Annotated in this window: 45 protein-coding genes and 1 other RNA gene (1 of these 46 running past the window's edge); 32 read left to right on the top strand and 14 right to left on the bottom strand. The window is 45.0% G+C overall.

Annotated elements, in window-relative coordinates; all coding sequences use genetic code 11:
* The first annotated feature begins 282 nt into the window (after positions 1–282).
* The 3 genes from VHA02S_RS01115 to VHA02S_RS01125 all read left to right on the top strand — a co-directional run bounded on the left by VHA02S_RS01115 (position 283) and on the right by VHA02S_RS01125 (position 4,918).
* Positions 283–1,380: an efflux RND transporter periplasmic adaptor subunit gene (locus VHA02S_RS01115; RefSeq protein WP_005446613.1), complete on the top strand. Its 1,098-nt coding sequence runs from the start codon at positions 283–285 to the stop codon at positions 1,378–1,380.
* Positions 1,380–4,493, top strand: coding sequence for a multidrug efflux RND transporter permease subunit VmeF (gene vmeF, locus VHA02S_RS01120; RefSeq protein WP_005446615.1), 3,114 nt, complete (start codon positions 1,380–1,382; stop codon positions 4,491–4,493). Before VHA02S_RS01115 ends, vmeF begins: the two co-directional genes overlap by 1 nt.
* A 227-nt stretch (positions 4,494–4,720) precedes the next feature.
* Positions 4,721–4,918, top strand: a complete 198-nt coding sequence (locus VHA02S_RS01125) for a type II secretion system protein (protein WP_009698330.1) — start codon at positions 4,721–4,723, stop codon at positions 4,916–4,918.
* A gap of 102 nt (positions 4,919–5,020) precedes the next feature.
* Here VHA02S_RS01125 and VHA02S_RS01130 read toward each other — a convergent pair whose 3' ends face one another.
* Positions 5,021–5,611: a porin family protein gene (locus VHA02S_RS01130; RefSeq protein ID WP_038899108.1), complete on the bottom strand. Its 591-nt coding sequence runs from the start codon at positions 5,609–5,611 to the stop codon at positions 5,021–5,023.
* A 202-nt stretch (positions 5,612–5,813) separates the two neighbouring features.
* Here VHA02S_RS01130 and VHA02S_RS01135 point away from each other — a divergent pair, with 202 nt between their 5' ends.
* On the top strand, positions 5,814–6,131 hold the full coding sequence (locus VHA02S_RS01135; RefSeq protein ID WP_005446621.1) for a DUF1244 domain-containing protein: 318 nt from the start codon (positions 5,814–5,816) through the stop codon (positions 6,129–6,131).
* Positions 6,132–6,203: 72 nt separating this feature from the next.
* On the opposite strand, the gene VHA02S_RS01140 is transcribed toward VHA02S_RS01135, so the two are convergent.
* Positions 6,204–7,298 (bottom strand): PLP-dependent cysteine synthase family protein, encoded by a 1,095-nt coding sequence (locus VHA02S_RS01140; RefSeq protein ID WP_009698329.1) that lies wholly within the window; start codon positions 7,296–7,298, stop codon positions 6,204–6,206.
* A 145-nt stretch (positions 7,299–7,443) separates the two neighbouring features.
* On the opposite strand from VHA02S_RS01140, the gene VHA02S_RS01145 reads away from it, so the two are divergent.
* Both VHA02S_RS01145 and VHA02S_RS01150 read left to right on the top strand, forming a co-directional pair.
* Entirely contained in the window at positions 7,444–7,911 is a 468-nt protein-coding gene (locus tag VHA02S_RS01145) for an Lrp/AsnC family transcriptional regulator (protein WP_017188345.1), read from the top strand.
* 330 nt (positions 7,912–8,241) lie between these two features.
* Positions 8,242–11,289: a cadherin repeat domain-containing protein gene (locus VHA02S_RS01150; protein WP_038899107.1), complete on the top strand. Its 3,048-nt coding sequence runs from the start codon at positions 8,242–8,244 to the stop codon at positions 11,287–11,289.
* Positions 11,290–11,346: 57 nt separating this feature from the next.
* Here the strand turns inward: VHA02S_RS01150 and tesB are convergent, their stop codons facing one another.
* Positions 11,347–12,207 carry an acyl-CoA thioesterase II gene (gene tesB, locus VHA02S_RS01155; protein ID WP_005446627.1) on the bottom strand — a complete coding sequence of 287 codons (861 nt, stop codon included), beginning with the start codon at positions 12,205–12,207 and terminating at the stop codon, positions 11,347–11,349.
* A gap of 167 nt (positions 12,208–12,374) precedes the next feature.
* On the opposite strand from tesB, the gene VHA02S_RS01160 reads away from it, so the two are divergent.
* Entirely contained in the window at positions 12,375–12,809 is a 435-nt protein-coding gene (locus VHA02S_RS01160; RefSeq protein ID WP_038899106.1) for a YbaY family lipoprotein, read from the top strand.
* A gap of 34 nt (positions 12,810–12,843) precedes the next feature.
* Here the strand turns inward: VHA02S_RS01160 and VHA02S_RS01165 are convergent, their stop codons facing one another.
* Positions 12,844–13,146: a DNA base-flipping protein gene (locus VHA02S_RS01165; protein WP_005446629.1), complete on the bottom strand. Its 303-nt coding sequence runs from the start codon at positions 13,144–13,146 to the stop codon at positions 12,844–12,846.
* Positions 13,147–13,419: 273 nt separating this feature from the next.
* Between VHA02S_RS01165 and VHA02S_RS01170 the strand changes: the two genes are divergently transcribed.
* The 5 genes from VHA02S_RS01170 (at position 13,420) to VHA02S_RS01195 (ending at position 21,108) form a co-directional block, all read left to right on the top strand.
* Entirely contained in the window at positions 13,420–14,163 is a 744-nt protein-coding gene (locus VHA02S_RS01170) for a VP0952 family biofilm-associated protein (RefSeq protein WP_005446632.1), read from the top strand.
* A 174-nt stretch (positions 14,164–14,337) separates the two neighbouring features.
* A complete protein-coding gene (locus VHA02S_RS01175; RefSeq protein ID WP_038899105.1) occupies positions 14,338–16,335 on the top strand; it encodes a GGDEF domain-containing protein in 1,998 nt (665 codons plus the stop codon).
* Between the two features lie 143 nt (positions 16,336–16,478).
* Positions 16,479–16,575, top strand: an RNA gene (gene ffs / locus VHA02S_RS01180) — signal recognition particle sRNA small type.
* 860 nt (positions 16,576–17,435) lie between these two features.
* Complete coding sequence (locus tag VHA02S_RS01190; protein WP_038899103.1) at positions 17,436–20,189, top strand: cation-translocating P-type ATPase; 2,754 nt, start codon at positions 17,436–17,438, stop codon at positions 20,187–20,189.
* A gap of 184 nt (positions 20,190–20,373) precedes the next feature.
* Positions 20,374–21,108, top strand: coding sequence for an RNA methyltransferase (locus VHA02S_RS01195; protein WP_005446638.1), 735 nt, complete (start codon positions 20,374–20,376; stop codon positions 21,106–21,108).
* Positions 21,109–21,198: 90 nt separating this feature from the next.
* On the opposite strand, the gene fdxA is transcribed toward VHA02S_RS01195, so the two are convergent.
* Positions 21,199–21,522 carry a ferredoxin FdxA gene (gene fdxA, locus VHA02S_RS01200; protein WP_005431654.1) on the bottom strand — a complete coding sequence of 108 codons (324 nt, stop codon included), beginning with the start codon at positions 21,520–21,522 and terminating at the stop codon, positions 21,199–21,201.
* Between the two features lie 232 nt (positions 21,523–21,754).
* On the opposite strand from fdxA, the gene VHA02S_RS01205 reads away from it, so the two are divergent.
* The 5 genes from VHA02S_RS01205 (at position 21,755) to udp (ending at position 29,123) form a co-directional block, all read left to right on the top strand.
* Positions 21,755–23,374 carry an NAD(P)/FAD-dependent oxidoreductase gene (locus VHA02S_RS01205; RefSeq protein ID WP_038899102.1) on the top strand — a complete coding sequence of 540 codons (1,620 nt, stop codon included), beginning with the start codon at positions 21,755–21,757 and terminating at the stop codon, positions 23,372–23,374.
* Between the two features lie 344 nt (positions 23,375–23,718).
* Entirely contained in the window at positions 23,719–24,138 is a 420-nt protein-coding gene (locus VHA02S_RS01210) for a CBS domain-containing protein (protein ID WP_005446643.1), read from the top strand.
* A 63-nt stretch (positions 24,139–24,201) separates the two neighbouring features.
* Positions 24,202–25,653: an MATE family efflux transporter gene (locus VHA02S_RS01215; protein WP_005446645.1), complete on the top strand. Its 1,452-nt coding sequence runs from the start codon at positions 24,202–24,204 to the stop codon at positions 25,651–25,653.
* A 99-nt stretch (positions 25,654–25,752) separates the two neighbouring features.
* Complete coding sequence (locus tag VHA02S_RS01220; RefSeq protein ID WP_038899101.1) at positions 25,753–28,059, top strand: zinc/cadmium/mercury/lead-transporting ATPase; 2,307 nt, start codon at positions 25,753–25,755, stop codon at positions 28,057–28,059.
* Positions 28,060–28,364: 305 nt separating this feature from the next.
* The gene (udp, locus tag VHA02S_RS01225; protein WP_038899100.1) at positions 28,365–29,123 is read left to right on the top strand and encodes a uridine phosphorylase; all 759 of its coding nucleotides are present in this window, start codon (positions 28,365–28,367) and stop codon (positions 29,121–29,123) included.
* A 162-nt stretch (positions 29,124–29,285) separates the two neighbouring features.
* Here udp and VHA02S_RS01230 read toward each other — a convergent pair whose 3' ends face one another.
* Positions 29,286–30,446: a DUF1887 family protein gene (locus VHA02S_RS01230; protein WP_005437515.1), complete on the bottom strand. Its 1,161-nt coding sequence runs from the start codon at positions 30,444–30,446 to the stop codon at positions 29,286–29,288.
* Between the two features lie 165 nt (positions 30,447–30,611).
* Entirely contained in the window at positions 30,612–32,603 is a 1,992-nt protein-coding gene (locus tag VHA02S_RS01235; RefSeq protein WP_005446660.1) for a methyl-accepting chemotaxis protein, read from the bottom strand.
* A gap of 235 nt (positions 32,604–32,838) precedes the next feature.
* On the opposite strand from VHA02S_RS01235, the gene hinT reads away from it, so the two are divergent.
* The 7 genes from hinT (at position 32,839) to VHA02S_RS01270 (ending at position 39,141) form a co-directional block, all read left to right on the top strand.
* Positions 32,839–33,189: a purine nucleoside phosphoramidase gene (gene hinT, locus VHA02S_RS01240; protein WP_005446662.1), complete on the top strand. Its 351-nt coding sequence runs from the start codon at positions 32,839–32,841 to the stop codon at positions 33,187–33,189.
* Between the two features lie 128 nt (positions 33,190–33,317).
* On the top strand, positions 33,318–34,715 hold the full coding sequence (locus VHA02S_RS01245) for a COG3014 family protein (protein ID WP_038899110.1): 1,398 nt from the start codon (positions 33,318–33,320) through the stop codon (positions 34,713–34,715).
* A complete protein-coding gene (locus VHA02S_RS01250; protein ID WP_005446667.1) occupies positions 34,715–35,107 on the top strand; it encodes a YcfL family putative periplasmic lipoprotein in 393 nt (130 codons plus the stop codon). Before VHA02S_RS01245 ends, VHA02S_RS01250 begins: the two co-directional genes overlap by 1 nt.
* An 87-nt stretch (positions 35,108–35,194) precedes the next feature.
* Positions 35,195–35,785, top strand: coding sequence for a penicillin-binding protein activator LpoB (lpoB, locus tag VHA02S_RS01255; protein WP_005431666.1), 591 nt, complete (start codon positions 35,195–35,197; stop codon positions 35,783–35,785).
* A gap of 43 nt (positions 35,786–35,828) precedes the next feature.
* Positions 35,829–36,710 (top strand): thiamine kinase, encoded by an 882-nt coding sequence (gene thiK / locus VHA02S_RS01260; protein ID WP_005446675.1) that lies wholly within the window; start codon positions 35,829–35,831, stop codon positions 36,708–36,710.
* Positions 36,711–36,785: 75 nt separating this feature from the next.
* Positions 36,786–37,325, top strand: a complete 540-nt coding sequence (gene ycfP, locus VHA02S_RS01265; RefSeq protein ID WP_005446677.1) for an alpha/beta hydrolase YcfP — start codon at positions 36,786–36,788, stop codon at positions 37,323–37,325.
* 526 nt (positions 37,326–37,851) lie between these two features.
* Positions 37,852–39,141: an NAD(P)/FAD-dependent oxidoreductase gene (locus VHA02S_RS01270; RefSeq protein ID WP_005446679.1), complete on the top strand. Its 1,290-nt coding sequence runs from the start codon at positions 37,852–37,854 to the stop codon at positions 39,139–39,141.
* An 86-nt stretch (positions 39,142–39,227) separates the two neighbouring features.
* On the opposite strand, the gene VHA02S_RS01275 is transcribed toward VHA02S_RS01270, so the two are convergent.
* The 4 genes from VHA02S_RS01275 to VHA02S_RS01290 form a co-directional block, all read right to left on the bottom strand.
* Positions 39,228–39,776, bottom strand: coding sequence for a GNAT family N-acetyltransferase (locus VHA02S_RS01275; RefSeq protein WP_005446680.1), 549 nt, complete (start codon positions 39,774–39,776; stop codon positions 39,228–39,230).
* 71 nt (positions 39,777–39,847) lie between these two features.
* Complete coding sequence (locus VHA02S_RS01280) at positions 39,848–40,618, bottom strand: peptidoglycan binding protein CsiV (RefSeq protein ID WP_074050253.1); 771 nt, start codon at positions 40,616–40,618, stop codon at positions 39,848–39,850.
* A 7-nt stretch (positions 40,619–40,625) separates the two neighbouring features.
* On the bottom strand, positions 40,626–44,087 hold the full coding sequence (mfd, locus tag VHA02S_RS01285; protein ID WP_005446683.1) for a transcription-repair coupling factor: 3,462 nt from the start codon (positions 44,085–44,087) through the stop codon (positions 40,626–40,628).
* 5 nt (positions 44,088–44,092) lie between these two features.
* A complete protein-coding gene (locus VHA02S_RS01290; RefSeq protein WP_038899109.1) occupies positions 44,093–44,662 on the bottom strand; it encodes a PilZ domain-containing protein in 570 nt (189 codons plus the stop codon).
* A gap of 264 nt (positions 44,663–44,926) precedes the next feature.
* On the opposite strand from VHA02S_RS01290, the gene lolC reads away from it, so the two are divergent.
* Genes lolC through lolE form a run of 3 tightly spaced genes read left to right on the top strand, consistent with a single transcriptional unit; the run spans position 44,927 to position 48,082 of the window.
* Complete coding sequence (gene lolC / locus VHA02S_RS01295) at positions 44,927–46,135, top strand: lipoprotein-releasing ABC transporter permease subunit LolC (RefSeq protein WP_026000130.1); 1,209 nt, start codon at positions 44,927–44,929, stop codon at positions 46,133–46,135.
* Positions 46,128–46,835 carry a lipoprotein-releasing ABC transporter ATP-binding protein LolD gene (lolD, locus tag VHA02S_RS01300; RefSeq protein ID WP_029790268.1) on the top strand — a complete coding sequence of 236 codons (708 nt, stop codon included), beginning with the start codon at positions 46,128–46,130 and terminating at the stop codon, positions 46,833–46,835. The genes lolC and lolD overlap by 8 nt, the downstream gene beginning before the upstream one ends.
* Before the next feature lie 2 nt (positions 46,836–46,837).
* On the top strand, positions 46,838–48,082 hold the full coding sequence (lolE, locus tag VHA02S_RS01305) for a lipoprotein-releasing ABC transporter permease subunit LolE (RefSeq protein ID WP_009698315.1): 1,245 nt from the start codon (positions 46,838–46,840) through the stop codon (positions 48,080–48,082).
* 197 nt (positions 48,083–48,279) lie between these two features.
* Here the strand turns inward: lolE and VHA02S_RS01310 are convergent, their stop codons facing one another.
* Positions 48,280–48,789 carry a DUF2062 domain-containing protein gene (locus tag VHA02S_RS01310; protein WP_005446692.1) on the bottom strand — a complete coding sequence of 170 codons (510 nt, stop codon included), beginning with the start codon at positions 48,787–48,789 and terminating at the stop codon, positions 48,280–48,282.
* An 8-nt stretch (positions 48,790–48,797) separates the two neighbouring features.
* Between VHA02S_RS01310 and VHA02S_RS01315 the strand changes: the two genes are divergently transcribed.
* From VHA02S_RS01315 to kdsB, 5 genes are read left to right on the top strand one after another with little or no spacing between them, the layout of a single operon-like run.
* Positions 48,798–51,056, top strand: a complete 2,259-nt coding sequence (locus tag VHA02S_RS01315) for a DNA internalization-related competence protein ComEC/Rec2 (protein WP_038898173.1) — start codon at positions 48,798–48,800, stop codon at positions 51,054–51,056.
* Positions 51,057–51,087: 31 nt separating this feature from the next.
* A complete protein-coding gene (gene msbA / locus VHA02S_RS01320) occupies positions 51,088–52,836 on the top strand; it encodes a lipid A ABC transporter ATP-binding protein/permease MsbA (RefSeq protein WP_038898172.1) in 1,749 nt (582 codons plus the stop codon).
* Between the two features lie 5 nt (positions 52,837–52,841).
* Positions 52,842–53,849 carry a tetraacyldisaccharide 4'-kinase gene (gene lpxK / locus VHA02S_RS01325; RefSeq protein WP_009698313.1) on the top strand — a complete coding sequence of 336 codons (1,008 nt, stop codon included), beginning with the start codon at positions 52,842–52,844 and terminating at the stop codon, positions 53,847–53,849.
* Complete coding sequence (locus VHA02S_RS01330; protein ID WP_005378451.1) at positions 53,830–54,009, top strand: Trm112 family protein; 180 nt, start codon at positions 53,830–53,832, stop codon at positions 54,007–54,009. The genes lpxK and VHA02S_RS01330 overlap by 20 nt, the downstream gene beginning before the upstream one ends.
* Positions 54,009–54,767 (top strand): 3-deoxy-manno-octulosonate cytidylyltransferase, encoded by a 759-nt coding sequence (gene kdsB, locus VHA02S_RS01335; protein ID WP_005446698.1) that lies wholly within the window; start codon positions 54,009–54,011, stop codon positions 54,765–54,767. Before VHA02S_RS01330 ends, kdsB begins: the two co-directional genes overlap by 1 nt.
* Before the next feature lie 82 nt (positions 54,768–54,849).
* Here the strand turns inward: kdsB and VHA02S_RS01340 are convergent, their stop codons facing one another.
* The gene (locus VHA02S_RS01340; RefSeq protein WP_017819023.1) at positions 54,850–56,409 is read right to left on the bottom strand and encodes a SpoVR family protein; all 1,560 of its coding nucleotides are present in this window, start codon (positions 56,407–56,409) and stop codon (positions 54,850–54,852) included.
* Positions 56,410–56,420: 11 nt separating this feature from the next.
* On the bottom strand, positions 56,421–57,671 hold the 3' portion of the coding sequence (locus VHA02S_RS01345; RefSeq protein ID WP_038898171.1) for a YeaH/YhbH family protein. Its footprint extends 21 nt past the window's final position; 1,251 of the gene's 1,272 nt are visible here — the last part of the coding sequence; its start codon lies beyond the right edge, outside the window — the gene reads right to left on this strand; the stop codon is at positions 56,421–56,423.

The raw sequence follows: 57,671 nt of genomic DNA on the forward strand, positions 1-57,671 counted from the left end.
AGGGTATTTTTATACTTAAGAATGTTTTCCCAACACATCTCTCAAGTGCGGAGCGCATCATAGCAAACTCGCTCAAGCTGTAAAGCGTTTTTCTTACGTTTTTAAGTTGAATGCTGCCTTTTTGGGCAAAGATGGTAGAAAGTCAGCGTTTTGTATGTCGTTTATACAAAAGAGAAACTGACTTTTTACTTGAATTTACACTACTTGACGTTAGGCGTCGTATCAACTGATAAACTGTAATCAGTTTAATGACATAAGTTTATCTGTTTAGTAGTCAAAATTATGAGTATGAGAGCCACTTTATCCGTTCTAACGCTTTCTATTTTAATGGCATCACCTGCGGCTTTTGCTGCAAAACGTGGTCCATCGACGGTTACGGTCGTAACTGAACAAGTAGAGACGCATCAAATCAACCAATCTCTATCATTGATTGGTAAGCTAGAAGCTGCCCAATCAGTGATTGTTGCTTCTGAAGTTGCTGGCAAGGTAAAAGATATCCCCGTAAAAGCCAATCAAAACGTTCAACAAGATCAGCTGCTCATTCTACTAAATGATGACAAAGCGCAAGCAGCATTAGTAGAAGCAAAAGCTTACCTAAAAGATGAACAGCGTAAGTTAAAAGAGTTTCAGCGTTTGGTGAAACGTAATGCCATTACTCAAACGGAAATTGATGCGCAAAAAGCAAGCGTAGAGATTGCGGAAGCGCGTCTAGATGCAGCAAAAGCTAACCTAGCGGATCTAAATATCAGTGCACCTTTTGCCGGTACGGTTGGTTTTATCGATTTTAGTCGAGGAAAAATGGTCAGTGCAGGCTCTGAGTTGCTGACGTTAGATGACTTGTCCGTAATGGAACTGGATCTGCAAGTACCTGAGCGTTACCTATCCATGTTATCTGTTGGTATGGAGGTTCACGCGACGACCAGCGCTTGGAGCGGTGTTGATTTTGTCGGTAAAGTTACAGGCATCGATACTCGTATCAGTGCAGAAACGTTGAACTTACGTATTCGTATCGAATTCGACAACCCAGAAAACCATCTGAAGCCAGGCATGCTTATGAATGCGTCTTTGGCATTCCCTGCGATTGAAGCACCAATTATCCCAGTTCAAGCGCTGGAATATTCCGGAACGAAGCGTTTTGTGTACGTTATTGATGAAGACAACAAAGCGAAGCGTCAAGAAGTGTTCTTGGGAGCACGTGTCGATAATGAAGTGGTGATTGAATCTGGTGTAGAGATTGGCGACAAGATCGTCGTGCAAGGTATTGTGAACATGCGCGATGGCGTCGAAGTGAAAGAAATCATCGCACCAGGAAAAGCGAAAACTGCGAATGCAACCAGTGAGCAGGGCGCGCAAGACGAAGCGGCTAAGGAAGCAAATTAATGTTACTTTCTGACGTTTCCGTAAAACGCCCTGTTGCGGCGCTGGTATTAAGCATGCTGCTATGTGTATTCGGCTTTGTGTCGTTTACCAAACTTGCAGTGCGTGAAATGCCAGATATCGAAAGTCCAGTTGTATCGATCAGCACTCGTTATGAAGGCGCTTCTGCAACCATCATTGAAAGCCAAATTACTTCGGTACTGGAAGATCAACTTTCGGGCATCAGTGGAATTGATGAAATTAGCTCCACTACGCGCAACAGCATGTCGCGTATCACCATCACTTTTGAATTGGGTTATGACCTTAATACCGGCGTAAGTGATGTTCGTGATGCGGTAGCTAGAGCACAGCGTTCGTTGCCAGATGAAGCTGATGATCCTGTTGTTTACAAAAACAATGGTTCTGGTGAAGCTTCTCTCTATATTAACCTCAGCTCATCAGAGATGGACCGCACACAATTGACGGATTATGCCGAACGTGTGCTTATGGACCGTTTCAGTTTGATCTCGGGTGTTAGTTCTATCGATCTGTCTGGTGGTTTGTACAAAGTGATGTACGTGAAACTCAAACCAGATCTGATGGCAGGACGTTCGGTTACTGCCTCTGATATTACAGCAGCGCTTCGTAGTGAAAACTTAGAAAGTCCGGGTGGTGAAGTTCGAAACGATTCGACAGTGATGTCAGTGCGAACTGCCCGTACATACAACACGCCAGAAGATTTCCAATACCTTGTGGTGAAACGTGCAAGTGACAACACGCCTATTTACCTAAAAGACGTGGCTGATGTGTTCATCGGTGCAGAAAACGAAAACTCGACCTTTAAGAGTGATGGTGTCGTGAACATCAGTTTGGGGGTGGTGCCTCAATCAGATGCGAACCCTTTAGAAGTTGCGCAGGCTGTGCGTTCTGAAGTGGATAAAATCCAGAAGTTTTTGCCAGATGGGACTCGTCTAGCTATTGATTATGATGCCACTGTCTTTATCGAACGTTCGATCGATGAGGTCTACAGTACACTCTTTATTACGGGTGGTCTGGTAATTCTGGTTTTGTACATCTTTATCGGTCAAGCACGAGCAACGTTGATTCCTGCGGTGACGGTACCAGTGTCACTGATTTCATCATTCATCGCTGCCTACTATTTTGGTTTCTCTATTAACCTCATTACTTTGATGGCGTTGATCCTGTCTATTGGTCTGGTTGTGGACGATGCAATCGTAGTAGTAGAGAACATCTTCCACCATATTGAACGTGGTGAATCACCATTATTGGCGGCTTACAAAGGTACGCGTGAAGTAGGTTTTGCTGTTATCGCCACAACGTTAGTTCTTGTGATGGTATTCCTGCCGATCTCCTTTATGGATGGCATGGTCGGTTTGCTGTTTACTGAATTCTCAGTTTTGTTGGCCATGTCGGTGATCTTCTCGTCCTTAATTGCTTTGACGCTTACTCCTGTTTTAGGCAGTCAAATTCTAAAAGCGAACGTGAAACCAAACCGATTTAATCAAGCCGTTGATAAGCTGTTTGCGAAATTGGAAGCAGGTTATCGTAAAGCGCTGCGCGGTGCGTTGAAAGTTCGTTGGGCTGCACCTTTGGTTATTATCGCGTGTATGGGTGGCAGTTACTTCTTGATGAATCAAGTGCCTGCACAGTTAACTCCGCAAGAGGACCGAGGCGTGATCTTTGCCTTTGTTCGTGGTGCTGATGCAACTTCCTATAACCGTATGTCAGCGAACATGGACATTGTAGAAGATCGCTTAATGCCGTTACTGGGGCAAGGATTCTTGAAATCGTTCAGTATCCAAACACCAGCATTCGGTGGTCAAGCGGGTGACCAAACGGGTTTCGTTATCATGATTCTGGAAGACTGGAACGAACGTGATGTCACTGCTCAAGATGCGTTGAATCAAGTTCGTAAATCACTGGCAGGTATTCCTGACGTTCGTGTCTTCCCATTCATGCCGGGTTTCCGTGGTGGATCGAGCGAACCAGTGCAGTTTGTCTTGGGCGGATCGGACTACGATGAGCTATTAGTCTGGGCAGAAATGCTCAAGAACAAAGCTGAAGAATCACCAATGATGGAAGGCGCTGAAATCGATTATTCAGAGAAAACGCCAGAGCTATTGGTGTCTGTCGACAAACGCCGCGCGGCTGAACTTGGCGTGAGTGTTCAAGACATTTCTGAAACTCTGGAAATCATGCTTGGTGGTAAAAGTGAAACGACTTATGTTGACCGTGGTGAAGAATATGATGTTTACCTTCGAGGTGATGAAAATAGCTTCAATAACGCGGCTGACTTAAGCCAGATTTACTTGCGCACTACCAGCGGTGAGCTAGTGACTTTAGATACGGTGACTAAGGTAGAAGAAGTGGCTGCATCGATTCGTTTGTCTCACTATAACAAACAGAAATCCATCACCATTACTGCCAACTTATCAGAAGGCTACACTTTAGGTGAGGCGCTTGATTTCTTAGACCAAGAAGCGATTGATAACCTGCCGGGTGATATTTCAGTGAGCTATTCTGGTGAATCAAAGGACTTCAAAGAGAATCAAGCCAGTGTTGCAGTTGTATTTGCCTTGGCATTGTTAGTTGCATACCTCGTATTGGCGGCGCAGTTCGAAAGCTTCGTCAACCCTCTAGTGGTAATGTTCACTGTGCCGATGGGGGTCTTTGGTGGCTTCCTTGGTTTGGTCGTGATGAGCCAAGGGATGAACATCTACAGTCAGATCGGCATGATCATGTTGATCGGTATGGTAACTAAGAATGGCATCTTGATCGTTGAGTTTGCTAACCAGTTACGTGACCGTGGCATTGAATTTGAAAAAGCGATTACTGATGCGGCAGCTCGTCGTCTACGTCCGATCATGATGACTGCATTCACAACACTTGCCGGTGCGATTCCTTTGATCATGTCGACAGGCGCGGGTTATGAAAGCCGTGTGGCTGTCGGTACGGTTATCTTCTTCGGTATGGGCTTTGCGACATTAGTGACACTGTTTGTTATCCCTGCGATGTACCGATTGATCTCTGCGAAGACACGTTCACCTGGTCATGTAGAGGCTGAGTTGAACAAAGCGCTAAGCCACGACACAAAAGGACGTATTGCTCATCCATAAGGTGTTACCGCTAAGACGTTGAATATAAAAGCCGAACAATTTTTGTTCGGTTTTTTTATATTTTCCGCTTGGCTATTTATAGATCTAATGATAATTATTGGTTGTTATTTCGCCACTTCTTCGAGGGGCACAGGACTCGCTCATCGTGTTTGACCGAATGATGGGTCTTGGCAGGCAATGTATCTGAGGATTAATACTTTGGCTGGCGTTACTATTGAGGTGTTCCCTTGAAAAAATTCCGTGGCAGTTACATGGTTGAGATGGTTTTAGTTGCTGGTGCAATGGCGCTATTAGCGACAACTGCGTTACCGCAGTTAACAGGTGCGATTCAAGATCGCCAAGAAAACATTTTGACCTCATTGGATGCGGGTCAAGGCAGTAGTCATGTGAAGCAAGACACCGCTGGTCAGTTTTCTGAACAATAAGTTGCTTAGTGACTCCGTGCAATAAATTCAAAAAAGCCGAGGTAATGACCTCGGTTTTTTTGTCTTCAATTCTGAACGTAATATAAGCTTGGGAAAGTCTGATTAAAAGCGTTTACCTAAGCTTACTTGGACACCTTCATAGCTGTCATAAAAGTTATCAAAGCCCATATCTGCCACATTGTAGATGTACTCAGCACGAAGCCAAATATCTTTACTCATGTCCCAGTGAATACCTGCACCAACGTTGAATAGCGCGCCAGAGTCATCGGTGACTTTTTGAACATCAGGAATGTACATTTCTGCTTGAGTACCCAATGCGGTCACGCGACCAAATAGTGACAATGGTGTATCACCCAAGTTATCGCTTGTTAGTACGGCTGACATACCTGCTTGGTAGTAATGAAGGTCTAAATCTGTCTTAAGAGAATCATTCTTAAGAGAATCATTCTTAAGTTCATTTTGTGAATAACGCAACACACCCTCAAACGCAAGGTATTGGTTTACGTTGTAGCCCCAGCCAATTGTAATATGAGGTGTTGACCAACCACTGTCTCGATCAGAACCAAACTCCGGCGTGTCGAAGCCCACATTACCAGTTCCAAGGTACAAATAAGATTGGTGAGTTTGTTCTTGAGTAGCGAAAGTTGGCAGACTCATGGTCAATGCAGATAATAATAGGATGGCGTTTTTCATAACTTGGCGATAACCTTTGTGAAAGACCGTTTTTAGAATTAGTATTAATTTAATCAATAAGATAACTGGCGGTTATCATATCAGTCTTTTGGGTGAGTGCGTGATTTTACAAGGAAATTTGTTGTAATGACGCAAATTTTAGACTCAGCACGCTCACTCATTTCTATGCTATGAACTGCGAGATAAATAAAAGGAAAGTAAAGTGGCTGAATTCAAGTACAAAAATCTAACCCAAGAAGAGCAAGACAAGCTTGATGCAGCGACATTTCGTCGCCTGTTGGCTCACTTGGATGAAAATAAAGACGTGCAAAACATTGATCTCATGATCCTTGCTGGTTTCTGCCGCAATTGCTTTAGCAAATGGTATAAAGCAGAAGCTGAAGAACTAGGTGCGGATATCGATATCGATGATGCTCGTGAGCGTGTCTATGGCATGACTTACGATGAATGGAAACAGAACCACCAACCTAAAGCAACGCCAGAGCAATTGGCTGCATTTGAAGCACGCCAGAAGAAGTGATTTTTCTGTATTAAGCAGATAAAAAATAGCCCGCTGATTGAGCGGGCTGTTTCTTTATTTGGCGTCTGAGTTTTACTCAGTGATTGGACCGCAACATGCTGGTTCAACGCAACCTTTTGACTGAATAATTTCAAGCTGTGCTAGGTAAGGTTGAATGTCACCGATGTTTTCTTTTACCCAATCCGTGTTGTAGTAAGTGTCTAGGTAACGTTCACCAGAGTCACACAGAAGCGTTACGATAGAGCCAGTCTCACCCCGTTGTTTCATCTCACATGCAAGCTGAAGAACACCATATAGGTTGGTGCCTGTCGACGCGCCAACTTTACGACCAATTAAGCCAGACAGCCAATGTGCTGTTGCTACGCTTGCAGCATCAGGAATTTTGCGCATTTCGTCTACCACACCTGCGATAAAGCTAGGCTCTACTCGTGGACGACCGATACCTTCAATCTTGCTGCCGTTTTCGCCTTTAATCTCTGCGTTGCCAGACTGGAAGTAGTCATAGAATACCGAGTTATCTGGATCCACCACACACAGTTTTGTGTCGTATTTTTGGTAACGAATAAAGCGACCAATGGTTGCCGACGTACCACCTGTACCTGGGCTCATTACAACCCAACTTGGGATTGGATGATCTTCCAACTCCATTTGGCTAAAAATAGAGTTCGCAATATTGTTATTACCACGCCAGTCAGTTGCGCGCTCAGCGTAAGTAAATTGGTCCATGTAGTGACCGTTTAGCTCTTTCGCTAGTCGACGAGACTCATCGTAAATTTGGTCTGAACGGTCAACAAGGTGCGCTTTGCCGCCGTAGAATTCGATTTGTTCAATTTTCTTGCGTGCCGTCGTTTTTGGCATCACCGCAATAAATGGTAAGCCAAGAAGACGAGCGAAGTACGCTTCAGAAACCGCTGTACTGCCTGATGATGCTTCGATCACCGTGGTTTCTGGACCAACCCAACCATTACAAATCGCGTAAAGGAACAGCGAGCGTGCCAAGCGGTGCTTTAGTGAGCCTGTCGGGTGGGTGCTTTCATCTTTTAAGTAGATATCGATGCCTTCCAAAGAAGGTAGATCTAACTTGAATAAGTGGGTATCTGCTGAGCGTTGAAAGTCTGCTTCGATTTTGCGTACAGCATTGTTGATCCAGTTGTGGTCAGTACACATAACATGACTCCTCGAAATTCTGTAGGGTAGTTGTTTTTGTCTATAGGGATAATCTACCTATAACTGCAGAGAAAAACTTTGCTATTATTGTTCTGTTATTTATCAAAAGTAGAAAAATTTTCTACATTAAAGGATTTTTATAGTAATGGGCTTAGATAAAATCGATAAGCAGTTGCTTTCTTTCCTCCAAAATGATGGAACCTTGTCATTAAATGACTTAGCTGAGCGAGTTAATCTGACGACCACGCCTTGCTGGAAGCGTTTAAAAAAGCTAGAAGATGAAGGCTATATTGAAAAGCGTGTCGCGCTACTGAGCGCGGAGAAGTTAGATTTATCCTTCATTGCGTTTGTGCAGCTCAAAACCAGTGATCACTCAGAAGGGTGGTATAACCATTTTGTGACGACCGTAAGTGATTTCCCTGAAGTGATGGAGTTCTATCGCATGGCAGGAGAATACGACTATATGATGAAAGTGGTCGTCAAAGACATGAAGTGTTTTGATGAGTTCTATAAACGATTGGTGAACAGTGTAAAAGGTTTATCCAACGTAACATCAACCTTTGCTATGGAACCGATAAAGTACACTACTGAGCTACCAATTTATGGCGTTTAATTTCTCTTTCACATCTCCGTGAGCGCCTTTTTAGGGCTCACTTCTTTTACCTCTTACAATTATTAGCACCTCAAAGTGTGATTTGGTGCTTATATTTTAACCTGTTGAAAACCCAATATTTATTATCGCTAATTTAATAATTTAACGTAAGGTAAACGTTTGCTTGTCTTTTATTTTTGCAAGTTTTCGAAAATTGTCGGCAATTTATGGATCTTGTGAATGTATTTCGGGGTTGATAGGTATGAAATTAATCCCAAATGGGGGTGGTGATGAATAAAACATCGTATTATTATCGCGCCACATTCCTGATGTAAGAAATTATTACAAAAAATGAAAAAATATTATTTTCTCTTGTTTTTCGCTGCTGTTATTGCAGGTTGCGGTGGTGGGGGCGGTGATTCCAAACCCGATAATTCAAACTCTTCAACTCAAACGACCAAGCAAAGCCGTGCTCAGTTAAAGGTAGAAGACACAACGCTTGCCTTTGATGGCGTTGGTCACGTTCTTAATACAACGATGAGCAATGTGCAGGGCACGATCACATACCAAATTCTTTCTTCAACACCTTCTAATGTGGTCCAAATTGATGAATCTGGGCAATTGCAAATTCTGCGCCCTGGCATCGCGAAGGTAAAAGCGACGGATAACAGCTCGATTTATGAGTCTTCTGAGGCAGAGTTCACTGTGACAGTGAGCAAAGGCACTAACCCCGATTTAGTGGTCAACGAACTCAATTTGAACGCATTGAATAAAGACGGTGAGTTATTGGTTGTTCGTGGTCAACGAGGCCAAATAAGCTTTGAAGTGGTTGATGGTGATGAGCACTTGGTTCGCGTAAACCAAAATGGTCGCGTGTATGCTATTGGAGCGCAAGGTCAGGCGCGAATCCGTATTCACGATACGGGAGATGATTATTACCAAGCGCGCGATATTTATGCCAATGTCCATGTTTTCCAAGTTGGTGCTGAACAATTACAGTTTGCGCCTCTAAGCCCTGTTTATAGGGACGGTTTAACGCTAGAACCAGTTCGACTGGATGACGTCGAAACTGAGAGTCTTACGTTTAAGCTTGCTGACAGTAACGTCCAATCCGATGTTGTTGAAATTCTTGATAAGAACACCGGTTTACTGTTGATTCATAACGCAGGGCAGGTCGAAATAGAGGCGACGGCAACATACAGCCAAGGTTTTGTTCAGCAGCAACAAACAGCCCGTTTTGTGGTGAACGTTGCCAAAGGTAAGCGTCAGCCGCTCAACTCTATCAATATCGCTGCAAACTACAGTGCTAACCAATCGCTGTATCCTCTCGTTAGCAATGCAAAGGGCGACTACTATTTTGATGTGGCTGAAGGGCAAGATGTTGTTCGTGTATCCCCAAATGGAGACGCTCTGATCATACAAGGTGTCGGTCAAGCAAAAATCGACATTATTGAGCGAGAAATACGCAATTTTCCTAATACGCAAACTCAAATCACGGTTGATATTGCTCCAGCACCGCACCCAGACATGGAAGATGTTGCAATTGCTCTCACTTATCAAGATGAGTTAACAGTTCCACTGCAGTTTGCTGGTCAGAAAGGCAAACTCAGTTTAGTTGATTCTATTCCTGAAGGGCTGCAAATTGCTGCCGGTAAAATCTATGTAAATAGAGCAGGCAGCTATACGCTGCGCTTTGAAGATGATGGTGGTGAGTATTATCAATCGACTCAGTTTGATGTCGTTCTTAATGTCGCCAAGGCTCAAGGCTCAGCAATGCCTGTGAAAGACTATGAGGTTGTATACAGCACAAATCATCAGTTCCAGTTATTACGTGATTTTGAGTTGCTCGCTTCTGGCGATGGAATTGAAGTTCTCGATAATACCCAGCCGAGTGTTGCTGATGCCATCGCGAATGGTCTGGTTCACGTGTATAAAGCGGGTGTGACAACCTTAACGTTACGTCGTAAAGAGAGTCAGAACTATACCGCGGGACCAGAGCAAACGGTAACCTTCACCATATTGAGTGCACCGAGTCGAATCCAGATTAGCTCTGATGTCGAAGTTAATTGGAACGCGCTTAAACCATCGGTAGCCAAACCGACAATTTCAGGGGTGGTTGGTCAGGTCAGCTATGCGTTTGCTGAAGGTTCAGAAACCGATGTGGTTTCATTAGACCCTAACTCAGGTGAAATGCGTATTCTGAATGCTGGCAACACAAGAATTGTCGTGTCTGATGTGGGCAATGAGCAATACTCCGCTGGACAAGCAAGCTTTAGTGTTACCGTTAAACCGATTGAGAGCCGTGCGACTATTGCCTATCCACAAGCGACATATGGCTCTGGTGACAAGTTACAACCTAATTTAAACGGTGATGGTGTCAAAGCTGAATATCGCTTGATCAACCAATCAGCGCCGTCTGTAAAAATGGCTTCAAACAATGGCGAGTTAACGATACTGCACGCTGGAGATTACATGGTTGAAGCCACGCTGACAGGACGTAACTACCTAACTAAAAAGGTCAGCTATCAGGGGAAAATAGGCAAAGCCGATCACCCTGGTTTATCTGTACTTCGCCAAGACGTAGAGTTTGAACCCTTCAAAGAAGTGGTGCTAGATTTTGGTCGAGCAATTGGCGAGCGCAGTTACGTACTACACAACACCAGACGTGAAAATATAGCGTCACTAGATCCTTCACGCGGTGTTATCACCTTAAAAGGTTATGATTCTAGTAGCGTTGTGCAAATTCGTATTGCTGAGAAAGAAACCCGCGATTACAAAGAGATGAGTGACACTCCGGTAACAGTAGCACTCAACCTCTCTGCTTCTGGTGTGGCGGATAAGTACACACATTTAACAAGTGGTCAAACGGTCGTTGGTAGTGAATTGAATGCACAAAGATTCGCTAATTTAGAAGAAAGTGAATTTGGTATTATGGGAGCGAGCTTATTACGAGAGCCTACAGATGCTGAATTGGTTGAGAATGGCGAAGGTAAAGTTGCCCTGTTGCTGATGAGGCCAACAGATAATGATGACCCAATGGCAGTGCGAGCTGTGTGGATGCATATTGCTCGTTTTGATGGCTGTAGTGCACTATTGGACCCTAATGATCCTCGCCCATTCTTAGCGATCGACTATTCAGCGGAAGGTTACTGTAAAACCGGTGCAACCATTCGTATGACTCGTTATTTGGTTATTGATGACAGCAAGCTTGAAAAAGGAACCAAATACGAGATGGTCAGCCCATTGATTCAGTACCGACGTGGACATCGCGAGTTTATGGCCACTAAGAGAGGAGGACAATACGCGGAACCAGGTGTGATTTATGGTGAAGGTGAGTACGGTCTTCCTGACAGCTTGTACGAGTGGTCTGTTGTTACTTTTGAATATCAAAAAAACTAACTGACATAAAAAGGAGTGCATAAGCACTCCTTTTTTAGTCCCAATTTGTGAGAAGAGCTATTTGGTAAAGCGCATCACACCTTCTTGAACGGCCGTTGCAACAAGATGACCTTGTTGGTTGTAGATTTCCCCACGAACTAGACCGCGAGTGTTACTGGCGGTTGGACTTTCAATTACATACAGCAACCACTCATCCATCTTAAACGGGCGGTGGAACCAGATAGAGTGATCGATGGTTGCCACTTGGAAGTTCGGAGTCATCAATGACACTTCGTGTGGATGAAGTGCCGTTGTTAGGAAGCCCCAATCCGACGCATAAGCTAGGAGATATTGGTGAATCAGTTGGTTCTCTGGCATTTCTCCATTGGCGCGAATCCATAGGTACTGTTTCGCTTCAGTTTTCTTAGGTTTCAATGGGTTTACGATGTTGACTGGGCGAGTCTCGATAGGTTTTTCGCCACAGAATGTTTTGCGTAAACGCTCGGGTAAGAATTCTGCAATATGGCTGGCAAGCTCAGTTTCCGAAGGGAAATTCTCCGGCCCAGGAATATCTGGCATGGTGTTTTGATGATCAAAACCAGGAGCATCGCCATGATAAGACGCCGTTAGATAGAAAATAGGACGACCATTTTGAATCGCTTTGACTCGACGAGTACTAAAGCTGCGCCCGTCACGTAGGTTCTCTACGTCATAGATGATTGGTTTCTCTGGATCGCCAGGATAGAGGAAATAACTGTGAAACGAGTGCACTGTGCGTGCGTCCTCTACAGTGTAACGTGCAGCAGATAATGCCTGTCCAATAACCTGGCCACCGTAAACTTGAGGTAAACCTAGGTTCTCGCTTTGACCACGAAACAAGCCTTCTTCTAGTTTTTCGAGTTGTAGTAGGCTGAGCAATTCTCTTAGTGGTTTACTCATGATGTCTCCTCACCTTGTTTTTATTGCTGCTTCAATTATGAAACAAAATCAACTGTTTGATAATTTCTAACTTAGTCAAACTATTGTCAAATAGATAAGCGTACAGCAGACAGTTTAATAATCTCCCTCTATACTTAGCGCGAATTGATACACCCGTTGAGGAAACTATGAAAAAAACACTACTACTTGTTACTTCTTTACTATTCGGTGCTGCACTAGTGGGTTGCCAAACTTCTCAAACAACAGAAATGGAATCAGCTGAGGCGTCTATGAAGACAATTACAGGTACAGTGGCTTATCGCGAGCGTATTGCACTGCCTCCGCACGCAGTCGTTACGGTTGCGCTAGAAGATGTTTCTCTTGCGGATGCCCCAGCTAAAGTACTAGCGAAACAAACATTCGAGACAGAGGGTAAACAAGTACCTTTGGCATTTGAACTGAGCTACAACAGCAACGATATCAAACCAAACCACCGTTACAGCCTACGTGCTCGTATCGAAGTGGATGGTAAATTGCGCTTTATCAATGACACAAGCATTCCTGTCATTACAGATACAGAACAAACGCACCAAGCAAACATTCGTCTTGTTGGTACTCGTTAATCGTTAGCCAAACTGATTGTTAAAATGGCAGCCATTAAGGCTGCCATTTGTATTTTCTGAGCGAGACTTTTCCAATCTCAGATACCTCAATTCCCTCAGCTTCAAGCTTTTGCTTTTGTCTTTCCAGATCGCGACCTTTCAACGAAATCTTCCCCTGACTATTTATGACACGAAACCATGGCAGTTTACTGCCTTCGGGTAGATTACCTAACGCTTTACCAACATGCCTTGCGTAGCCCGGATAGCCAGCCATTTTGGCAATTTCACCATAAGTAGAAACACGTCCGGTGGGAATTTGGTGAATTACAGCAAAGATTTGCATTAAAAATTGGTCCATACTGAAAGTGTCCATTGTTGTTTACCAAGGAATGGTAATACACAAGACTTGTACTTCGCTATCAGTTCTTGCTCCTTAACATCATTTGTCGCTCATCTTTCTTCACCGCCTTTTATTGTTTATTTTGTGAGCTGCAAGTGATCTTTCAGAGTAAGTTGGAAATACAAAAACAAGCTTATGCTTAGTTTACATATAGACCCGCTCAACGACTTTTAATGCCCAGTTTGACATGCCGTTGAGTTACCAAGTTGGTTGGGGAAGCCAGGAGGCGCTATGATTTTTTCGACACTTCAATTTCTTATTACGACTCTTCTTGCCGTGGTGTGTGCTCGTGCCATCAGTTTGAGCGAAGGAGAGATCCCCGTTCTCGCCTTAATGATTCCCGCACTGTGGATATTGCCACAAGGAGGAATTGCCGGTTTGATTCTGCTCGGTGCCATGACCGTTTATGGTGTCACTCTGTCGATGCAGCCGATTGCATTGTCAGTGGGCGTTTTGATCCTATTCCCACTATTAATGGTCGTGTTCTCACGTCGTAGTTCACTAGGCGTATTGCTTACCGCTGGTCTGATTGTATTGACCTTACAAGTAGGCATTATGGTGACACAACAAGCCGGGAAGCTTGATGGCTCTGCGTGGTTGACAGTGGTACAAACCTTATCAGTGATAGTCATGTGGTGGGCAGCAAATCATTGGAAACCTTCAGAAAAACACAGTTGGTGGTCATTGCTGTTGTTGCTGCCACTGTGGTTAGCTGATTTGCCTTATGCTGTGCTTGTCGCACTAAGTATTACGGGAATTCTGGCTTCTATGGAGGCGTTAACTAAGATTCGAAATTCGATGCGTTGGGGTAAGTTGCTCTGCTGGACTTTGCCGACCGTAGGGTTCGCTGCATTAGTCGTTAGCCCAAACATTGAAGTACCAAACCCTGTCTTTGTTGTTTGGATTTGTTTGCTCGGAACGGCTTGGATGACGGACTACATCTTACGTAGTAGCGATGAGCAGGCAGAGTTATGAAATAGTTGTAGTCGCTCTGGGTAAATAGTGACCCGTGCGGCAGACTCTTGATTTGTTTATGAAATAATAGGCCGAATGTTATATGTTCGGCCTTTCATATTTATTGTGCATTTAATAATAAAAATTCAATCCTACCTTCAATATGTATGAAGGGTCCTTTTAGAAACGTTTGTCATGGTTAAAGTAGTTCAAAGGCTGTTGGTTTTTGCTTGCTTTCTATTGAGTTTGAGCCTCAAAGCAGAACCGGAACAAGCCCCTAATTATAAGGTAGCGACAGAGGCGGATGATGTCGTTACTCGCGTGTTATTTGACGCAGTAGCAGAACATTTTGGTGTTTCGATCCAGTACGTGAATTACTCGAGTTTCGACGCTATTTTGGATTCTGTTGCGAACGGTGAGAGCGACTTTGCTGCGAATATCACCTACACCTCAGAACGTGCACTGAAGTTCAGTTATTCACGTCCAACTAACATTGAATATACTTATCTGTATGGTTTGAATGATGCGACCTTAGGTGAAGCGAGTGTTGTTGGGGTACCAAAAGACACCATCTATGCAGAGCTTATTCAACAAAACTACCCTGAGTTGCTTCAAGTTCCTTATCAAGGGCATGAAGAAGCGGTGGCACTGCTGCGTTCTGGTCAAGTTGATGGGGTAGTAGATGCTATCAATCAACTCAAACCTATGTTGCTAGAAGGCTTTGATGCCAAACTTCTTAATGACCAAATCTCCATCAAGCCTGTTTCTATTGTTAGCCAGAAAGGATCACATCTTGATGAGTTGTCGACGTTTGCCAATTTTATTCACGATGAATCGGTACAAAAGCACTTACGCGAACAAGTTGCGCTATATCAGTTTGAACTTCGACAGACAGCATTGCGTGAATCTATCAAACGACTGCCAATCGATTTAGAGCAGCCTCTTACTATCAAGTTTGAATCTATCTTTCCTTACGTGGTTTATAAAGAGGACGGCTCTATCGAAGGGATGACAGCAGACGTCGTAATGAAAAGTTGTAAAATTTTGGCTTTGAATTGTGTGGTTATCAGCAAGCCTGATGAAAGTTGGGAGTCCATGTACGCCCAATTTATCCAAGGTGAATTCGATTTATTAGCGCCACTGACCATCAGTCGAGAACGACGTGCTTTCAGTTACTTCCCTCAGCCTCATTACCAACCGACGTCGGTTATGGTGAAACGCTTGGGCTACAAGCCCAACGTATATTCCCATGTTTCTCAGCTTATTTCTGAACGTATTGGTGTGGTAAAAGATGACTTTTTTGATCAAATGCTTACCCAAATGTTGCCATTAAAAGAACTCAAGCGATTTGATTCTCAGCAAGCAACATTAGATGCCTTGTTAGCCAGAGAGATTGATTACATTGCGATGGACACCGCTATGCTGAATCATTTCTTACGTTTGAGTGAGTTAATTCCAATTGAACAAGACGATGCGATTGGTGAGTTTTACGAATCGGAATTGTCGATAGGGTTAACAACCAATCAGCGTGGTGAAATTCTCGCCCCATACTTTAGTCGAGCAATCTCCATGCTAGATTTGGAGAAAATTGTTGCTCAGTATGACTTAAGACCAGATTGGCGAACCGCCTTAGAATATGAAGTTCGTTTGGCGACGCAGACTCAAGCTGTGTTTGTTTTTGTGCTGGTGTTTGCGGTTGGTGTCAGCTTGTACCTATACCGTCAATCAAACACTGACAACTTGACTGGATTGAGAAATCGACGCTCGTTACAACTTAAGTACCGACAGGGTGTACCAAAGGATCTTGCGGTCTTGTATCTCGATATTAACCACTTCAAGCAAATCAACGATACGTTTGGACATCGAGCAGGGGATAAAGTGTTGCAATTGCTGTCGCTCAAAATACATCGTGTGTGGGCGGGTAGAAGTTATCGTATTGGTGGTGATGAGTTTATTTTGCTTGGTTATCCTACTGAGGTTCAGTTAAGTCGAGCAGTTGAAGAGCTGAGTTCACTGGATGCCAAAGACGAACAATCTGATGGTTTGAATGTGGTAACCATTTCTGTGGGTGTTTCCGTCAAGCGAGAGCGAAGCGTTAGTCTTGAGCAAGCGCTGCATTTAGCAGATGAAGATATGTACTCGAGCAAACAAGCTTCCCGGAATTGTAATGAAGCAAACCCTTGTATGGTTTAGCTTTAATAGACTGAATTGACCGAGTTTTGTCCAAACGGAAGTGAAAAGGACAAATTCGTCGCTTTAGCCCTTGCAATCCGAGAGGCGATGCTGAATAATCCTCACATCATTTGAGACAAGCTCTCAAAGCAAGAATTATGGGGCTCTGGTCCTCTCGCAACAATAGCTCGTGAACTCGGTCAGGTCCGGAAGGAAGCAGCCGCAGCGTGTGACTTGTGTGCCGGGATGTGGCTGGGGTCCCACCCTTTAAAAGCCTCGCTTATACAGCGGGGCTTTTTCGTTTTTATCTTCTGCACTTTGGAGCCATTCAATACCCTGATTTCTGTACCTATACCCAAGTTGCTTCAGTGACACGCTCCCGATGGGCGAGTTGCCTTGGTTCGCATGCTTCGTTAACAATTTTCGATTTAGAAGCACTAGATCTTCAAATTGTTGCCTCGCCTTCAAACCAAGTCATTCTCGCGGAACCAAGCATCTCGAGGTTACTTGGGTATACATGGATGAGCTTCATTCTATGGGAAGGAATCTAAAGTCGCGCTTTTACCCGCGTTATTCATTTTTCCCAGAATATGCTCAGAAAATAAATATTCATTACCGATGAATGCAAGGCTTTATATTCTTACAGTGCTCGCATCATTATTTTCTGTTAGCAATTCTTTTATCTTCTCGTTCCTGTTTATTCGAATGGTTTGTCTGCTTGTTAGATTTGTTAGCAATCTTTAAGAAAATTAATCTGTAGAAAAATTACACTTTTCGGGAAATATGAAGTGTATTTTCCGTCTATTCGGGGTCTTATTCATGATCTTTTACACTTGTTTTATTTTTTGTATGACAAAATAAAATTGAGATTGATTGGGGTCAAAGATTCGTCCGCATTCGCCTTTTTCGGGGCTGAAAGTTAATTACAAGTATTCATTGGTTCGGGTAGGTTATTTTTACTCGCTGACATAACACTGAATAGATTCTTGATAAATATTCAAAATGAAAATAAACGGTGCAAAGGTGACGAGCGAGGTGATTTAACTCAATTCTATTCAGCGAATGCTTTTTATCAGTTTGAAATTGTACTGATGTCGCTTGAATGCTTTTTGGAGACCCCCATGACTAAAAAGTGGTTTACTGAGTCGGTTGAAGAAACACTGACTCAATTTAATGTATCAACTGAGCAAGGTCTGACTTCGGAAGAAGTAGAACAGCGTCAGGCTGAACACGGCAAAAATGAGCTACAAGAGCAAGAAGGCAAATCTGCGCTTGAGCTATTTCTACACCAATTTAAGAACCCATTGATCTTCATTCTGGGTATTGGTGCGATTGTTTCCTTCTTCACTGGTCACCTAGTTGATGCGATTGCCATCACTGTGATCATCTTCATCAATGCCATCATTGCATTTTGGCAAGAGTTTAAAGCTCAGAAGGGCATGGAAGCACTGCGAGAAATGGCAGCCCCAACCGCACAAGTTCGTCGCAATGGAGAATGGGTTGATGTCTTGGCGCGTGACATTGTGCCAGGCGATATCCTAAAGATTAATACGGGTGACATCCTCGCAGCGGACGTGCGTATCATCGAAGCGAACCGTCTCGCAGTAGATGAGGCTGCGCTTACTGGTGAGTCTGAGCCGGTTGATAAAATCGTCAAGGTGATTGAAGACGAAACCGTTGGTCTTGGTGATCAGCGTAATATGGGCTTTATGACCACGATTGTGACGACAGGTACAGGCTTAGGTGTAGTAGTCAGCACAGGCATGAAGACGGAAGTCGGTCATATTGCGGACATGATGGCAAACACCGAAGAAACCAAAACACCAATGCAAGAACGTATGGATACCATCGCGAAGACCTTGATGGTTGCGGCTTTGGGTGTGGTTGCTGTGGTTTGTGGTATCGGTCTTTACCATGGTATGCCTTGGCTCGAAATCCTCAACACGGGTATTTCTCTATCGGTAGCAGCAATTCCAGAAGGTCTACCAACGGTTATTTCAATTGTGTTGACCATGGGCTCAACACGTATGGTGAAGAACAACGCATTGGCGAAGCAGCTTTCTGCGATTGAAACGCTCGGTTCAACCACGGTTATCTGTTCGGATAAAACCGGTACGCTGACACAAAACCAAATGCAGGTAATGAAAGCGTACGATGCAAGTGGTCGTTACTGGGAAGTGTCGGGCAAAGGCTTTAGCCCTGAGGGGGAATTCAAACCTCTAGGTCATACGGTTGATGCAAAGCAAAGCCCAGAAATGATGAAAGGCTTGGTAGTTGCGACCCTGTGTAATGATGCGGAATACATCAAAGATGGTGATAATTCGTCAGTGCGTGGTAACCCAACCGAGGGTGCGCTGATTGTTGCCGCGGCAAAAGCGGGTCTGGAACAATCAGACATGCTATCAACAGGCGGTTACTCTATCGTCGAGAAGTTCCCATTCGACTCTGCACGTAAGATGGCGTCAGTGATTGTTAAAGGACCTGATGGTAAGCACTTCCTTGCTATCAAAGGTGCGCCAGATGTGGTGTTGCGTAATGCCTCTGGTTTTATGGTTGATGGTGGTGAGCTACCAACAGCTCCAACCATGTCGACAGGTAGCCTTGCGTTAGCGGCAAGTCCAGCAGAAGAGGTCATCGCGAATTATGAAGCGGCAATTCAGGACTTCGCAGGGCAAGCGCTTCGTACTTTGGCGGTGGGTTACAAAGAGCTGACAGAGGATGACCTAAAGCGTGATCCTGCTGAGCTAGAGAAAGATGTGACCGTGCTTGGTTTGTATGGAATCATGGACCCTCCGCGTCCAGAGGTTCGAGATGCAGTAGAGAGTTGTTACAACGCTGGCGTTCGCACGGTAATGATCACGGGTGACCATGCACTCACTGCAGCGGCAATTGCACGCGAAATCGGCATTATCCGCAGTGAAAAAGACTTGGTTATAACGGGAGCACAACTGGATGAAATGGACGATGAGGCATTGCGTAAGATTTGCCCGGAAGTGGCAGTCTTTGCCCGCGTGACGCCAGAGCACAAGCTGCGTATCGTTCAAGCTCAGCAGCACAACAATGAAGTGGCTGCGATGACGGGTGATGGCGTTAATGACGCACCTGCCCTTCGTCGAGCTGACATTGGTGTTGCGATGGGTATTACCGGTACTTCGGTGGCCAAAGATTCAGGTGATTTGATCCTTCTGGATGACAACTTCAGTACGATCGTGAAAGCCGTGCGCCAAGGACGTCAGATCTTCGATAACTTGCGTAAGTTCATTCGCCAAGCACTGACAGCGAACGTGGGTGAAGTGTCGGTTATCTTATTTGCTTTCTTGATGATGGGGCCTGAGGCGATTCTACCACTCACGCCATTGATGATTCTTTGGATTAACCTAGTCTCTGACGGCTTGCCTGCTTTGGCGTTGGGTGTTGAGCCAGAAGAGAAAGACTTGATGGAACGTAAGCCGCGCAAGCGTAACGAAAGTTTCTTCAGCGACCATCTCGGTACACGTATTGTGACGCGTGGTTTAGCATTAGGCGGAATGAGTTATTTGGCGTTCAACTGGGCATTGAGCAGCGGTCAAAGCGCTCAATATGCACAGACAATGGCATTCGCAATGTTGATTTTTGCCCAGTTATGGCACTTGTTTGATTCGCGTACGTTTAACTCGTTATATCGTAAGAACCCATTCACCAACAAATACCTACTGGGGGCAGTCGCAGTATCAGCAATGCTGTCTCTTGGCGTTATTTACACGAGTCTTGGTCAGCTTATCTTTAATACCGAGGCGCTGAGTGCTGGTCACCTATTTGGTGTGATATTAGTGTCTTCACTGCCGACGTTCATTTTGTCTGGTATCAAAGAGATGACGAAAACCAAAGTCGTTTAAGAATGGTGATGTCGATTCTTGCAGCATAGGGAAGCGACAGAGACCTAAAGCCCGCCGAGAGTGATAGCTTGGCGGGCTTTTCTTTTCTCTCAAGCAAGGCATCTCTTTAGCTGTGCGAAGGTTTACTCTATAATCCTCTCCGTTTTCATCTGGTACTTCACCAACTTTCATCTGGGATATTTTCATGATTTCAAAAAACCAACTAAAACTGCTGCGTGCTTTAGGTCAAAAGAAGCAGCGTAAAGCGCACGGCTTATTTCTGGTTCAAGGTGAAAAGAACGTACTGGAGTTAGCGAACAGCTCGCTCACGGTAAAGCAGATTTTTGCGACTGCTGAGTTTCTAGAGCAGCACAGCCAAGAACTAAACGGTTTCGAATGTATTGAAGCGTCACTTGATGACTTAACCAAGGCAAGTACCCTGGTCAGCAATAACGCAGCCATTGCTGTGGTTGAAATTCCAAACGTAACAGTGCCTCAGGCAAAAGGCTTGATGATTGCGTTGGATGGCGTATCTGATCCGGGGAACCTAGGTACGATCATTCGCGTAGCAGACTGGTATGGTATCGAGCACATCATCGCGAGTACGGATTGTGCCGACCCATACAACCCAAAAACCATCAGCGCAACCATGGGTAGCTTTGGTCGTGTGCAAGTTAGCCTAGTGGATTTACCAAGCTACTTAGAAGAGGCAAACTTGCCTGTGTATGGTGCTTTTCTTGAAGGCGAGAGCGTGCACAAAACGGAATTCTCAGCAGACGGTATTTTGTTGATGGGCAGCGAATCTCATGGTGTGCGTGAAGCGGCGTCTAAATTTGTGACTGACAAGATTACTATTCCAGCATTTGGTGGTGCAGAGTCTCTAAACGTAGCAATGGCGACAGGTATTATTCTGGACAACATGCGTCGTCAACACAGCTAATCGCAGCAACGAATCATAGATACAAAAAAAGCGTAACGAGCCAGACTTTTTCAAGTTGAGGTTCATTACGCTTTTTTCGTTTTAATGCGCTTATTTTTCTAGCATGTCCAATTTATTTGGCACGCCGTTCCACTTTTCTGCTTCATCCATTGCTGGCTTCACTTCAGTTTGTACCGGCCAGATTTCTGCAAGTTCTGCGTTGAGCTCTTTGTAGATCACTTGATCTTCTGGTAGCTCGTCTTCTTGGAAGATGGCGGCTGCGGCACATTCATCCACGCACAAGCCACAATCGATGCATTCAATCGGGTTGATTACCATAAAGTTTGGACCTTCGTGGAAGGCATCAGCAGGGCATACCGCGACACAGTCAGTGTATTTACATTGGATACAGTTATCGGTTACGACAAACGCCATGATAATCAGCTCTTAAGTTAGTCAAAATTGAAGAATGGGGATAATACTCATCCCAAGGCAAAATTCAACATTCGCTACGTTAATTCCGCCGCGCAACTTGGATTTAGTATGACAGACAATTCAATTTCTCGTAAAATGCGCGCCATTGTGAGCTGACTGCTTTTTCACCCTTGATATTAACGAGGAGAAAATAGCAGTTCTGGCTAAGACACCTACCATAACGAGACATCACATGATTTGTATTAATGAAATTAAACTTCCTCTTGATCACGAGGAAGGCGCGCTATTGGACGCGATTACTAAAAAGCTTGGCATTGCTGCTGAGAAAGTTATCTCTTTTAATGTCTTTAGACGCGGCTACGATGCTCGTAAGAAAACCAATATTCATCTTATCTACACGCTAGACATCATCGTTGAAGGTGATGAAGAAGCGTTGCTAGCGAAATTTGAAAAAGACCCACATGTTCGCCAAACACCTGACATGGAATACAAGTTTGTGGCGAAAGCACCTGAGAACCTAACTGAGCGCCCAGTGGTGATCGGTTTCGGTCCTTGTGGTCTTTTTGCGGGTTTGGTTTTGGCTCAAATGGGCTTTAACCCAATCATCGTTGAGCGTGGTAAAGAAGTACGTGAGCGCACTAAAGACACGTTTGGCTTCTGGCGCAAGCGTACACTTAACCCAGAATCGAACGTACAGTTTGGTGAGGGCGGTGCAGGTACTTTCTCTGATGGTAAACTTTACAGCCAAGTGAAAGATCCAAATTTCTACGGTCGCAAAGTGATCACTGAGTTTGTTGAAGCTGGAGCCCCAGAAGAAATTCTATACGTAAGTAAGCCGCACATCGGTACCTTTAAACTGGTTACCATGATCGAGAAGATGCGCGCGAAAATCATCGAGCTAGGTGGTGAGATCCGCTTTAGCACTCGTGTTGACGATCTGCATATGGAAGATGGTCAAATCACAGGCGTAACGCTATCAAACGGTGAAGAGATCAAATCTCGTCACGTAGTACTAGCGGTAGGTCATAGTGCTCGTGATACCTTTGAAATGCTGCACGACCGTGGCGTTTACATGGAAGCGAAACCATTCTCTGTTGGTTTCCGTATCGAGCATAAACAGTCGATGATCGACGAAGCGCGTTTTGGTCCAAACGCAGGTCACCCAATTCTTGGTGCTGCAGACTACAAACTGGTTCACCACTGTAAGAATGGTCGTACGGTTTACAGCTTCTGTATGTGCCCTGGTGGTACGGTAGTTGCGGCAACTTCTGAAGAAGGTCGTGTAGTAACGAACGGCATGAGCCAGTACTCTCGTGCGGAGCGTAACGCGAACAGCGCAATCGTCGTCGGTATCTCACCAGAAGTAGATTACCCAGGCGATCCACTAGCAGGTATCCGTTTCCAACGTGAACTGGAATCGGGCGCTTACACACTCGGTGGTGAGAACTACGACGCACCAGCGCAGAAAATTGGTGACTTCCTGAAAGGTCGCGATCCAAGCGCACTGGGTGATGTTGAGCCATCGTTCACTCCGGGCATCAAATTGACTGACCTGTCAAAAGCGCTACCTGCATTTGCTATTGAAGCGATTCGTGAAGCAATTCCAGCATTCGATCGTAAGATCAAAGGTTTTGCATCAGAAGATGGTTTGCTTACCGGTGTTGAAACACGTACGTCTTCTCCAGTTTGCATCAAGCGTGGCAAAGACTTCCAAAGCATTAACTTAAAAGGTTTCTTCCCTGCGGGTGAAGGTGCCGGTTATGCTGGTGGTATTCTTTCTGCGGGTATTGATGGCATCAAAGTGGCGGAAGCCGTAGCGCGTGACATCGTAGCTTCACTGGAAAATGCATAATTTAGTCGCGTGATATAACGTCGAAAGCCAGCCCGATCATAGGCTGGCTTTTTTGTCTTTGCTGCATAGCTAGTTATTTCTCATTTAAATTTCTGAACGACTGGTTACTTATCCAACCTCTTCTCATGCTTTATATTCTCATGGTTATTCATCGAGCTGAGGGCGGTGTTGATGGTATATAAATATGCAACCGAGCATCTATTGTTTTGTCTTATGTATTGATTCGATTAGAGATCGATAGACTAAATCTATGGATAAAATTACTAATTTCCATTTAGTAAAATCAAGAAATTAGACGACACTTATCTTAAAGGCAGCAAAAATGTGCCGCTAAGGAGATAAGAATGCACTCACTAAAAGTTAAAGATTACATGACGTTACAGGCAGTGACTTTCACCAAGAACATGTCGTTGACGGCGGCTTTGGACAAGGTGATGCAAAGTGTTACTCTAGGTGGACCTGTTATCGACGAAAACGAGAAAGTCATTGGATTCCTTTCTGAACAAGACCTTTTGGACAAACTCGTTAAAGCCAGTTATCACTGTCAGGACACGCACACAGTAGAAGAGTGTATGCATGATGATGTTTTGTCTGTATCGCCGGATATGTCGATCATTGAGCTGGCCGACATGATGAAGATAGGCAAGCCAAAAATGTACCCTGTGGTAGATGATAAAGAGAAACTCGTCGGTGTGATTACAAGACGCGATGTGCTGAGAGCGATAGGAAAAACGCTGAACGAATGTTTCAAACACCCCGTTTAATAACAAAACAATAAGTATGAAGACGAAAGACGCTACGGCGTCTTTTTGTCGTTGAGGAAGAATATGTCTACGCAAGACGCAAAGTTTGTCCAAGGTTCAACCATGCGCCACATTCTGGTGATGTCCGGAGCGGGTTCCGTGGGTTTAATGGCGCTGTTTGTCGTCGATTTGCTCGATATGTTGTTCATCAGTATGTTGGGGCAGGTCGAGTTGGCTGCGGCGGTTGGTTTCGCGGGAACATTAATTTTCTTCTCAACTTCAGCATCGATAGGTACCTCGATAGCGATGGGCGCTTTAGTTTCCAAAGCGATCGGTGCAAAGGATTTCGAACGAGCGAAGTTGACCAGTGGTAGCATCATGCTGGTGGCTTTTATGATCAGCTTGGTCATTACCATTGGTATGTTCATCCACATTCCTGAATTACTCGCAGCCATCGGTGCGGAAGGAGTTGCGGCGGAGCGTGCTGAAGCGTATCTCAACATTCTTCTACCAAGTGCGCCAATTTTGGCATTAGGTATGTCAGCCGGTGCAGGTTTGCGTGCTGCTGGTGATGCTAAACGCTCGATGTGGGCCACGTTGGCTGGTGGTATCGTTAACGCGATTCTTGATCCTCTCTTTATCTTTGTCTTCAAATGGAACGTGGAAGGTGCGGCGGCGGCCTCGGTGATTGCTCGTTTTACGGTATTGGCATTCTCCCTTTATCCACTGGTGAAAGTGCATCAGTTGGTGTCCTTTCCAACATTTGATATCTTCAAAAATAACCTTAAGCCGATTTTGGCGATTGCCATTCCAGCAATCATCACTAATACCGCAACGCCAATTGGCAACGCGATTGTAACGACACATATTGCTCAATTCGGTGAGGACTTTGTCGCAGGCTTTGCGGTGATAGGGCGTTTAACACCAGTGTGTTTTGCTGTGATTTTTGCATTGTCTGGTGCGGTTGGTCCTATCATTGGGCAGAACTTTGGCGCGGAGCGAATGGACCGCGTGAAGCGAACACTGACAGACTCTTTGTTGGTTACCACTATCTACACGCTGGGTGTTTGTGCCTTGCTTTATGTTTTGCAAGATTACATCGTCGCTATGTTTAGTTTGACGGGGGATGCCGCGATTATTGTTGTCGCGTTCTGCACTTACGTTGCTATCACATTTGTATTCAATGGCACTTTATTTGTTGCGAATACCTCGTTTAACAACCTTGGTAAACCGCTTTATTCAACGGCATTGAATTTGGGTAAAGCGACAATTGGTACATTACCATTTGTGTACTTTGGGGCTCAATGGTATGGCGCACTTGGTGTGCTATATGGACAAGCGGTGGGTACGATTGTATTTGGTTTACTTGCACTGGTAGTACTGAACAAGCACATCAAAGATCTGATGCAGAACTTTGGGGAAGACATTATTGAAGATGACCCTGCGATTACTTGTGTTAACACTCAGCCTTTCTGTTCGCATGACGCGGTATTGATCGACGAAGTCGCAACGGCTTTGGAAGAAGAAAAAGCGTAATTTTGCTTAATTCATCATATTGTTCTTGACCTTGGAGCTAGCTCCAAGGTTTATCCTTAGTGGCAGAAAGAGACTCATCACCAATAAGGAAAGTGAATTATGTGTACAAAACATCAAGGTTGCCAATCTGGCAAAATCAAATCTGCGGTGGCGGTAGGTGCAAACGACTCTTGCTGCGCACCGGCAAAACCAACTCTCAATATCACGCAAGCGAGCGTGGTCGGCTCAGAAGGCTCTTGCTGCAGTAGCGGCGGCTGTAGCTCAGAGTCTGCCGAAGACGAAGGTCCTGCCGAACCCCTCGAATCCTCCATTCGTCATAGCTGGTTAGTGTCTGGTATGGACTGTCCTTCTTGTGCCCAAAAGCTAGAGAAGGCGATTACCTCTGTAGAAGGGGTTACCAACGCTAAAGTACTATTCGCAACCGAAAAATTGGTCGTCGATTTTGATAACCGTGCCGTCGCGGCTGTAATTGAGCAGGTCTCTCAACAAACTGGTTTTCCATTAACTTCTACCGATGCACCAAAGCCAAAAGCAGAAAAGAAAGGTTGGTTAGGCATTGTTAAAGACAATGTACAAATCCTATCGATCGCAGGTGCAATGGCGTTTGCTGGCATCATTTCTGATTTCAACCCAACGTTAAGTACTTGGCTGTTTACCTTAACCTGTTTGCTTGGTTTGTATCCGGTTGCAATGAAAGCGGTGAAATTGGCTCGTAGTGGCACTCCGTTTGCGATTGAAACATTAATGAGTGTCGCAGCATTAGGTGCACTTTACCTTGGCGAAACTGCTGAAGCAGCGATGGTGCTATTGCTTTTCCTTATTGGTGAAAAGTTAGAAGCATACGCATCATCTCGTGCTCGCAGTGGTGTTCAGGCATTGATGGACTTAGTGCCTGAAAATACGACACTAATTGTGGACGGCGAACGTCAAGAAGTGCCAGCGTCACAGCTTCAGCCAGGTGACATTATTGAAGTCGCTCCTGGTGGTCGTATGCCTGCTGACGGTCTACTTGTGACCCAAGCAGCAAGCTTTGATGAGAGCGCACTAACCGGTGAATCCGTTCCAGTTGAACATGCTGAAGGTGGAAAAATCATGGCGGGTGCCGTGGTTGTCGACAAAGTCGTGCAAGTGAAAGTGACGTCTCGCCAAGGTGAAAACGCGATCGACCGTATTCTGCATTTGATTGAAGAAGCAGAGTCACGCAAAGCACCGCTTGAACGCTTCCTAGATAAATTCAGTCGTTGGTACACACCGCTGATGATGCTTGTCTCTCTATTAGTCATCATCACACCGCCATTGCTGTTTGCACAACCTTGGGAGACATGGGTATACCGCGGTTTAGCATTGTTATTGATAGCATGTCCATGTGCTTTGGTTATCTCTACTCCTGCAGCGATTACCTCAGGTTTAGCCGCGGCAGCAAAACGAGGTGCCTTGATCAAAGGCGGTGCAGCGTTGGAACTGTTGGGACGTGTTGAATCTGTCGCGTTCGACAAAACAGGTACTTTAACACAAGGTAAACCGCAAGTGACTGACGTGGTTCCATTCGATGTAACAGAAGAGCAGCTATTAAGCTTAACGGCGTCGATTGAGATTGGCTCAAGTCACCCACTAGCGTTATCGCTGGTAAGTAAAGCGCAAGAGCAAGGCATCAATATTCCTGAAGCGGCAGATAAAACTGCGCAGGTTGGTTCTGGTGTGACAGGTGTGGTTGAAGGGAAGTTGGTTCAAGTCATCGCACCATCGAAAGCAGACTTCCCAATCTCGCAACAGGTTGAGCAACAAGTGGTTGAGTTAGAAGGGCAGGGTAAAACGGTCGTTATTGCTCGTCATGATCATGAAGTCATTGGTTTGATCGCATGGCAAGACACGCTTCGCCAAGACGCCCAGCAAGCGGTTGCTGCACTGAAGAAACTTGGTATTTCATCAGTCATGTTAACCGGTGATAACCCACGTAGTGCAGAAGCTATTGCTAACCAGATTGGTCTTGATTACAAAGCCAGTCTGTTACCAGCGGATAAAGTGCACTATGTGGAAGAGATATCAGCGCAACACACTGTCGCGATGGTCGGAGATGGTATTAACGATGCACCGGCGATGAAAGCATCCAGCATCGGTATCGCCATGGGTGGTGGTACGGATGTTGCGCTAGAAACCGCAGATGCGGCCCTGACTCACAACCGCTTGGTTGAATTGCCTGCGATGATTGAGCTATCACGTGCGACGCTCAATAATATTCGTCAGAACGTAGCGTTGGCTTTAGGCTTGAAAGGCGTGTTCTTGGTGACAAGCTTACTCGGTATTACCGGGTTATGGGTTGCGGTATTAGCCGACAGCGGGGCTACTGCCTTGGTGACTTTGAACGCTCTAAGACTATTACGCTTTGAAACTAAGCAAGTAAAATAATCATAAACGTGTATTAAGAATTAGCCTGAGGCGGAGACGTCTCAGGCTTTTTTATATCTGTTAATCGAGATGGTCTTAGTGATGGTTTCGTTTGGTGAATCACTGATTACTATGCAATGAAATGATCTTTTGGTCTGTAAAGTGTGATCCAAACCGTTTTTATTTGAAAGTGTAGATTTATTACATTGTTTCATTGTGATTATGATCACTCAATGTTGGTAAAAGGTTCGCTACAGTGCATCTGTACCCAACAACTTATTAATGAGCTTATTGTTTACAAAATAAGCCACAACAAGGAGCGACTTATGTCTCAAGCTGTATTCCATTTAGGTGTTACTGAAGCTGATCTTAATGGTGCTACTCTAGCAATCATTCCAGGCGATCCAGCACGCGTACAAAAAATCGCAGAAGAAATGGAAAACCCAGTATTTCTAGCAAGTCACCGTGAATACACGCTATACCGTGCAGAGCTAGACGGTAAACCTGTTGTGGTTTGTTCTACAGGTATCGGTGGTCCATCTACTTCTATTGCAGTAGAAGAGCTAGCGCAACTTGGTGTTCGTACTTTCCTACGCGTTGGTACTACCGGCGCAATCCAACCACACGTAAACGTAGGTGACATGATCGTTACGACAGGTTCTGTTCGTCTAGATGGCGCGAGCCTACACTTTGCTCCAATGGAGTTCCCAGCAGTAGCAGATTTCGAAATCGCAACAGCAATGAAAGCTGCAGTTGAAGAGTCTGGTGCAACAGTTCATATGGGTGTGACTGCTTCAAGTGACACTTTCTACCCAGGTCAAGAGCGTTACGATACTTTCTCTGGTCGTGTTGTTAAGCGTTTCCAAGGTTCTATGCAAGAGTGGCAAGACATGGGCGTTCTGAACTTCGAAATGGAGTCAGCAACATTGCTAACCATGTGTGCAAGCTCTGACCTGAAAGCAGGTTGTGTGGCGGGTGTAATCATCAACCGTACACAAAAAGAGATTCCAGATCATTCAACTCTGAAAGAAACGGAAGCTCGCTCAATTAAAGTTGTAGTAGAAGCCGCTCGTAAGATGCTTTAAGTACAACATTAGTTGGCATTTAAACAAACGGGAAAAACCAGAGGTTCGCCTCTGGTTTTTCTATCTGTTCGTTTTGTTTGGGTGCAACAACTTTAAACCTGACGCAATAAAAAAAAGCAGCCGAGAGGGCTGCTTTCCCATTTTTTGATTGGAGGTTAAAAACTAGATTTCGTCAGAACCGCCAGCGGCTTCAAACCATGCAGAAAGGTGAGTTTTGAGATCTTTGAGTTCATCAGGACCGATCAGTGCCAAACCTAAATCTTCTGCACGAGTGATGTCATTATGGCGCAGTGGGCGGAAGCTCACCAACATCGCTCTTGCTTGTAGACCGCCAAGAAGATCACGCAGCGATTCAAGTTTGTAGAGCGTGTCATCGCCATCGTCACGCATGCCTTTGGTTTTACATTCGATGATGTGAAGCTTGTTGTTCACCACCGTTGCCACGTCAAGCTCATTACGAACTTCACTTTCACCGAGTTTGCGATAAACCTGCACGTTCAACGAACGGTCTTGAATGGTCGGCATGGTGTCTTGAATTTGTTTAACGGTGCTGTGAACCAGAGTTTCTAACCACTCACCATTTGAGAAGCGGCGTGCATCTTCGTCAGCAAACGTCAGTACGCCGTTTTCGTAAGTGGCGATTTGCGCTTCGACCAAGTCGGTCAACAACATGTTCAGTTCACGGTAGCCTTGTTGTTTCTCAGAAAGCTCAACATCTAGCTTTTGCTCTTTACGACACGTTGTTGCAAGGTAGTTTAGTGTAGCAAGACCAGGACCAAGCTCTAACGCGTTAGACGCCCAGCGCTCGCCAAGTTCATACAGCTTTTGGTCAAGTTGAGGAGGAAGGTCTACGTGGTGGAATTCACCGCGCGCACCGAAAATTGTAAGGTAGTCAGAAATCGTAATGTGGTCTTCTACTTGCGTGTCTTCTTTGCCATCTGGGTAAAGCCAGCATAATTTGTCACTGTTTGGCTCTACAACGAAGATTGGCCAGCGATAAGTACGGAAGACTTCGTACACGGAAAGCAGACGGTGACGAAGACCACAGCTTGCATTGAGTTTAACTTCTTCGCCTCGGTCGTGGAGGTCTTTTGCCAATTTGTGGACAGATTGTTTGATCAGAGAAGTGTTTACTGCAGAAGGAATTTCAAAGAATTCGGAAGTAATTTCTCGCTGCTCTAATACTGCGCTCAGTCGCTCGTACATATCGGATTGGCTTTTGTCGCCGATGAAGACGATATGTGTACTTACAGTGCGATTATCCAAAAGAGGAGTGACTAATCTCACTGGATCTTGGTCGATAATACCAACATGAACAGCCATAGGTTTTCCTTCTTATTTGGCTTGCTCGAAAAGAGAAAAGAAAAGGGATGAGCAAGCCATAATAACCATATGTAGACAAGGCTCATAAAAAACAAGGGTGACTTTAATAAAAAGTCACCCTTATACAGTTGGTTGCAATAAATCCGCTACTTGTCGCGTTCGATTTTATAGCTTAAATCGATGAACCAGTTCATTTTGCTGATGCGCAAGTTGCGTCATTGATTCGCTGGTTTGCGCAATGCTAGACATCGCGTGATAGCTTTGGTCTGCAATGCTATTGATGTCTTCAATGCTGCGTGCAATATCGGCAGAAGTCTCGCTCTGCTCAGCTGCCGCCTGAGATATATGCGTGCTCATTTGGCTGATTTCGATGATCAGTGCTTGGATTTCTTCCATTGAACTGTTTGCTTTTGATGCTTGTTCCACCGACATTTCCATATCACTCATACAACTTTGAATCACCTGACTCGCGGTTTGTGAACTGGTTTGTAGGTTACTGATCATTGACTCAATCTCAGTTGTCGATTGTGTCGTCTTGGAAGCTAACACTCGAACTTCGTCGGCAACAACTGCAAAACCACGACCTTGCTCGCCAGCACGTGCTGCCTCAATGGCCGCATTCAGTGCGAGTAGGTTGGTTTGTTCAGCAATGTTACGAATTACATCCAGAATAGAGCCAATTTGCCCACTCATTTTCTGCAATTCAGAAACCGCAGACACTGATTCGTTTAAACGTGTCTCAAGTTGGTTGATGGTCGAGATATTGCTGTTCATCACGTTGCGTCCTTGGTCAGACGCTGTCTCAACACGTTGTACCATCTCTAGCGAGCCTTGTGCACTCTGCGCGACTTCTTGTACTGAGTGAGACATCTCAGTCATTGCTGTCGCCACATTAGCGGTTTGCTCACGTTGAGAATTCAATTGTGTTTGTGCTTGTGAAGAAGTTTGCTCGTTGGTTGATGCGGTTGTTGCTAAGTTGTCTGATGCATCGTTTAGTTTCACAAGGATGTTGTGCAGGCTATCCGCGAGCGTATTGATGTGACCGCTCACACGGCTGAATTCGTTGTTGTAACGGTTGTCGATACGTTGCGTCATATCGCCTTCTGTAAGGCCTTCCAACGCTTTTAAGATACGAGTTAGTGGTTCACGAACACTTTGCGCGATGTGGTAGCCGATCGCTGTTGCAAAGAGAACCACAATAACAGCAATGACAATCGCTTTAGTCACGCCCGCTGAGTAGATGTCCCCAGCGTCAGCGAGAGACTCGTTCAGCTTGTCGGTTGCGGTTGTGGTGAATTGTTCAAGAATTGCCATGCTAGAGTCTACTTTTGTCGCTAGGTTAGCAATGTTGTTGTACAACGCAGATCGAGCCGATAAGTAACTGTTGTGTTGATCCAATACTCCGCCACGCATACCTACGTCGCGAGTAAACTGCTCAACGGATTCGCCGAAGGCTTTTTGCAGCTCAGGCAGTTGTGTCACAAGTCCACGGAACGCGTAGTTTAGGTGCGTGACTGCTTTACGGTTTTTTGCTACCGCTTGAGTTACGAATTCTGGGTTGGTACTTGCCAGCGCATCCGAGGTAATAACTTCAGCATCTTTTAATTTAATGAAGTAGCTTTTTGCCATCACTTTCACTGAGATGCTGGATTGATCTGCAACGTATTCTTTAAGACCAACAGAAAGCTCTGTGTTGAGCTTTTGGAAACGACGCGATGATTTTTGCACTTCTTCTTGTGCAGAGAACATTGCTTCATAGTTGTCCATGGCTTCTTTTGCTTCGGTAAAGTAGCTCTGCTCAAGTTCTTTAAGTTGAGAAAATGGTTCGGCAAGAGAAGGGTAGATTTGACTCGCGATTTCAAGTTGACTCAATGTCCCTTCAAAGCGCTGTTGAGATTTAGCAAATTCCTGACGCATTTCATCCATGCGTTGTTTATTCTCTGTGGTCAGGAAATCCTTAAAAGATTTATCTGCTGAAAGCAGTTCCACACTGGTCTGGTTAGATAGTGAAACAAGTGGTAGTGAAGACTTGGATACTGTCTCAAACTTACCGTGAATATCATTCATGCCCCCCATCATAATGGCAATCGTGACCGCAAACAGGACGATGATTAGCGCGAAGCCTGCATACATCCGTTTAATAACTGAACCTCGCATAAGTGAGCTTCCTCTCCCAAAAATAGACAAGATAAATAAGAAATGTCTTAAAAAAGTAACAAAATTCATTGGATTGTATTGAGTTTGAGACGCACGTTTTATGACGGACACGACAAAAAAAGCTTCAACGTAACGGCTTATATTGATAATGTTAAGTGAACACTGTTTTTTATTGAGCTCGCTTTTGGCTTAGCGCATACTAAATAGGTTACACACCTTATAAAATGGAGTACCCATGGCGGAAGAAACCATCTTTAGCAAAATTATTCGCAAAGAAATCCCTGCAGATGTCCTTTACCAAGATGATTTAGTAACGGCGTTTCGTGATATTAATCCGCGTGCACCAAGCCACATTCTTATCATTCCAAATAAGCTGATCCCGACAACTAATGACGTGGAAGCCGAAGATGAAGCGATGATGGGGCGCATGTTCACGGTTGCGAAAAAGCTGGCTAAAGAAGAAGGCATTGCAGAAGACGGTTACCGTTTGATTGTAAACTGTAACTCACATGGCGGTCAGGAAGTCTATCATATTCATATGCATCTAGTGGGCGGTCGTCCTTTAGGTCCAATGGTATTGAGCTAATCTATTAGAAGTGGATGAAGCAGTTCATCCACTTCTTTATACCCAAGCACTTCGGGATGTTTGGCTCAGCCAATATTTTGAAATTACTTGGGTATATTTCTGTGAACGACACATTTGTGGAGATAAATGTGAAACATGGTGTGAAGCTATTTGGATTGATGAGCTGGGTCCTACTTGCTACGGGATGTGCGAACTTATCCGCTGGCAATCTGTTCAGTCATTACAGCGACCAAAATAAAGAAGTCTACCAAGCGGTGGTTGCTGGTGAATACGCCAAAGCTGAACAACTGCAATCAAGTGATGTAGGTGGCGAAATCCTTGGAAACTTTGAACAAGGAAGAATTTCGTTTCTTGCTGAGGATTACCCTACCAGCTTGAACTCATTAGAAGAAAGCGATCGTGCAGTTCGTAAACAACAAGATCGTGCAACCATTTCTGTTACGGAAACAGCAACCAGCGTTGGTTCTCTTGCCGTTAACGACAATCTAAATGAATATCAGCCTGCCGATTATGAGCTCGGCTTTTTGCATTTGTACTTAGGTTTAAACTATTTGCAAAAGAATGATCTCGAAGGTGCGCTGGTAGAAATGCGCCGTGCTAACCAAGTGCAAGAAGCAGCGAAGAAAGCACGTGAAAAGGAACTAAAACGCGCAGAGAAGGATCTTAAGAGTCAAGGCATGTCGGCGAACCTAGGTAGCGTGCTTGCAAACTACCCAGATGCGGGTAAAAAGCTAAGTTCAGTACAAAATGGCTACTTGTTCTATCTGTCGGGTCTTTTATATGAAGCGTCACGAGATTTGAATAGTGCGTATGTAGATTACCGTCGTGCCCTTGCGGTGATGCCAAACAATAAGCAAGTGATTGAAAGCACCATGTATGCCGCAAAAAAGCTCGGCATGCGTGAAGACTTACGTTTACTTGAAAAACGTTATGGTAAAGCACCTTCAGGGTTGGGTAAGTCGCAAGGTCGCGTGATCGTGATCGACGAACAAGGTGTTGTAGAAGCATTACAAGGTTGGCGTATAGATTTGCCTATATATGACAGCCGAGGTGATGGTGCAATTTATTCGCTCGCATTACCTTATTACCCAAAAAGTGGAACGCAGCGTTTCGGCGATGTGGCATTGAATGGTAGCAAATTACCATCGAGCACTTTAGTTGATGTTAACTCGATGGCTCAAAACGATTTGAACGAACGTTTAACGACGATTGTTATTCGTCAGGCAATTCGTGTTTGGGCAAAAGACCGAATTCGAAAAGAAGCAGCGAAGAAAGGCGATGACGTCGGCAACATTCTTTTCAATGTTTGGAATACATTAACTGAACAACCTGATACCAGAAGTTGGCAGACGCTCCCGGGGACGGTGAAAACGGCTTCGAAAGTGGTGAAGCCGGGCAAGCAGAATCTTAACTTAGGTGATCAGGTGTATCAATTTGACGTGCCAGCACAACAAACCACGTTGGTTTGGGTGTCCCGTCAGGGATCGCACTCAACAGTGTGGCATAAACAACTAGGGAGGTTGTAATGAGAGCATGGCTTATAGGCTTAGCGGTGATCATTGGTTTAGCCGGGTGTGCTGACAACACCGCAGGTATCCGAATTGATGGTCAAACTCAAAAGGTGTTTTTTAATGACAATGTTTTGGGTAGCCGTTTGTTAGTTGACAACATCACAACGACTTACGTGGATGATCGCCCACGAGGTGTCGTGCAGTTAAGCAGTAACTACAAAGGTGACCAGCACATTCTTTATCGCTTTTATTGGTATGACAATACAGGTCTGGAAGTGAACACCAAACCTGGTCCGTGGCGCAAAATGATTGTGCGTGGATTCGAACAGGTGACTCTGTCTGAAGTGACGGTGAACCCAAACGGAACACAATTTCGCGTACAAATTCGCGAAGCAGATGATAACTAACTCAACTCGAGTAACACAATTTCGGCGGCTATGCTGCTTTGCCAAGGTGGAGGCACCTTGGTATGAAACACAAACTAAGGAACTCTCATGAAAAAAAGTATTATTGCTCTTTTAGGTCTTGCCGTCATTCTGGGTGGTTGTTCAAACAAGGTCTCTTACGGTGATGCGCAAGCGACAGAAACAACTACGATTGATTTCGGCTCGACGGATCTACAAAAAATTGCTGGCGAAATGGTCGACAGCATGATGATGTCAGGTTCAGTGGCAGCAATTACTCGTGACCAACGTCCTATCGTGTTTGTTGAGCGCATCAAGAACAAAACAAGTGAGCACATCGATACTGAATCTATTACTGACACTATCTCTACTAAGATGCTGAACTCTGGTAAGTTCCGTTTTGTAGACATGGATCGTGTGGAATCTGTTCGTGAGCAACTTAACTTCCAAAACACTGACGAGCTAGTGAACCAAAGCACAGCTATCCAATTCGGTAAAATGGTCGGTGCGCAATACATGCTTTACGGCAACCTTTCTAGCATCGTGAAAAATGCAGGCAGTGACAAAGACGTTTACTACAAAATGACGATGCGTCTAATGGATCTAGAAACAGGTCTGATTGAATGGGCGGATGAAACAGAAATCCGTAAAGAGCAATCTAAGAGCCTATTTGGTCTTTAATTGATTCTTTTTGGTCATATGACCTTGAGTGGAGAAGTCATTCATGGCGTGGTTTTCTTGGCAACAAGCGAAACAGTTAGATCCGAGTTTAAATACTCTTGATGGCTTCTTTACTTCACCACCAGTGAAGGTTCAAACCGTCACTGGTGGACTTACCAATCGTTGTTGGCGGTTGGAATCTTCAGAGGGTCTTGCGTATGTCTGGCGACCAACCAGTAACGTATGCAAGACCTTTGCTATATCTCGCCATAACGAATATCAAGTGCTCAATGCAATCGCCCCGCTTAACCTCGGACCTAAACCTGTCTTTGTTCATGAGCAAGGTTTGCTAGTGGAGTGGGTTCCGGGTGAGACATTGACTAAGCCTGGTATCGATATTGATGAATTATTGCCAATCGCTGCTGCTATTCATGAATATCCTTCGACGGCGATTCCTTTGGTTCCTTTCTCTTACTTGTCACGAATTGATCACTACTGGTTAGAGCTAGGTGGTAAGTACATTGGTACAGAGTTTGAAACCTTGTATCGAAAATGGCGGTCGGAACCGAGTGTTGAACAAGTTCCCGTTGCACTGTGCCACTTCGATCTTGGTTGTTATAACTTGGTTCGTGGTGAAGAAGGGGTGAAGGTCATAGACTGGGAATACGCCGCTTTATCTGATCCAAGATTAGACCTCACTTTGATTTTGCAGCTTGCCGATGTGCCAATTGAGCAGGGTGTTGCTCAGTATTGCCAGATTCGTCAAATTGATGATGTGTCTCTGTGGCTGGAAGGCGTACGTGCGTGGATGCCAAGGACCATTATGATGGCGATGTTATGGTATTTGATCGCCTACAAATTGTGGGATGATGAACAATACTTAGACAGTGCGAATGAGTTTAAAGACTTATTATGTATGGAAGATCACTGTTTTGATAACTCATGACTTTTTCCTCTTTAACCATAAGGAAATAGTGGTAGTTTAAAGTGAAGTACCAGCAAGTCACAGGGAGAGGTACACATGATTATTTACTTGCACGGCTTTGATAGTACAAGCCCAGGTAACCACGAAAAAGTTCTTCAATTGCAATTCATCGATGATGACGTTCGTTTCATCAATTACAGCACACTTCATCCTAAGCACGATATGCAGCACTTGTTGAAGGAAGTGTCTAAGGTCATCGACCAAGCGAATGACCCAGCCCCACTTATCTGTGGTGTTGGTCTTGGCGCATATTGGTCAGAGCGTATCGGTTTTCTTTGCGGCATTAAGCAGGTGATGTTCAACCCAAATCTGCATCCAGAGAAAACGATGGCAGGTCGCATTGATCGTCCCGAAGAATATGAAGATATCGCGACCAAATGTGTCGAGCAATTCCGAACCAAAAACCAAGATCGTTGTTTAGTGATTTTATCCAAAGAAGATGAAATACATGACAATTCGAAAACTGCGGCAGAGTTGGACAAGCATTATCAGATTATTTGGGATGAGAACCAAACGCACAAGTTCAAGAAAATCTCTCATCATCTGCAAGCGATGAAGGCATTCAAGAACGCATAAATTGCCCAATAGATAAAAATTTAACTACCTTTAAACAGCACTTCAAGAAGTGCTGTTTTTGTATCTATTGGTTTTGACTCTATCGCACTGATTCTGCCAAATTTTACATTTTGTATCGATTTATCGGCTTGATTTATCGATTTAACCTTTTGTGGCACGAAAACGTTACCGTCAAGCAGATGAAAAGTAGTCAATCCGTATCCAGAGTAAGGATTTTTGTTGCCATCAAAGGATTGCTCTATATAATGAACTTGGTAAAAATAATTTGATAAATATCAAAAAAAATTGAGAGCGAGTAAGAAACTTGCCCATTTTTTGTCTGAGATCGTGTGTTTCAGGCGAATAATCCGATGGACCATAAGCCGAAAACAAGAGTAGGCAATAACATGATGGCATCGGGATTTATCCAAAAAGTGAGCTCACCTCTAGAGACCAAAGAATTCATCGGTTGGATGTATGACCGCAGCGTAACTGTGAGTCTACGTCGAGCTGAACCCATATATTCATTTTTGTAGAGGATAACATTGTGACACGCATTATCGTTGTAGGCGGCGGTGCTGGTGGCCTTGAGTTGGCTACCAAACTGGGCCGCACTCTGGGTCGTAAGAACCGTGCGCAAATTACACTGGTAGACCGTAAAGCGAGCCACTTGTGGAAACCACTGTTGCACGAAGTGGCAACAGGCTCATTAGACGAAGGTGTGGATGCATTGAGCTACCGTGCCCATGCCAAAAACCATTGCTTCGATTTCCAAATGGGTAGCCTTCAAGACATTGACCGTGAACGTAAAGTGATCATTCTAAGTGAACTAAAAGACGAACATGGTGAACTTCTGATGCCAAGCCGTGAACTGGAATACGATATTCTGGTTATGGCAATTGGCTCTACGTCAAACGACTTCAATACGCCTGGGGTTCGTGAAAACTGTATCTTCCTCGACAGCCCTGAACAGGCGCACCGTTTCCGTAGTGAAATGAATAATGAATTCTTAAAACTGCATGCAAAAAACGGTAACGGTACGGTAGATATCGCGATCGTTGGTGCGGGTGCAACTGGTGTTGAATTATCGGCAGAGCTTCACAACGCAGTAAAAGAATTACGTACGTATGGCTTCGGCGATCTTGACTCTAGCAAACTAAATGTAAACCTAGTTGAAGCAGGTGAGCGCATTCTGCCTGCGCTTCCACCACGTATCTCTTCTGCAGCGCATCAAGAGTTGGTTAAGCTAGGTGTAAACGTGCGTACTGCGACCATGGTGACACAAGCGGACAAAGACGGTTTGACTACCAAAGATGGTGAGAAAATCCCTGCACAAATCATGGTATGGGCTGCGGGTATCAAAGCGCCTGATTTCATCAAAGATATTGCCGGTCTAGAAACGAACCGTATTAACCAATTAGTCGTGAAAAACACGTTGCAAACCACTCGTGATGACGACATCTTCGTTATCGGCGACTTGGCTCAATGTACCCAGCCAGATGGCTCATTTGTGCCGCCACGAGCTCAGGCTGCGCACCAAATGGCAAGTCAAGCGTTCACTAACATTGTGGCTAAGCTTAATGGTCGCGAGCTTAAAGCATACGAATACAAAGACCACGGCTCTCTAGTGTCTCTAAGCCGCTTCTCAACCGTTGGTAGCTTGATGGGTAACTTAACCAAAGGCTCTATGATGGTTGAAGGTCGCATCGCACGCGTAGTTTACATTTCACTGTACCGTATGCACCAAATGGCGCTACACGGTGTGATTAAAACGGGTTTGATGATGCTGGTTGGTCGTATCAACCGCGTATTGCGTCCAAACTTGAAACTGCACTAATTTGAATTTTTGGTTCTTTGTTGAAGATTTGGCGAGAGAATCAAATAACAAATAGAAGAAAAGCCACCGCATGTCGGTGGCTTTTTTCATTCCAAGTCATTGGGTAACAGTGAATAAACGACCCCATCTTTTGGCTTCCCATGAAAGATAAATCGGTTTCTGGCAATCGCTTCTTTCTGTGCACCAACAGACTCAATTAAAGCCTGACTGGCTGTGTTATCTAAATCACAGACGATTTCTACGCGAGTCAAATTGAGTTTAGCGAAGCAGAACTCGGCAAGCGCGCGGATTGCCTCTTGAGCGTAACCTTTGCGTTGATAACGGTCCGCAACCCAATAGCCAATGCTTGCCATATTGAAGGTATGATAAAGCTCATTGACAGCAGCCATACCAACAAGGTTATCGCTACTTCGTTCATAAATGCCAAAACCAAACGCTTCTGTTTTTACCCAGTTCAGTCGCGTAGCGAGCAAGAAATCTTGCGCATCTCTTAGTGAGACATTTTCATCACACCAATCTAACCATTGGTGTAGGGAAGGGGATTCTGCCAGTATGCGTTGTAGAATATGGGCTTCCTCAGATGGGATTAATCTGAGAGCCAAACGAGGGGTTATGATTTCAAAATCTGGACTCATACAACTTCCATGTTAGATTTCAAATAAAACAAAGCGCAACAAGTGCTGCGCTTTGTTGTTGGTACTGTGTTTTATTGTACTCGACGAACTTGAATGATCATCCCCATTAATGGGTTATCTAAGTAGTGGGTTTCGCCACTGCGCATACGACGCTTCTGATCCATTCGGAAGCTCTTCAAGAATGTCTCTTCAGTCACAGTCGGAGAGACTTCTGCTAAGTTACCGACTTGCACGTTACCATCGACTTCGCCAAATTCTTCAGACAATTGTTCTGAAGGTTGCGATTCAATGTGAACCTCCCGAACACTCGGTTCACGTAAGTCCATCGTTGTCTCGGCAAACAAATAGTGCTGAACGTAGATTTGTAATTTGCCATCTAACTCATAAAGTGGACCTTTAACGCTTTCTTCGCTATAGCCATCGGTCGCTAAGGAATGTGCATTGCCAGTGATTGAGCTGCCATCTGGATTATATGATCCTGAAAAATCACGCCCGCCAACAATGCGGAAAACTGGTGCACTTGCTTTACCACGGTCACCTTGACGCCACGCTACGTGCTTCAATACTTTAAAGCCTGCATGGTTGTTAAGTGCTGCTTCTTGAGCGTTCAATCTGTAAGAAGAACGAGGAAGCAGGGTGACGCCTTTTGATTGACGGTAAGAATCGCTTTGTAAGCTGCCGACGTTACTCATTTCGATAGTTGGCAGTTTGTTTGGCCATGATTCACTGGTACTTTCAGCGTCGACTGCTCGCTTGAAAATAATTACTTCAATATCAAATTGACGCGCAGCCCATGATGGCATTGAGACACAAAGAAGTAATAATGGGATCAGTATTCTCATTCGACTATTAGCTCGTTGGTAATAAATTCTGTTTAAAATCATTCAGTAAGTCTTGAACAAACTGAATGCGTTTACGTCGGTCCGTCAATGGTACGCTAAACTTGAACTTAGTTGGACCTTCCATTGCAAATTTTTGCGGCTGTGATTGCAGGAGTTTAACTAAATATGCTGGGTTTATGTCAGCATCAGGGTAAAACTCGATGAAACCACCTTTGTCATGAGCTTCAATTTTCTTAGCTTTGAGACATGCAGCAGCAATTTTTAGCTCAGAGACAGACAGTAAGTTCTTCGTTGCATCAGGTAGCAAGCCGAAACGATCAATCAGTTCCACTTTTAATTCTGATAGCCCTTCTTTATCTGTCACGCTCGCGATTCGTTTGTACATAGATAGGCGAGTGTTGACGTCTGGTATGTAGTCATCTGGCAAAAGAGCTGGAATACGCATTTCGATTTCAGTTTGTTCTCGAAGTAGATCATCCAGTGAAGGCTCTTTGCCCTCTTTTAAGGCTTCAACGGCTTGTTCAAGCATTTCCATATATAGTGTAAAACCAACCGATTGAATTTGACCACTTTGTTCGTCACCCAGTAACTCACCAGCCCCGCGGATTTCAAGATCGTGGGTAGCAAGAGTGAAGCCAGCACCAAGGTCTTCCAGTGACGCAATTGCATCAAGACGCTTAATTGCATCTTTCGTTATTGCTTTTGGATGTGGCGTCAACAGGTAAGCGTACGCTTGGTGGTGCGAACGACCAACACGACCACGAAGCTGGTGCAACTGCGCGAGACCTAGGTTATCTGCTCGGTCCATGATGATGGTGTTGGCGGTTGGTACGTCAATACCTGTTTCTATGATCGTAGTACATACGAGTAAGTTGAAGCGCTGATGATAGAAATCATTCATGATGCGCTCGAGCTCGCGTTCACGCATCTGACCATGTGCAACGGTAACTCGCGCTTCCGGAATCAGCTTTTGCAAATCTTCGGCGGTTTTTTCAATCGTTTCGACTTGGTTATGTAGGAAGTAAACCTGACCACCACGCATGATTTCACGGAGTACTGCTTCGCGTACCACGGAGTCTTCGCGTTGACGTACGAAGGTCTTAATCGCCAAGCGGCGTGCTGGTGGTGTTGCGATGATCGACAAATCGCGCATGCCACTCATTGCCATGTTTAATGTGCGCGGAATTGGTGTTGCGGTAAGCGTTAAGATGTCGACATCGGCACGCATTGCTTTCACTTTTTCTTTTTGACGCACACCAAATCGGTGTTCTTCATCAACAATCAACAAGCCAAGATCTTTGAACTTAATATCGCTTGATAGCAACTTGTGAGTACCAACGACAATATCAACTTTGCCATCAGCGACATCTTGGAGAATCACTTTTTGCTCTTTTGCCGATTTAAAGCGCGACAGGACTTCTACGCGAATTGGCAAGTTAGCAAAGCGGTCGCGGAAGTTTTCAAAGTGTTGCTGTGCAAGCAGAGTGGTTGGTACTAAGACTGCCACTTGCTTACTGTTGTCTGTGGCAACAAATGCAGCGCGCATTGCGACTTCTGTTTTACCAAAACCAACGTCACCACAAACTAGGCGGTCCATGGCTTTTGCTTGGCACATGTCAGACAAGACCGCATTAATTGCCATTGACTGATCGTCGGTCTCCTCAAACGGGAAAGTTGCTTTGAAAGTTGCGTATTGACCGCGGTCGAGCTCAAATTTATAGCCCGGTTTTAGCTCTCGCTTGGCATAAACATCCAGAAGTTCTGCTGCAACGTCACGAACTTTCTCTGCAGCTTTACGGCGAGCTTTTGCCCATGCTTCACCGCCTAGTTTATGCAGCGGTGCACTTTCTTCAGCTCCGCCAGAGTAGCGGCTAATCAAGTTCAGTGAAGATACGGGTACGTAAAGCTTGGCATCATTTTGATACTCAAGTGTTACGTATTCCGTTTTCATACCGCCAGCTTCAAGAGTTTGTAGGCCTATGTAGCGGCCGATACCGTGATCGATGTGCACAACAGGCTGACCCGGCTTAAGTTCAGCTAGGTGGCGTATGACGGTGTCACTGTTGACTGCTTTTTTGTCTTTACGGCGACGTTGGATAACGCGATCGCCAAGCAGATCGCTTTCGCAGATCAGCGCGAAATTTAGCTCTTCATGAATAAAACCATGTTCCGCAGCACCTAGAATTAGGCTGAAACGATCGTCAGAATCCAGCGCTTGATATAGTGAACCATGGACTACTGGGCGCACTTTAATGCCTTGCAGTAGCTCTGTTAATGCTTCACGGCGACCTTCTGACTCGACAGAGAAAACGATTTTACCCGCAAACTGTTCACTGAATTGGCGTAAACGCGCTAACGGCTCTTTGTTCTGCTGTTGAACACCAAGCTCGGCTAGAGATTGAACGGCGAGATTCTGGCGACCTGCACGTTTAACGATTTTCTCTAGGCTCAGCTGAGCTTGCGGTAGTTGTTTGAAGTGAGTGAATAGCTCATCTTTCTTCAGCCACAATTCATGTGGTGCTAACAACGGACGCAGTGGATCGATTTTCTTTTGATCGTAGCGGTAGTCAACGTCATTCAAGAAGGTATCGACTGCGGCTTCAATATCGCCGTAGGTGATCAGTTGAGAGTCATCGGGTAAATAATCGAAAAGCGTTTCTGTATGATCGAAAAATAGTGGCTGCCAATATTCGATGCCCGCCGGCCAAGTGCCTTTGGTGACTTGCATGTAAATTGACTCAGGCTCGCGGCGAGCTTCAAACTGAGAGCGCCAACGAGTACGGAAATCTTCAATAGCCGCTTTCGTCGTCGGAAATTCATGCGCAGGTAGAAGCTGGATTTGCTGAATGTCTTCGATCGAACGTTGGTTTTCTGGATCAAATGTGCGAATGGTGTCGATCTCGTCATCAAAGAAATCAATGCGATATGGATCTGAACTGCCCATTGGGAACAAATCTAGGATCGAACCTCGGCTTGCATATTCACCTGGACCAAAAACTTGATCAACGTGACGGTAGCCAGAGTTCTCCAGTTGCACACGCAGTTTTTCCAGCGAGAATTGGTCGCCCGTTTTCACCATCAAGGTGTGTTGCAGTAAGAAATCACGCGGGGACTGGCGTTGTAATACTGTGCTCACTGGCACAATGGTCACACCACGATTTTGGTTTGGCAATTGATATAAGCGTGCAATACGATCTGAGATGATCTCTTGGTGTGGAGAAAAGTTGTCGTATGGCAGCGTCTCCCAATCAGGGAATAGGCTTACAGGTTGGTCGGTAAATTGCTCAATTTCTGCTTGCAGTTTGAGCGCGATTTGCGGGTCTGGTACCACTAGCAGAGAGTGGCTAGAGTGTTGTTTTGCTAGCTCGGCAATCGCCATCGGCAATGCCGCTCCCGGTAAGTTGCCAAGCTGTTTTTTATCGCCACGCTCAGACGGATTGGTGACGGACAGAATCGTTGCTTTTGTCATGGTAATTATTTGTTATCTCGCTCTAATGAGCGCTGACGGAGTAGTTTTTGCTGTTGGTATAGTGCGGCTTTAATCAATAAATCTTGGTCAGCTTCTCGAAGTAATTTGTACTTTAGTGTTACTACATAGCCTTGCTCGGCAGGTTCGCACTCTACTACCTGAGCGTAGCAGTAAATTGCTGCAGCAGGATGATCTAAGAAGAGCTTCACACGAACCAGTTGGTCTTTTTCTACGGCAGAATCGCTACGGTAGCTCAGTTGGCTTGCGCCGAATTGCGTAGTCTGGAAACGGAGTGCAATGTCATCTTGTTGCGAGAGCATAAAGCTGAGCAGTAAGTTGAGTTTAGAGTTTTGAGTATCCAGCAAATGGATGACGTGTTTTAACTCTTTGTTTTGCAGCTCCAATCTCGCGTTATCAGCTAACATATCTAAATGGCTAAATTCACTTGCGACAATAAAAGGCGCTGGAATTTCGGATTGGAAAGTCTCTTCATCTGGCAGAGCAAAGTCCGTCCCTAGCGTTTCGACGTTGATAGTCAGATTGTGGTGTACGGTAAAATATTCTTGCTCTGTCATAATTCGGTCCTTTTCTGCCATCGAGCGCTCTCATTTCATTTAGGAATGAGTAGGATAGGGGGTTGATTATCGCTAATCAGGTTAAGTTATCAAGTTTCCCCGTTTCTCTGGCTGAACTTTTTGCTGTAAATGGGGACTTATTGCATGTCGTTGACAAATTTAGCGATTATCTTGTCTTCTTCATTGTAAGAGTAAGGTAAGATAACCCGTATTAACTAGCTAAGTAATGGCTTCATAACTAGATAACCAGTTGGTTTGTCCTATATGTATCATCCTATTTCTTTGTTTATTGGCTTGCGGTACCTTCGGGGACGCTCCGGAGACCGATTTAGCCGATTTGTTTCTTATATGTCGACAGCCGGTATCACAATTGGCGTGATGGCGTTAGTGACGGTGCTTTCCGTAATGAACGGTTTTGAAGCCCAGTTGAAAGAGCGCATTTTAGGAGTGCTTCCTCATGCTGTGATTTCGCAACACGATAGTAAAACGCCTCTCAGTGAAGCTGCTCCTAAGTTCATTCAAGATATGTCGACCATAGCAAAACCAGAACCTATTGTTCGTGGTGAGGCTGTTATTCAAAGCTCTGCACAACTGACAGCTGGTTATTTAATTGGTATAGAGCCCAAACTTGGCGACCCGATTTCTAACCACCTTATCGCAGGACGTTTATCTTCTCTTCAAGCAGGTGAGTACAAAGTATTCCTTGGTCACAGCTTGGCGCGCTCATTGAAAGTGTCGATGGGCGATAAAGTCCGTTTGATGGTCACCAATGCCACCCAATTTACCCCACTGGGTCGAATTCCGAGCCAACGTAATTTCACGGTAGCTGGCATCTTCAATACGGGCTCAGATGTCGATGGTCAGCTTATGATTGTTAATATGACTGATGCGGCAAAGCTGATGCGTTTACCGAAAGATACAGTCTCTGGCTGGCGTGTGTTCTTCTCAGACCCTTTTATGGTGACTGATTTTGCTGATCAGCCAATGCCTGATGGTTGGCAATGGAGTGATTGGCGAGAACAACGTGGTGAGCTTTTCCAAGCCGTCAAAATGGAAAAGAATATGATGGGCTTGATGCTTGGGCTGATCGTTGGTGTTGCGGCGTTTAACATTATTTCCGCTTTGATCATGGTGGTGATGGAGAAGCAATCTGAAGTCGCGATTCTTAAAACACAAGGAATGACTCAATCTCAAGTGATGGCGATTTTCATGGTTCAAGGCGCAAGCAGTGGTGTGATTGGTGCCATTGTTGGTGGTGCAATGGGCGTTGCTTTATCACTTAACCTCAATGCAATTCTTGAAGCGGCGGGAGTGGCACTATTTAGCTTCGGTGGTCACTTACCTATCGTGATTGATTCATTCCAAATTTTACTGGTGGTAGTGCTGGCGATTGCTCTGAGTCTAGCTGCAACTGTTTACCCGTCTTTCCGAGCATCTTCTGTTAAACCTGCTGAGGCACTTCGCTATGAATAAGCTATTAGAATGTCGTGATATTCGTAAAGTCTACCGAGAGGGTTCGTTAGATACTGAAGTGCTCAAAGGTGTAAGTTTTGATATTGATAAAGGCGAGTTAGTGTCTATTGTCGGTTCATCAGGCTCGGGTAAGAGTACGTTGCTCCACATTCTTGGAGCATTAGACGATGCATCTCAAGGAGAAGTGGATTTTCTGGGACAGAACTTGTCTGCTTTGAGCTCCAACAAACAAGCTGCATTGCGCAATAAGCATCTTGGCTTTGTGTATCAATTCCATCATCTGCTGGCTGATTTCACAGCGGTTGAAAATGTTGCAATGCCACTGTTGATTGGTGGGGCGAAAGTTGCAGATGCGAAAGCGGAAGCAAAAGCCCTTCTGGAGAAGGTGGGGTTGGGACATCGAATGGATCATCGTCCGTCAGAACTTTCTGGTGGTGAGCGCCAACGTGTGGCTATCGCACGAGCTTTGGTCAATAAGCCTGACTTGGTTTTAGCAGATGAGCCGACTGGTAACTTAGATCACAATACGGCGCTAGCGATTTACGACTTAATGCGTGAGTTAAATCAGGAGTCGAATATTGCTTTCTTAGTTGTCACTCATGATAACGAGCTAGCCGCGAAAATGGATCGCCAAATGCATATGCAAGATGGTTTGCTGGTGGATCGTTTTACCACAGACACAGCAACCGTGGAGGGCTAATTTTGTTTTCATCTTTAGCATTGATGATTGGTGGACGTTTCAGTCGCGCTAAAAAGCGTAACAAGATGGTATCGTTCATTTCTCTTTCCTCCACCATCGGTATTGCGGTTGGCGTAGCTGTCATCATCATTGGCTTATCTGCGATGAATGGCTTTGAACGAGAGTTACAGTCTCGTGTGCTTTCTGTGATTCCACATGGTGAGTTAGAGGGGGTGAATGGTCCACTGCACAACTATACCAAAACCATGAAGCAAGCCCTAAGTCATGAGCATGTGGTTGCTGCCGCACCTTATGTTCGGTTTACGGGGTTAGCAGAAAAGGGCAGTAAGCTAAAAGCAATAGAAGTTCGCGGTGTGGATCCAGCTTTTGAGCAAGCTGTTTCTAGTATGTCTGACTTTATTGACCCACAGGCGTGGCAAAATTTTTACTCAGGTCAACAGCAAGTGATTCTTGGGCGTGGTGTCGCAAATGAGTTAAAGGTCGATGTTGGTGACTATATTACTTTAATGATCCCGCAATCAGGCAGTACGAATAAGGTACAAGCCCCAAAGCGAGTCCGAGTCAAAGTCGCTGGTTTTTTAACGCTTAACGGTCAAATCGATCATTCATTAGCGCTAGTACCACTCAAGGATGCTCAAGCCTATGCCCGCTTAGGTGATGGCGTTACAGGTATTTCGCTGAAAACGGATGATGTGTTGAATGCACCATCAATTGTACGTGAAGTCGGTAGCCGAATTGATGTTTATGTTTACCTAAAAAGCTGGCAACAACAATTTGGCTTTTTGTACCGTGATATCCAACTTGTTCGTACCATTATGTACCTGGTAATGGTGCTAGTGATTGGTGTCGCGTGTTTCAATATTGTCTCGACATTGATGATGGCGGTTAAAGATCGCGCGGCTGAGATTGCGATTCTTCGTACTATGGGTGCAAAAGACAGTTTGATTAAGCGTATCTTCGTTTGGCAAGGCGTATTCTCGGGCGTATTTGGTAGTCTTGCGGGTAGTGTCGTTGGCGTTCTTGTCGCTCTCAACCTCACACCGATTATTAAGGGGTTGGAAGCCTTAATTGGTCACCAATTTCTTTCGGGGGATATCTACTTTGTCGACTTCTTACCATCGCAATTGCATTGGCCAGATGTTGCTTTGGTTTCAATTACGGCGATTATCTTGAGTTTGTTGGCAACATGGTACCCAGCCTCCCGTGCAGCGAAACTTAATCCTGCGGCGGTATTGAGTTCCAAGTAATCTACAAAGCTCAGCGAACAGTTCGCAAATAGCAGACAACAAAAAAAGGACCGATTATTATCGGTCCTTTTTATCTATATCGTTGCTATCTCTAATTGGCTCGATGCGTTTCATACTTGAGTTACATCACCTTTCATTTCTAACGTTAACTGTTTTCCATTCAACGCGCCATAACCTGCCAACTGGTGAATAAGCGCTTATCGTACTTTACGCTTTTGCCAGCTTCTCACGACTGAATAACGCCAAAGACCACGAATACCGAAATAACCAATGATTGCTGACACTACGCCACAGATCGCGCAGCCAAGTAAGAACGGAGGTCCTATGGTGTTCATTTGCTGCATGATGAATTCCCACGACAATTCAAAGTGGAATGGTTGTGGTGGTACATGCATGACCAAGGCGCCAAGCTTGTAAGCAAAGTAGAACAGCACTGGCATGGTAATTGGGTTACTGATCCAAACAAGTGCGACTGATAGAGGCAAGTTAACACCAAGCATGATGGCAAGACCTGCCGCCATGATCATCTGACTCGGAAGCGGGACAAACGCCATAAACAGACCAACAGCAAAAGCACCAGACGCAGAGCGACGATTTAAACACCACAAGTTTGGGTTATATAAAACGTTGCCGAAGACCTTCAGTGCTTTTTGGCGTTTGATCATTTCATGATCTGGCATGAAGCGTTTTATCAGCTTTCTAGGCATAGGACGACATGACTCTCTTAGAAAAAAGTTTGACCTTGGCTTTATTTGTAGCGAGCGTTATTTCGTCTGCATGGTGGCCGACGATACCAGATTGGCGTTGGTTGCTGCTGGGAATAATTGCCACTGGCTCAATAATAAAATTACGACGTGGCTTATTGAGCATAGGCGTAATTTCGGGCTTTATGGTTGTCATTATCCACGGCAATGTTATGGAGCATCAAAGACAAGCCCTGTTTCAAGCAGGGGTGAATATTACCATAAATGGCAAAGTTGACAGCCCTTTTACGCAAATAAGTCACGGATATGAAGGAATTGCGCGTGTCCATCAGGTGAATTCTCAAAACTTGTTACCTTTTTTTAAACCGAAAATCCGGTTGATAACGCCTTTCCCACTCGCAGTTAACAGTGAGTTCACTACCGAAGTGACAATTAAACCCATCTTTGGGCTCTTAAACGAAGCAGGTCATGACGCCGAAAAGCAGGCAGTAGGAAAGGGCATTGTGGCAAGGGCGACCGTTTCAAAGGATTCAGCGTGGCTTATTCGTGAGCGATCATCATTAAGAACGCAAATTATCGCCGTCGTTCATAAGCACATTGTTCAGCTTGAACACTTCGCTCTTATTCGTGCTTTGGCGTTTAGTGACCGTACGCTTCTGTCTCGATATGACTGGCAACTCCTACGTGATAGTGGCTTACTGCATTTGGTCTCGATTTCGGGTTTACATATAGGAATGGCGTTTGCTTTTGGTATGAGCTTTGGGGTTGTTGTTAGGTACGCTTTGCCAAAATTTGTCTTTTTACCTTCCTTGTTTGGGCTTGCTACTGCTTTTTTGTATTCATGGTTAGCAGACTTCTCTTTGCCTACGACTCGAGCTTTTTCAGTATGTTTGATTTACTTGTTATTAAAGTCTGCTTTGATTTATTGGAGCGCTTGGCGCGTGCTGCTCCTTGCTGTAGCAATACAGTTGTGCATCGAGCCGTTTTCTGCACTCACTATGAGCTTTTGGCTGTCTTATCTCTCTGTTATCGCCGTTTTATTTGCAGTGAATTGTGTACAACATAGCCGTGGCAATTGGATTAGGAAACTGGGTACCTTATTCAAAATTCAGTTAGTACTCACTGTGTTGATCATTCCGATTAGTGGGTTGTTTTTTGCCGGGACGAGCCTCTCCTCTATTTTATATAACCTCATTTTTATCCCTTGGTTCGGTTTTGTTGTCGTTCCACTGATGTTTGTTGCACTTATCATTACCCCGTTTTCAGTGCACTTGGCGAACATGCTGTGGCAGTGGTTAGATTGGATGCTTGTACCCCTTACTTGGTCTTTGCCATTTGCTTTGGGGAGTTGGCAATCTCTTAGCTCACAGGCAACGTTGTGGGTGCTGGTATTGGGCGTTTGTGTGCTTTCGATGCGATTTTTAAATCGAGAAGCTTCAGGTGTTTTGTTCTTGGTCATCACAAGTCTGGTGTTGTGGTATGAACGAAAATCTGATGGTTGGCGTATTGAAGTGTTAGATGTTGGGCATGGACTTGCAGTGCTCCTAGAAAAAGACGGTGAAGTGCTTTTATATGACACGGGTAAAACATGGGCTTATGGAAGTATTGCTGAACAAGTTATTGCTCCTATCTTGTATCGCAGAGGGTTCGGTTCTATCGACATGTTTGTCGTCAGCCACGCCGACTCAGATCATGCTGGAGGACGTGCATATATCGAAAGGCACTTCGCCCCAGTTCGTAAGTTTAGTAGCCAAAACTACGCTAACTACCAACCTTGTATTGCAGGGGAACGATGGAAATGGCAAGCGCTAGAATTTGAAGTTCTTTGGCCTCCGAAGTTGGTTAAACGTGCATATAACCCACATTCATGCGTGATTCGTGTCGTCGATACCAAAACGGATTTTAAGTTGCTATTAACGGGCGATATTGAAGCCGTTAGTGAATGGATCTTGGTGAGAAAACCCGATCAGTTAAAAAGTGATGTTGTGATTGTCCCGCATCACGGAAGTAAGAGCTCTTCTAACCCCAAGTTTGTTGAAGCGATTGCCCCAAAACTGGCGATCGCATCTCTGGCAAAAGGGAATCAGTGGGGAATGCCTGCAAATAACGTGGTTTTAGCGTACGAGAACGCCAATGCGAAATGGCTGGATACGGGGAATGGCGGTCAAATAAGCGTCCTTATTGAGCAAGAGAATTGGTATTTTGAAACGAAACGAAGTGAGACATTTGACCCTTGGTATAGGCAGATGCTGCGTAACGGAGTAGAATAAGAGTCTTAATGTAAGAAAACAAAGCACTTCTATGTCGATAAATACTGATGAAACGACTTGGCAGACGTTTAAGCGTCTATGGCAATTTATTCGCCTTTATAAGTCAGGTCTAATCGTTGCTGTTGTAGCATTGGTTGTTAATGCTATCTCTGATACCTACATGATCTCCTTGCTAAAACCGCTTCTAGATGAAGGTTTTGGTAGTGCGGAATCTGATTTTCTACGTACACTTCCACTTATCGTTTTCGCCATGATGTTTATTCGTGGTGTGAGCGGGTTTGTCTCTACTTATTGTCTGAGCTGGGTATCCGGCAATGTGGTAATGCAAATCCGTCGCATGGTGTTTAATCATTTTATGCATATGCCTGTTTCTTATTTCGATAAAGAAAAAACAGGCAATCTACTTTCTCGAATTACTTATGACTCTGAACAAGTTTCAGCGGCGACTAGTTCTGCGCTAGTTAGCATTGTGCGTGAAGGCGCAAGCATCATTGGTTTGTTGGTTCTGATGTTCTATAATAGCTGGCAATTGTCTTTGGTTTTGTTTGCTGTTGCACCTGTTGTTGCTTTTGGTATTAGCGTTGTTTCTAAGCGATTCAGAAAGATCTCGAGAAACATGCAGACGATGATGGGCAATGTGACTGCCTCTGCAGAGCAAATGCTGAAAGGTCACAAAGTAGTACTGAGTTATGGCGGCCAAGATATCGAAGGTAAACGCTTCGAGAAAGTAAGTAACCAAATGCGCCAACAAAGCATGAAGTTGGTGACAGCTCAAGCAGCGGCAAACCCAATCATCCAGATGATTGCGTCTATTGCTATTGTTGTGGTGCTTTATCTTGCAAGTATTGACTCAATTAAAGACCAGTTAACGCCGGGTACATTTACTGTTGTATTCTCTGCGATGTTTGGTTTGATGCGTCCATTGAAAGCACTAACAAACGTAACGTCACAGTTCCAACGTGGTATGGCGGCGAGCCAAACTTTGTTCGCTCTTGTGGATTTGGATACAGAAAAGAACGAAGGCAAATTCACTGTCGAGCGAGCAAAAGGCGACGTTGCAGTGAAAGATGTAAGCTTTACCTATGAAGGTTCTGAAAAGCCTGCATTGGAAAATGTCAGCTTTGATATTCCACGAGGCAAAACAGTTGCCTTAGTGGGGCGCTCAGGTTCAGGTAAGAGTACCATTGCGAATTTGTTTAACCGTTTCTACGATGTAAGTGGCGGTGCTATCTCACTTGATGGTCATGATATCCGTGACTATGAGCTGAAAAACTTACGTGAGCAGTTTGCTCTGGTTTCGCAAAACGTGCATCTGTTTAACGATACGATTGCGAACAATATTGCTTACGCAACAGAAGGCAAGTATTCACGTGAAGACATTGAACGCGCAGCCAGCCTAGCTCACGCGATGGAGTTCATCAGTAAGATGGATGGTGGACTCGACGCGATGATAGGTGAGAACGGTGCAAGCCTTTCTGGTGGGCAGCGTCAACGTGTAGCAATTGCTCGAGCTTTATTACGTGATGCGCCAGTTCTTATTCTTGATGAGGCAACATCTGCTTTAGATACCGAATCTGAACGTGCAATCCAATCTGCTCTGGATGAGCTACAGAAATACAAAACCGTATTGGTGATTGCCCACCGCCTATCTACGATTGAGAATGCAGATGAAATTTTGGTTGTGGACGAAGGTGCAATTGTTGAGCGTGGTAGCCATGCCGATTTAATCGCAAAAGATGGCGCTTATGCCCAACTTCACCGAATCCAATTTGGTGCTTAAGCGCTGTGATTGAAAAAATCTGGTTCGAAAACCACCCTCTCAAGTACTTACTGTGGCCGCTACTGTGGCCACTTAGTCTGTTATTCGGTGCAATTAGTAAGTCTAAGCGACAACAATACCAATCTGGAAAAAAACAAGCGTATAAAGCGCCTGTACCTGTTGTCGTTGTTGGTAACATTACTGCTGGTGGGAACGGCAAAACCCCAGTTGTGGTGTGGCTAGTAGAGCAATTGCAGCAACTTGGTTTTAAGCCTGGAGTGGTGTCTAGAGGCTATGGCGCAAAAGCGCCGCAATATCCGTTATTGCTTGATGATAGTACGCCTGCTAAACATTGTGGTGATGAACCTAAGCTTATCTATCGCAGAACTGGCGCACCAGTGGCAGTGGATCCAGTCCGTGCTAATGCAGTGAAAGCATTACTAGAAGTGGGCGTTGATATCATCGTTACGGATGATGGGCTTCAACATTACGCGCTTGAGAGAGATATCGAGTTTGTTATTGTTGATGGTAATCGTCGCTTTGGTAATGAAAGCCTTATACCGCTTGGCCCGCTTCGCGAAGGGGTAGAGCGTCTTTCTAACGTCGATTTTATTATCACTAACGGTGGTCAAGCTCAGCAAAACGAAATGCCAATGTCTTTAGCGCCATCGAAAGCCGTTAATTTAAAGACAAAACAGCAAGTCGAGGTGAGCGAACTGCAAGACCTCGTTGCATTTGCTGGGATCGGACATCCGCCACGATTTTTTAATACACTTAATGCGATGAACGCTGACGTTAAAGTAACGAAGGGTTTTGCCGACCATCAAGACTTTGACCAGCAAGAATTGCACACATTGGCTCAACAAGGGGCGAATGTGATTATGACAGAAAAAGATGCCGTCAAATGTGACAGCTATGCGCAAGATAATTGGTGGTATCTGCCTGTTTCTGCTCAGTTTGAATCAAACGATGCAGAGCGAATTTTAAATCGAATAAAAGAGGTTAAAGCGACTTATGGATCACCGTCTGCTTGAGATTGTAGCTTGCCCTGTGTGCAAAGGTAAGCTGACGTACGATAAAGATAATCAAGAGTTGATCTGCAAATTGGATCGCCTTGCTTACCCAATAAAAGAGGGTATTCCTGTTCTGCTTGAGCCAGAAGCTCGAACCATGAGCATGGACGAGGGACGCTAATGTCTTTTACGGTTGTCATTCCTGCACGCTATGCGTCAAGCCGCTTACCAGGTAAGCCATTGGCAGATATTGGTGGTAAACCTATGATCCAATGGGTTTACGAGCAAGCGTTACAAGCGGGTGCAGAAGATGTGATTATTGCAACTGACGATGAGCGAGTGTCAGTGGCAGCAGAGCAGTTTGGTGGCAAGGTTTGTATGACCTCGCCAAACCACGAATCTGGCACTGAGCGACTAGCCGAAGTAGTAGAGAAAATGGCGATTCCTGCAGACCACATTGTGGTGAATGTTCAGGGTGATGAACCATTGATTCCGCCGTCTATCATTCGCCAAGTGGCTGATAACTTAGCAGGTTGCGATGCGCCCATGGCAACGCTTGCGGTGGAGATCGAATCGGAAGAGGAAGTCTTCAACCCGAATGCGGTAAAAGTGGTCGCGGATGAGCGTGGCTATGCCATGTATTTTAGCCGAGCAACGATTCCATGGGATCGTGACAACTTTGCTAAACAAGACAAAACGATCGCAAACCCATTGATGCGTCACATCGGCATCTACGCTTACCGTGCTGGTTTTATCAATACCTATGTGAATTGGCAGCCAAGTGCACTTGAACAAATCGAGTGCCTAGAGCAGCTTCGCGTACTTTGGTACGGCGAAAAGATTCATGTGGAAGTTGCAAAAGAAGCACCAGCAGCCGGTGTGGATACGCCAGAAGATTTAGAAGCAGTACGTGCGATTGTCGCTAAGCAAGCACAATAAGCTTGGTATTGATTTCAAAATTAGAAAAGGCTCCTCATTGAGGAGCCTTTTTGTATCTACGATAGATTGGAAGCTGTATCGGTTAGATATTGGTGTCGTACTGATTGCGTTTCGGACATGTTGAGAGGATCTCTCTGTGTCCGGTGTCTTTGACTTCTTCCAAAATTACGTCGAAGCCCCACAAGCGATATACATGCTTAAGTACTTCTTCATAACTGTTATCCAAAGGAATGCGGTTATGGGGGACATATTGCAGCGTTAATGAGCGGTCACCGCGGACATCTACGTTAAACACCTGAATATTTGGCTCTAAATTCGCCAAGTTATATTGCGCAGCCAGCGTTTCACGAATGCGTCGGTAACCCATCTCATCATGAATGGCGGCAACTTCGATGAAGTTTTTACGATCATCGTCATTGATGGCAAACAACTTGAAATCACGCATGAGCTTCGGTGATAAGTATTGGCTAATAAAGCTTTCATCTTTGAAGTTATGCATGGCAAAGTGAACCGCGTCTAACCAGTCTGTTCCTGCTAGTTCAGGGAACCACTCTTTGTCCTCGTCTGTTGGTTCTTCACAGATACGTTTGATATCGCGGAACATCGCAAAACCAAGCGCATAAGGGTTGATACCACTAAAGTAAGGGCTGTTATATGGTGGCTGTGCAACCACACTAGTGTGGCTGTGTAGAAATTCGAGAATGAACTTCTCAGACACCAAACCCTCATCATAAAGGTGATTAAGAATGGTGTAGTGCCAGAATGTTGCCCAGCCTTCGTTCATGACCTGAGTTTGTTTTTGAGGATAGAAGTATTGGCTTACCTTACGCACGATACGCACAATCTCACGTTGCCATGGTTCAAGCAGAGGAGCATGTTTTTCAAAGAAGTAGAGCAGGTTCTCTTGTGGCTCGCTAGGGAAACGAACTTTAATGTCTTCTTCTTTGGTTTTCGATTGTGGAACGGTGCGCCATAACTCGTTTACTTGCGATTGCAGGTAAGCTTCACGCTCTTCCTGACGCGCTTTCTCCTCGTTAATTGAAATCTTTTCAGGACGTTTATAACGGTCAACGCCGAAGTTCATAAGTGCATGGCAAGAGTCTAGAAGCTGCTCGACTTCGTGCACACCATAACGCTCTTCACATTCCGCAATGTAGTTCTTCGCAAACAATAGATAATCGATGATAGAGCTGGCATCGGTCCAAGTTTGGAACAGGTAATTGCCTTTAAAGAATGAGTTGTGCCCATAGCATGCGTGAGCAATAACCAGTGCCTGCATAGTGATGGTGTTCTCTTCCATCAGGTAAGCGATGCATGGGTTTGAGTTAATGACGATCTCGTAAGCTAGACCCATTTGACCGTGCTTATAGTTCTGCTCTGTTTGGATGAACTTTTTACCAAACGACCAGTGGTTGTAGTTGATAGGCATACCGATGCTTGAGTATGCGTCCATCATTTGCTCTGAGGTGATGACTTCGATTTGGTTAGGGTAGGTGTCGAGACGATAATGCTCCGCGACACGCTTGATTTCCTTGTGGTAACGCTCCAGCAGTTCAAATGTCCAGTCTGGACCATCTGGCAGCATATTATCTCTGCGTTTCTTCGAGGCTTCCCCCGAAAGGTTTGTCGTTGCGGTATTCATCGCTAGCCTCCTTACGCATTTTCTTTTTGGAATAGTTCACGGAAGACTGGGAAGATATCCTCCACAGAGCGGATGTTTTTCATGGCGAAGTTTGGAAAGGCTTCGGAAAGCTTTTCATACTCATGCCACAGCGTTTGATGGGAACGTCTAGTGATCTCGATGTATGAATAGTACTGACAATTTGGCAGTAACTTATTGACGAGTAGGTCACGACAACGGGGTGAGTCGTCTGCCCAGTTATCGCCATCGGATGCCTGAGCCGCGTAGATGTTCCATTGACCCACAGGGTAGCGGTCTTGAACGATCTCATTCATCAGCTTGAGCGCGCTCGATACGATAGTGCCCCCCGTTTCTTGCGAATAGAAAAACTCGTGCTCGTCGACTTCTTTCGCTTGAGTGTGGTGGCGAATGAAGACCACTTCAACATTCTCATACGTGCGAGTTAAGAAAAGATACAAAAGCACATAGAAGCGTTTTGCAATGTCTTTGGTGGCTTGATCCATAGAACCGGATACGTCCATTAGACAGAACATGACCGCTTGGCTCGATGGCACAGGGCGCTTCTCATAGTTCTTGAAACGTAAGTCGAAGGTATCAATGAAAGGCACGCTTTCGATTTTCTTACGTAACTCTTCGATTTCCTTCTTCAAGCGATTTTCTTCGAGCTGTTGTGCAGGCTCAATGTTCTTGACGCGAGTTAGTTCATGCTCTAGCTCGTTAAGAAGACGTTTTTTACCTGCTGTCATTGCGGTGCGTCGCGCCAGAGATTGTTGTAACGAGCGAACGACGGCAATGTTGGATGGAATACCCGCGGTTTGATAACCCGCGCGATGGGTCTTCCACTCTGTGATTTTGGCAATTTGGTTTTTCTCGAGATTTGGTAGCTCTAAATCTTCAAATAAGATGTCGAGATATTCGTCTTTTGAGATTTGGAAAACGAACTCGTCTTGACCTTCGCCGTCGGGGCTAGCATTGCCTTCACCAGCACCGCCGCCTTGACCTCCACCTTTCGGACGTTCAATTTTATCACCCGTGATAAATTGGTCGTTACCAGGGTGCACACGGTCACGTACGCCCCCTTTACCCTGATGAAACATAGGTTCGTTAATGTCTTTGTGCGGTATTGCGACGTCTTCGCCCGTTTCCGTGTTCGTGATCGAGCGTCGATTCACTGCGTCAGCTACCGACTCTTTAATCTGCTCTTTATGGCGCTTCAAGAAGCGCTGTCGATTAACAGCGCTCTTGTTCTTGCCATTGAGCCT

The sequence above is a fragment of the Vibrio harveyi NBRC 15634 = ATCC 14126 = KCTC 12724 genome, assembly GCF_001591145.1.
Lineage (GTDB): Bacteria > Pseudomonadota > Gammaproteobacteria > Enterobacterales > Vibrionaceae > Vibrio > Vibrio harveyi.

Excerpts from the sequence above, each read along its gene's own strand:
- VHA02S_RS01330 (WP_005378451.1), top strand. The coding sequence starts at position 53,830 with ATGGATCACCGTCTGCTTGAGATTGTAGCTTGCCCTGTGTGCAAAGGT.
- VHA02S_RS01130 (WP_038899108.1), bottom strand. The coding sequence starts at position 5,611 with ATGAAAAACGCCATCCTATTATTATCTGCATTGACCATGAGTCTGCCA.
- hinT (WP_005446662.1), top strand. The coding sequence starts at position 32,839 with ATGGCGGAAGAAACCATCTTTAGCAAAATTATTCGCAAAGAAATCCCT.
- tesB (WP_005446627.1), bottom strand. The coding sequence starts at position 12,207 with ATGAGTAAACCACTAAGAGAATTGCTCAGCCTACTACAACTCGAAAAA.
- VHA02S_RS01340 (WP_017819023.1), bottom strand. The coding sequence starts at position 56,409 with ATGAATACCGCAACGACAAACCTTTCGGGGGAAGCCTCGAAGAAACGC.
- VHA02S_RS01290 (WP_038899109.1), bottom strand. The coding sequence starts at position 44,662 with ATGACAGAGCAAGAATATTTTACCGTACACCACAATCTGACTATCAAC.
- udp (WP_038899100.1), top strand. The coding sequence starts at position 28,365 with ATGTCTCAAGCTGTATTCCATTTAGGTGTTACTGAAGCTGATCTTAAT.
- VHA02S_RS01165 (WP_005446629.1), bottom strand. The coding sequence starts at position 13,146 with ATGGACCAATTTTTAATGCAAATCTTTGCTGTAATTCACCAAATTCCC.
- VHA02S_RS01170 (WP_005446632.1), top strand. The coding sequence starts at position 13,420 with ATGATTTTTTCGACACTTCAATTTCTTATTACGACTCTTCTTGCCGTG.
- ycfP (WP_005446677.1), top strand. The coding sequence starts at position 36,786 with ATGATTATTTACTTGCACGGCTTTGATAGTACAAGCCCAGGTAACCAC.
- VHA02S_RS01140 (WP_009698329.1), bottom strand. The coding sequence starts at position 7,298 with ATGTGTACTGACCACAACTGGATCAACAATGCTGTACGCAAAATCGAA.
- VHA02S_RS01115 (WP_005446613.1), top strand. The coding sequence starts at position 283 with ATGAGTATGAGAGCCACTTTATCCGTTCTAACGCTTTCTATTTTAATG.
- mfd (WP_005446683.1), bottom strand. The coding sequence starts at position 44,087 with ATGACAAAAGCAACGATTCTGTCCGTCACCAATCCGTCTGAGCGTGGC.
- kdsB (WP_005446698.1), top strand. The coding sequence starts at position 54,009 with ATGTCTTTTACGGTTGTCATTCCTGCACGCTATGCGTCAAGCCGCTTA.
- VHA02S_RS01310 (WP_005446692.1), bottom strand. The coding sequence starts at position 48,789 with ATGCCTAGAAAGCTGATAAAACGCTTCATGCCAGATCATGAAATGATC.
- VHA02S_RS01275 (WP_005446680.1), bottom strand. The coding sequence starts at position 39,776 with ATGAGTCCAGATTTTGAAATCATAACCCCTCGTTTGGCTCTCAGATTA.
- fdxA (WP_005431654.1), bottom strand. The coding sequence starts at position 21,522 with ATGGCGTTTGTCGTAACCGATAACTGTATCCAATGTAAATACACTGAC.
- VHA02S_RS01175 (WP_038899105.1), top strand. The coding sequence starts at position 14,338 with ATGGTTAAAGTAGTTCAAAGGCTGTTGGTTTTTGCTTGCTTTCTATTG.
- VHA02S_RS01235 (WP_005446660.1), bottom strand. The coding sequence starts at position 32,603 with ATGCGAGGTTCAGTTATTAAACGGATGTATGCAGGCTTCGCGCTAATC.
- lpoB (WP_005431666.1), top strand. The coding sequence starts at position 35,195 with ATGAAAAAAAGTATTATTGCTCTTTTAGGTCTTGCCGTCATTCTGGGT.
- VHA02S_RS01250 (WP_005446667.1), top strand. The coding sequence starts at position 34,715 with ATGAGAGCATGGCTTATAGGCTTAGCGGTGATCATTGGTTTAGCCGGG.
- vmeF (WP_005446615.1), top strand. The coding sequence starts at position 1,380 with ATGTTACTTTCTGACGTTTCCGTAAAACGCCCTGTTGCGGCGCTGGTA.
- VHA02S_RS01195 (WP_005446638.1), top strand. The coding sequence starts at position 20,374 with ATGATTTCAAAAAACCAACTAAAACTGCTGCGTGCTTTAGGTCAAAAG.
- VHA02S_RS01220 (WP_038899101.1), top strand. The coding sequence starts at position 25,753 with ATGTGTACAAAACATCAAGGTTGCCAATCTGGCAAAATCAAATCTGCG.
- VHA02S_RS01150 (WP_038899107.1), top strand. The coding sequence starts at position 8,242 with ATGAAAAAATATTATTTTCTCTTGTTTTTCGCTGCTGTTATTGCAGGT.
- VHA02S_RS01160 (WP_038899106.1), top strand. The coding sequence starts at position 12,375 with ATGAAAAAAACACTACTACTTGTTACTTCTTTACTATTCGGTGCTGCA.
- VHA02S_RS01315 (WP_038898173.1), top strand. The coding sequence starts at position 48,798 with ATGACTCTCTTAGAAAAAAGTTTGACCTTGGCTTTATTTGTAGCGAGC.
- VHA02S_RS01205 (WP_038899102.1), top strand. The coding sequence starts at position 21,755 with ATGATTTGTATTAATGAAATTAAACTTCCTCTTGATCACGAGGAAGGC.
- VHA02S_RS01210 (WP_005446643.1), top strand. The coding sequence starts at position 23,719 with ATGCACTCACTAAAAGTTAAAGATTACATGACGTTACAGGCAGTGACT.
- VHA02S_RS01145 (WP_017188345.1), top strand. The coding sequence starts at position 7,444 with ATGGGCTTAGATAAAATCGATAAGCAGTTGCTTTCTTTCCTCCAAAAT.
- VHA02S_RS01280 (WP_074050253.1), bottom strand. The coding sequence starts at position 40,618 with ATGAGAATACTGATCCCATTATTACTTCTTTGTGTCTCAATGCCATCA.
- VHA02S_RS01215 (WP_005446645.1), top strand. The coding sequence starts at position 24,202 with ATGTCTACGCAAGACGCAAAGTTTGTCCAAGGTTCAACCATGCGCCAC.
- lolD (WP_029790268.1), top strand. The coding sequence starts at position 46,128 with ATGAATAAGCTATTAGAATGTCGTGATATTCGTAAAGTCTACCGAGAG.
- VHA02S_RS01190 (WP_038899103.1), top strand. The coding sequence starts at position 17,436 with ATGACTAAAAAGTGGTTTACTGAGTCGGTTGAAGAAACACTGACTCAA.
- msbA (WP_038898172.1), top strand. The coding sequence starts at position 51,088 with ATGTCGATAAATACTGATGAAACGACTTGGCAGACGTTTAAGCGTCTA.
- lolC (WP_026000130.1), top strand. The coding sequence starts at position 44,927 with ATGTATCATCCTATTTCTTTGTTTATTGGCTTGCGGTACCTTCGGGGA.
- thiK (WP_005446675.1), top strand. The coding sequence starts at position 35,829 with ATGGCGTGGTTTTCTTGGCAACAAGCGAAACAGTTAGATCCGAGTTTA.
- VHA02S_RS01230 (WP_005437515.1), bottom strand. The coding sequence starts at position 30,446 with ATGGCTGTTCATGTTGGTATTATCGACCAAGATCCAGTGAGATTAGTC.